Source organism: Massilia sp. DJPM01, from assembly GCF_030348125.1.
In the GTDB taxonomy this organism is placed as follows: domain Bacteria; phylum Pseudomonadota; class Gammaproteobacteria; order Burkholderiales; family Burkholderiaceae_D; genus Telluria_A; species Telluria_A frigida.
On the sequence record NZ_JAQOZV010000055.1, the window covers coordinates 1 to 52,229 of the forward strand.

Annotated in this window: 43 protein-coding genes and 3 pseudogenes; 22 read left to right on the forward strand and 24 right to left on the reverse strand. The window is 63.0% G+C overall.

Going from position 1 to position 52,229, the window contains the following annotated elements; genetic code table 11:
• The 3 genes from PO883_RS26990 to PO883_RS27000 form a co-directional block, all read left to right on the forward strand.
• On the forward strand, window positions 1-1,137 hold a 1,137-nt coding region (locus PO883_RS26990), incomplete at its 5' end, for a hypothetical protein (protein ID WP_373890109.1).
• The gene (locus tag PO883_RS26995; RefSeq protein ID WP_289312507.1) at window positions 1,134-3,803 is read left to right on the forward strand and encodes an autotransporter domain-containing protein; all 2,670 of its coding nucleotides are present in this window, start codon (window positions 1,134-1,136) and stop codon (window positions 3,801-3,803) included. The genes PO883_RS26990 and PO883_RS26995, both read left to right, overlap by 4 nt.
• 31 nt (window positions 3,804-3,834) lie before the next feature.
• On the forward strand, window positions 3,835-5,235 hold the full coding sequence (locus tag PO883_RS27000) for a hypothetical protein (protein WP_289312508.1): 1,401 nt from the start codon (window positions 3,835-3,837) through the stop codon (window positions 5,233-5,235).
• A gap of 6 nt (window positions 5,236-5,241) precedes the next feature.
• Here PO883_RS27000 and PO883_RS27005 read toward each other — a convergent pair whose 3' ends face one another.
• The 7 genes from PO883_RS27005 to PO883_RS27035 form a co-directional block, all read right to left on the reverse strand.
• Window positions 5,242-6,111 (reverse strand): class I SAM-dependent methyltransferase, encoded by an 870-nt coding sequence (locus PO883_RS27005; protein ID WP_289312509.1) that lies wholly within the window; start codon window positions 6,109-6,111, stop codon window positions 5,242-5,244.
• Entirely contained in the window at window positions 6,108-7,328 is a 1,221-nt protein-coding gene (locus tag PO883_RS27010) for a mandelate racemase/muconate lactonizing enzyme family protein (RefSeq protein ID WP_289312510.1), read from the reverse strand. Before PO883_RS27010 ends, PO883_RS27005 begins: the two co-directional genes overlap by 4 nt.
• Window positions 7,329-7,448: 120 nt before the next feature.
• Entirely contained in the window at window positions 7,449-8,285 is an 837-nt protein-coding gene (locus PO883_RS27015) for a metallophosphoesterase (RefSeq protein WP_289312511.1), read from the reverse strand.
• 9 nt (window positions 8,286-8,294) lie between these two features.
• Complete coding sequence (locus tag PO883_RS27020) at window positions 8,295-9,185, reverse strand: diacylglycerol kinase family protein (protein ID WP_289312547.1); 891 nt, start codon at window positions 9,183-9,185, stop codon at window positions 8,295-8,297.
• A gap of 41 nt (window positions 9,186-9,226) precedes the next feature.
• On the reverse strand, window positions 9,227-9,940 hold the full coding sequence (locus tag PO883_RS27025; protein WP_289312512.1) for a phosphatase PAP2 family protein: 714 nt from the start codon (window positions 9,938-9,940) through the stop codon (window positions 9,227-9,229).
• A 111-nt stretch (window positions 9,941-10,051) separates the two neighbouring features.
• Window positions 10,052-10,417 (reverse strand): response regulator, encoded by a 366-nt coding sequence (locus PO883_RS27030; RefSeq protein ID WP_054263451.1) that lies wholly within the window; start codon window positions 10,415-10,417, stop codon window positions 10,052-10,054.
• 12 nt (window positions 10,418-10,429) lie between these two features.
• Window positions 10,430-10,750 (reverse strand): hypothetical protein, encoded by a 321-nt coding sequence (locus PO883_RS27035; protein ID WP_167093174.1) that lies wholly within the window; start codon window positions 10,748-10,750, stop codon window positions 10,430-10,432.
• A gap of 410 nt (window positions 10,751-11,160) precedes the next feature.
• On the opposite strand from PO883_RS27035, the gene PO883_RS27040 reads away from it, so the two are divergent.
• The 3 genes from PO883_RS27040 to PO883_RS27050 all read left to right on the forward strand — a co-directional run bounded on the left by PO883_RS27040 (window position 11,161) and on the right by PO883_RS27050 (window position 12,833).
• A complete protein-coding gene (locus PO883_RS27040) occupies window positions 11,161-11,394 on the forward strand; it encodes a hypothetical protein (protein ID WP_289312513.1) in 234 nt (77 codons plus the stop codon).
• A gap of 126 nt (window positions 11,395-11,520) precedes the next feature.
• Window positions 11,521-11,733 carry a hypothetical protein gene (locus PO883_RS27045; RefSeq protein ID WP_167093192.1) on the forward strand — a complete coding sequence of 71 codons (213 nt, stop codon included), beginning with the start codon at window positions 11,521-11,523 and terminating at the stop codon, window positions 11,731-11,733.
• Window positions 11,734-11,825: 92 nt separating this feature from the next.
• The gene (locus PO883_RS27050) at window positions 11,826-12,833 is read left to right on the forward strand and encodes a sulfate ABC transporter substrate-binding protein (RefSeq protein WP_289312514.1); all 1,008 of its coding nucleotides are present in this window, start codon (window positions 11,826-11,828) and stop codon (window positions 12,831-12,833) included.
• 214 nt (window positions 12,834-13,047) lie between these two features.
• Here PO883_RS27050 and PO883_RS27055 read toward each other — a convergent pair whose 3' ends face one another.
• On the reverse strand, window positions 13,048-13,386 hold the full coding sequence (locus PO883_RS27055) for a hypothetical protein (RefSeq protein WP_289312515.1): 339 nt from the start codon (window positions 13,384-13,386) through the stop codon (window positions 13,048-13,050).
• A gap of 414 nt (window positions 13,387-13,800) precedes the next feature.
• On the opposite strand from PO883_RS27055, the gene PO883_RS27060 reads away from it, so the two are divergent.
• The 6 genes and pseudogenes from PO883_RS27060 to PO883_RS35225 form a co-directional block, all read left to right on the forward strand.
• On the forward strand, window positions 13,801-14,994 hold the full coding sequence (locus PO883_RS27060) for a hypothetical protein (RefSeq protein WP_289312516.1): 1,194 nt from the start codon (window positions 13,801-13,803) through the stop codon (window positions 14,992-14,994).
• Window positions 14,995-15,088: 94 nt separating this feature from the next.
• Entirely contained in the window at window positions 15,089-17,599 is a 2,511-nt protein-coding gene (locus PO883_RS27065; RefSeq protein WP_289312517.1) for a hypothetical protein, read from the forward strand.
• 347 nt (window positions 17,600-17,946) lie between these two features.
• On the forward strand, window positions 17,947-21,204 hold the full coding sequence (locus PO883_RS27070; protein ID WP_289312518.1) for a winged helix-turn-helix domain-containing protein: 3,258 nt from the start codon (window positions 17,947-17,949) through the stop codon (window positions 21,202-21,204).
• Between the two features lie 29 nt (window positions 21,205-21,233).
• Window positions 21,234-21,728, forward strand: coding sequence for a hypothetical protein (locus PO883_RS27075; protein ID WP_289312519.1), 495 nt, complete (start codon window positions 21,234-21,236; stop codon window positions 21,726-21,728).
• Window positions 21,729-21,846: 118 nt separating this feature from the next.
• Window positions 21,847-22,731: a dienelactone hydrolase family protein gene (locus PO883_RS27080; RefSeq protein WP_289312520.1), complete on the forward strand. Its 885-nt coding sequence runs from the start codon at window positions 21,847-21,849 to the stop codon at window positions 22,729-22,731.
• 130 nt (window positions 22,732-22,861) lie between these two features.
• Window positions 22,862-23,651: pseudogene (locus tag PO883_RS35225) on the forward strand (SDR family NAD(P)-dependent oxidoreductase); the annotation flags it as partial.
• A gap of 583 nt (window positions 23,652-24,234) precedes the next feature.
• Here PO883_RS35225 and PO883_RS27100 read toward each other — a convergent pair.
• The 3 genes from PO883_RS27100 to PO883_RS27110 are packed head-to-tail and all read right to left on the reverse strand — an operon-like array spanning window position 24,235 to window position 28,115.
• Window positions 24,235-25,068, reverse strand: a complete 834-nt coding sequence (locus tag PO883_RS27100; protein ID WP_289312524.1) for a response regulator — start codon at window positions 25,066-25,068, stop codon at window positions 24,235-24,237.
• A gap of 9 nt (window positions 25,069-25,077) precedes the next feature.
• Entirely contained in the window at window positions 25,078-27,384 is a 2,307-nt protein-coding gene (locus PO883_RS27105) for a PAS domain-containing hybrid sensor histidine kinase/response regulator (RefSeq protein WP_289312525.1), read from the reverse strand.
• Window positions 27,381-28,115, reverse strand: a complete 735-nt coding sequence (locus PO883_RS27110; RefSeq protein WP_289312526.1) for a Crp/Fnr family transcriptional regulator — start codon at window positions 28,113-28,115, stop codon at window positions 27,381-27,383. The genes PO883_RS27105 and PO883_RS27110 overlap by 4 nt, the downstream gene beginning before the upstream one ends.
• 196 nt (window positions 28,116-28,311) lie before the next feature.
• Between PO883_RS27110 and PO883_RS27115 the strand changes: the two genes are divergently transcribed.
• The gene (locus tag PO883_RS27115) at window positions 28,312-31,158 is read left to right on the forward strand and encodes an EAL domain-containing protein (RefSeq protein WP_289312527.1); all 2,847 of its coding nucleotides are present in this window, start codon (window positions 28,312-28,314) and stop codon (window positions 31,156-31,158) included.
• A 54-nt stretch (window positions 31,159-31,212) separates the two neighbouring features.
• Here PO883_RS27115 and PO883_RS27120 read toward each other — a convergent pair whose 3' ends face one another.
• Window positions 31,213-32,022, reverse strand: coding sequence for a porin (locus PO883_RS27120; RefSeq protein WP_289312528.1), 810 nt, complete (start codon window positions 32,020-32,022; stop codon window positions 31,213-31,215).
• Between the two features lie 135 nt (window positions 32,023-32,157).
• On the opposite strand from PO883_RS27120, the gene PO883_RS27125 reads away from it, so the two are divergent.
• Both PO883_RS27125 and PO883_RS27130 read left to right on the forward strand, forming a co-directional pair.
• On the forward strand, window positions 32,158-32,565 hold the full coding sequence (locus tag PO883_RS27125; protein ID WP_289312529.1) for a hypothetical protein: 408 nt from the start codon (window positions 32,158-32,160) through the stop codon (window positions 32,563-32,565).
• Window positions 32,562-33,122, forward strand: a complete 561-nt coding sequence (locus PO883_RS27130) for a hypothetical protein (RefSeq protein WP_289312530.1) — start codon at window positions 32,562-32,564, stop codon at window positions 33,120-33,122. The genes PO883_RS27125 and PO883_RS27130 overlap by 4 nt, the downstream gene beginning before the upstream one ends.
• Before the next feature lie 265 nt (window positions 33,123-33,387).
• Here PO883_RS27130 and PO883_RS27135 read toward each other — a convergent pair whose 3' ends face one another.
• Window positions 33,388-34,905: an FAD-dependent monooxygenase gene (locus tag PO883_RS27135; RefSeq protein WP_289312531.1), complete on the reverse strand. Its 1,518-nt coding sequence runs from the start codon at window positions 34,903-34,905 to the stop codon at window positions 33,388-33,390.
• Window positions 34,906-34,978: 73 nt separating this feature from the next.
• Between PO883_RS27135 and PO883_RS27140 the strand changes: the two genes are divergently transcribed.
• Window positions 34,979-35,617, forward strand: a complete 639-nt coding sequence (locus PO883_RS27140) for a TetR/AcrR family transcriptional regulator C-terminal domain-containing protein (protein WP_289312532.1) — start codon at window positions 34,979-34,981, stop codon at window positions 35,615-35,617.
• On the opposite strand, the gene PO883_RS27145 is transcribed toward PO883_RS27140, so the two are convergent.
• The 3 genes from PO883_RS27145 to PO883_RS27155 form a co-directional block, all read right to left on the reverse strand.
• Complete coding sequence (locus PO883_RS27145) at window positions 35,614-37,317, reverse strand: methyl-accepting chemotaxis protein (protein WP_289312548.1); 1,704 nt, start codon at window positions 37,315-37,317, stop codon at window positions 35,614-35,616. The genes PO883_RS27140 and PO883_RS27145 overlap by 4 nt on opposite strands.
• Window positions 37,318-37,428: 111 nt before the next feature.
• Entirely contained in the window at window positions 37,429-39,207 is a 1,779-nt protein-coding gene (locus tag PO883_RS27150) for a DUF885 domain-containing protein (RefSeq protein WP_289312533.1), read from the reverse strand.
• Window positions 39,208-39,355: 148 nt separating this feature from the next.
• Complete coding sequence (locus tag PO883_RS27155; protein ID WP_289312534.1) at window positions 39,356-40,198, reverse strand: TIGR02452 family protein; 843 nt, start codon at window positions 40,196-40,198, stop codon at window positions 39,356-39,358.
• 179 nt (window positions 40,199-40,377) lie between these two features.
• Between PO883_RS27155 and PO883_RS27160 the strand changes: the two genes are divergently transcribed.
• Both PO883_RS27160 and PO883_RS27165 read left to right on the forward strand, forming a co-directional pair.
• Entirely contained in the window at window positions 40,378-41,115 is a 738-nt protein-coding gene (locus PO883_RS27160; protein WP_289312535.1) for an NUDIX domain-containing protein, read from the forward strand.
• Between the two features lie 202 nt (window positions 41,116-41,317).
• Complete coding sequence (locus PO883_RS27165) at window positions 41,318-41,584, forward strand: hypothetical protein (protein WP_289312536.1); 267 nt, start codon at window positions 41,318-41,320, stop codon at window positions 41,582-41,584.
• Window positions 41,585-41,627: 43 nt separating this feature from the next.
• Here the strand turns inward: PO883_RS27165 and PO883_RS27170 are convergent, their stop codons facing one another.
• The 4 genes from PO883_RS27170 to PO883_RS27190 all read right to left on the reverse strand — a co-directional run bounded on the left by PO883_RS27170 (window position 41,628) and on the right by PO883_RS27190 (window position 44,937).
• Window positions 41,628-42,539 carry an ADP-ribosylglycohydrolase family protein gene (locus PO883_RS27170; RefSeq protein WP_289312537.1) on the reverse strand — a complete coding sequence of 304 codons (912 nt, stop codon included), beginning with the start codon at window positions 42,537-42,539 and terminating at the stop codon, window positions 41,628-41,630.
• A gap of 341 nt (window positions 42,540-42,880) precedes the next feature.
• Window positions 42,881-43,264, reverse strand: coding sequence for a hypothetical protein (locus PO883_RS27180; RefSeq protein ID WP_289312538.1), 384 nt, complete (start codon window positions 43,262-43,264; stop codon window positions 42,881-42,883).
• 8 nt (window positions 43,265-43,272) lie between these two features.
• Entirely contained in the window at window positions 43,273-44,004 is a 732-nt protein-coding gene (locus tag PO883_RS27185) for a hypothetical protein (RefSeq protein ID WP_289312539.1), read from the reverse strand.
• Window positions 44,005-44,199: 195 nt separating this feature from the next.
• Window positions 44,200-44,937 carry a hypothetical protein gene (locus PO883_RS27190; protein WP_289312540.1) on the reverse strand — a complete coding sequence of 246 codons (738 nt, stop codon included), beginning with the start codon at window positions 44,935-44,937 and terminating at the stop codon, window positions 44,200-44,202.
• 149 nt (window positions 44,938-45,086) lie between these two features.
• Here PO883_RS27190 and PO883_RS27195 point away from each other — a divergent pair, with 149 nt between their 5' ends.
• Window positions 45,087-46,145, forward strand: a complete 1,059-nt coding sequence (locus tag PO883_RS27195; protein WP_289312541.1) for an AI-2E family transporter — start codon at window positions 45,087-45,089, stop codon at window positions 46,143-46,145.
• 18 nt (window positions 46,146-46,163) lie between these two features.
• On the opposite strand, the pseudogene PO883_RS27200 reads toward PO883_RS27195, so the two are convergent.
• The 4 genes and pseudogenes from PO883_RS27200 to PO883_RS27210 form a co-directional block, all read right to left on the reverse strand.
• Window positions 46,164-46,532, reverse strand: a pseudogene (locus tag PO883_RS27200) (response regulator); the annotation flags it as partial.
• Window positions 46,533-46,740: 208 nt separating this feature from the next.
• A pseudogene (locus tag PO883_RS35230) lies at window positions 46,741-46,944 on the reverse strand (histidine kinase dimerization/phospho-acceptor domain-containing protein); the annotation flags it as partial.
• Window positions 46,844-47,662 carry a CHASE3 domain-containing protein gene (locus PO883_RS27205; protein WP_289312542.1) on the reverse strand — a complete coding sequence of 273 codons (819 nt, stop codon included), beginning with the start codon at window positions 47,660-47,662 and terminating at the stop codon, window positions 46,844-46,846. The pseudogene PO883_RS35230 and the gene PO883_RS27205, both read right to left, overlap by 101 nt.
• The gene (locus tag PO883_RS27210; protein WP_289312543.1) at window positions 47,659-48,414 is read right to left on the reverse strand and encodes a response regulator transcription factor; all 756 of its coding nucleotides are present in this window, start codon (window positions 48,412-48,414) and stop codon (window positions 47,659-47,661) included. The genes PO883_RS27205 and PO883_RS27210 overlap by 4 nt, the downstream gene beginning before the upstream one ends.
• A 132-nt stretch (window positions 48,415-48,546) precedes the next feature.
• On the opposite strand from PO883_RS27210, the gene PO883_RS27215 reads away from it, so the two are divergent.
• The 3 genes from PO883_RS27215 to PO883_RS27225 all read left to right on the forward strand — a co-directional run bounded on the left by PO883_RS27215 (window position 48,547) and on the right by PO883_RS27225 (window position 52,196).
• Window positions 48,547-49,041: an SgcJ/EcaC family oxidoreductase gene (locus PO883_RS27215; protein WP_289312544.1), complete on the forward strand. Its 495-nt coding sequence runs from the start codon at window positions 48,547-48,549 to the stop codon at window positions 49,039-49,041.
• 141 nt (window positions 49,042-49,182) lie between these two features.
• Window positions 49,183-49,425: a hypothetical protein gene (locus tag PO883_RS27220; RefSeq protein ID WP_289312545.1), complete on the forward strand. Its 243-nt coding sequence runs from the start codon at window positions 49,183-49,185 to the stop codon at window positions 49,423-49,425.
• Between the two features lie 260 nt (window positions 49,426-49,685).
• Window positions 49,686-52,196, forward strand: a complete 2,511-nt coding sequence (locus PO883_RS27225) for a hypothetical protein (RefSeq protein ID WP_289312546.1) — start codon at window positions 49,686-49,688, stop codon at window positions 52,194-52,196.
• The last annotated feature ends 33 nt before the right edge of the window (window positions 52,197-52,229 follow it).

A 52,229-nucleotide genomic window follows, 5' to 3' on the forward strand; every position in this document is an offset into this window, starting at 1 on the left:
ATCATTACGGTGGATAACACCACCATCGACAATACCTGCACCATCGGCAGCGGCGAGAGCCTCAACGTCACTGCCACCGGCGTGATCACCGTGCCGCTGGCTAACACGCCAAATAATGGCGTGCAACTCGCCACCGGCGTCAGCGCCGTTTCCATCACCAATGCCGGCACCATCAACCCGGTCGCGGTCGCGCTCAACATCGAAGGCACGCTGACCGGCGGCATCACCAATACCGGCACCATCGCCTCCACCGGACCATGGGGCGGCATCACCGAGGAAGGCATCCGCCTGAGCGGCGCCACCGTCAACGGCGCCATCAGCAACGGCCCGGCGGGCATGATCAGCGCCGTCAACGGCACCGCGATCCATATCGTCAACAGTAGCGTCGTGGGCGGCATTACCAACGCCGCCGGCGGCAATATCAACACCGCCGGCGGCTTTGCCGCGCTCGATATCAGCAATGCGCAGATCGGCACCATCGACAATGCCGGCCATATCGGCAAGACACCCGGCCAAAACGGGCGCGGCATGGCGCTGTCGAGCGTCACGCTCACCGGCGATATCCTCAACAGCGGCAGCATCGATACCCAGGGCGGCAACGCGGCACTGTCAGTGAGCACCAGCACAGTCAGCGGCAAGATCAGCAATAGCGGCACGATCGGCGGCCCCAGCTCGAATGGCCTGTCGGTGGTAAACAGCTCCACCGTCGGCATGATCGAAAATACCGCGACCGGCATCATCAGCGGCGGCACCCAGATGATCGGCGTCGGCAATTCCACGGTGACCAGCGGCATCGTCAATGCCGGCAAACTGTACGGCATCCACCCCATCGTCCTGACCACCTCCACCATCAGCGGCGGCGGCATCCTGAACGATACCGGCGCCGAGACCCACGGCCAGCGCAGCATCAGCCTGAGCGTGGCGCAGATCAGCGGCGACATCGTCAACCGCGGCCTGATGGACGGCGCCGAAGGCGGCATCACCGCCTTCAATGGCAGCACGATCACAGGCAACGTGATAACTCCGGCACCATCACCACCACCCTGTCGAGCGGCCCCAGTGGACTGGATGGCGCCGGCATATTCATCGGCAGCAACTCCCATGTCACTGGCGAGATCGCTAACAGTTCGGTCATGACCAGCAGTAACGGCAACGGCATCAGCCTGGTGAGCGGCGCCACGGCGGGGTCCATCACCAATACCGCGACCGGCGTCATCACGAGCGGGAACCACGCCATCAATGTCGACGGCACCGGCGCCAGCGTGGCCAACGGCATCGTCAATGCCGGTGCGCTGAACGCCCCGCGCGGCATCCGGATCGGCAGCGCGGCCGATATCGTGGCCGGCGGCATTGCCAACCAGGCAGGCGCCAGCATCACCGCCACCGACATCGGCATCACCGTGCCGAATGGATTGATCCACGGCGGCATCACCAACAATGGCACGATCAGCGGGACCAGCAGCGGCATCGCGATCACCGGCACGAGCGTTCTCGACGGCGGCATCCTGAACAGCGCCACCGGCACCATCAGCGGCACCAATTCGCTCAACTTCACCAACAGCGCCAGCCCGTTCATCGTCACCAACCGCGGCAGCCTGACTGGCGCGCTCGCGCTCGGCATCAATACCCTGAACATCCTGGGCACCAGCGCCAGCGTGACCGGCACCGTCACCGGCGGCGCCGGCAGCGTGGTCAATATCGGCGCCAGCATGCCCAATTTCGGCATCAGTCTGCCCACGACCGCCACGTTCACGCCTGGCGGCGATTTTACCGGCCTGAGCCAGATGAATATTGGCGCGGGCAGTATCCTGCATTCGACCAGTGCGCTGAACATCGGCGCGACGAGCATGACCAACAGCGGCATCCTGTCGGTCGCCGCCGGCCATACCGTGTCGCTGACGGGCGACTATGCCCAGGCTGCCGGCGGCGTGTTCCGCACCGGCCTGACCAACGCCACCACCTACGGCAAACTGAACGCGACCGGCAATGTCGACATGTCCGCCAGCAGCAACATCGATGTCGACGTCACCGGCGCGCCGGTCCTTGCCAACGGCACCATCCTGCCCGATGTGATCAAGGCCGGCGACACGCTGACCACGGCGCTCACCATTCCGGTGACCGACAACAGCTTCCTGTTCAACCTGACTGGCGTGAAAAACGGCAAGTCCATCGATCTGGTGATTGCCTCGGCGCCGACACCGACACCAACGCCAACACCAACACCAACACCAACACCAACACCAACACCAACACCAACACCAACACCAACACCAACACCAACACCAACACCAACACCAACACCAACACCAACGCCAACGCCAACGCCAACGCCGACACCTACGCCGACGCCTGTCCCAACGCCGACGCCAGTGCCGACCCCAACCCCGGTGCCGACACCTGTGCCAACGCCGGTTCCAACACCCGTGCCGACACCGGTACCTGTACCGACACCAGTACCGACACCAGTGCCAACGCCAGTTCCTACGCCGGTGCCGACACCCGTCCCGGTTCCAACACCCGTCCCGGTTCCAACACCCGTCCCGGTTCCAACACCAGTCCCGGTGCCGACACCCGTGCCGGTGCCAACACCGGTCCCAGTACCCACTCCCGTCCCCGTGCCGACACCGGTGCCGACGCCCGTCCCGACCCCACCGCTGCCGCCAATCGTGCAGCCACCGGCCAACACCGCCATCTCGGCCATCGTGGCCAGCGGCAATTCGTCCGGCGGCGGCGCGGCGCGCGTCTTCGACACCCTGATCGCCAACAGCACCGGCGGCGACATGGGCCAGGTCATCACCGCGCTGGGCAAGCTGTCGACCGCGAAAGAAGTGTCCGATGCCGTCGGCCAGACCATCCCGCTGGCAGCCGGCGGCACTGCCGCCGCCATCGCCAGTACCATGAACCTGACCGACCGCGTGGTGCAAGCGCGCATCGAATCGAATCGCGGCCTGTCGGCCGGCGACACCTACGGCAACGAGCGCGCGCTGTGGGCCAAGCCGTTCGGTGCCTGGGCGCGCCAGAGCGACCGCGATGGCACGGCCGGCTACAAGGCCAATAGCGGCGGCCTGATCGTCGGGGCAGACGGCGTCGTCAGCAGCGCCGACCGGGTCGGCTTCGCAGTGACCTATGCCAGGACCAATCTGGACGGCAACGGCGCGATCACGCAGTCGGCCGATATCGACCTGCTGCAACTGATGACCTACGGCAGCCACAACCTGGACGCCGACACCGACATCAGCTGGCAGCTCGACATGGGCACCAACAAGACCCAGGGCCGGCGACTCATCAGCTTCGGCGGCCTGTCGCGCATGGCAAACAGCGACTATCGCGGCACCAGCCTGCATGCCGCCGCCGGCATCGCCCGCGTGCTGCGGCTCAGCGAGCAAACCAACCTGACGCCCTCGATGCGCCTGGACTACACCACCGTCAAGAACAAGGCCTACGCTGAAACCGGCGCCGGCGCCCTCAACTTGCTGGTCAACAGCCAGCGCGCCAAGCAGTTCATCCTGTACGCCGACGCCAAGCTGAATCATTCGCCATCGAAGCAATTGACGTTCTCGGGCAACCTCGGGTTCGGCTATGATTTCCTGGCCGAGCAGACTGCGGTGGTGTCGGCCTTTGCCGGTGGCGGACCAACGTTCACCACCAACGGCATCGATCCCAAGCCGCTGTTTGCGCGCGCCGGCGCCGGCCTGACGCTGCTGCAGTCCGGCAGCACCGAACTGACGGCGCGCTACGATGCGGAAGCGCATCGCGGTTTCCGGGCTCAAAGCATTTCGCTCAAACTGCGCAAGCAGTTCTGAGCGGCGCCGCGACCATGACCGAAGGAGACCGATGTCGAACGACCTGCCCGCATGGCGTTTGAAGAGCAGTTTGAGCGGCATCGAATGGCCGGCTGTCCCGGATGTGCGGGGCAGCCTGGTCTACTCCCTGTTCCGCCAGATGGAAAGCGAGCAATGGCTGGCCCCGCAGGAAATCGCGGCGCGCCAGTCGGCGCAGCTGGGGCAGATCGTGCGGCATGCCGCGCTGACCGTCCCCTGGTACCGCGAGCACTGGCCGCCCGGCCTGCTCGCGCGGCTAAGCGAAGGCGGGGCGCTGTCGGCCGATGCCTTCGCCAGCCTGCCGTGCTTGCGCAGGCGCGACCTGCAGGCGCAGTTCGCGCAGCTGCAAAGCGGCGCGCTGCCGACCGAACACGGCCCGCTCGCCGACAGCAGCAGTTCCGGCTCCACCGGCACCCCGGTACGCTTCCGCAAAACCTACCTGAACCAGCTGGTATGGGAAGCGCAGACCTTGCGCGACCACGCATGGCACCGGCGCGACTTGCAGCAAACGCTATGCATCATCCGGCGCGGCGAGGCGGACCAGGCCGACAACTGGGGCTTGCCCACCCGCATGTTCCACACCGGCCCGGCCTATCTGTGCCCGGTCAGCGTGGATGTCCAGGCCCAGCTGGCGTGGCTGGTGGAGCGCGCGTCCGGCTATCTGCTGACCTATCCCTCGCTCGCCCTGCAACTGGCCAGCCTGGCGCTCGAGCAAGGCGTACGCTTGCCGGGCCTGCGCGAAGTGCGCACCTTCGGCGAACCGCTCGATGCGCAGGTGCGCCAGGCATGCCACGAGGCGTGGGGCGTGCCGGTCAACGATACCTATTCATCCGAGGAATTCGGCTACCTTGCCATCCGCTGTCCGCATAGCGGCCACTATCATGTTCAATCCGAAAACGTCCTGCTGGAAGTGCTGGACGACGATGACCAGGCCTGCGCGCCGGGCGTGTGCGGACGCGTGGTGGTGACCGGCTTGCTCAATTTCGCGATGCCGCTGATCCGTTACGAGCTGGGCGACATGGCCGAAGCCGGCCCGCCCTGTCCCTGCGGGCGCGGCCTGCCCGTGCTGACGCGCATCCTTGGACGCACCCGCAACATGCTGGTGACGGCCGACGCCAAACGCTACTGGCCCACCTTCGGCTTTCGTGACAGTGCCGCAGGCGTTGGCAGCGGCGGTCCGCGCATCATCCAGCGCCAGGTGGTCCAGACCGCGCTCGACCATGTGCAAATCCGCTATGTCAGCGCCAGCGCGCTCGCGCCGGAGGAAGAAGGCAGGCTGGCGGCGCAGGTGGCGCAGCGCTTGCCGCCTGGCGTGAGCGTGAGCGCGCAGCGGGTGGACGCGATTGCGCGCAGCGCGAACGGCAAATTCGAGGAGTTTGTGTCGGCCATCGCAGCGCCGCCGGACGCGCCGTAACGGCGTTCAAGCGGCCCGCTGTCCCTGCAACATCCATTTGACGTAGCGGCTTTCCGGGGTGGCGGGCCGGTGCCCGGCCAATTCCCGCTCCGACAGCGGCTCGCAGCGCACGCCGGCCAGGCCGGCGGCGCGGGCACTGTGGACCAGCTCATCCTCCGAGGCCAGCGCATGGGTAATTTTGGCCGCGCAGAACGCGCGCACGATTCCTTCGAGTTCATGCTCCGTCAGCATGGGCAGGCAGCGCGCCGCGCTGCGCTGGGCGGCCAGGCTGGCGCCGACCATGCTGTCAACCTGCTCCGGCGAATACGCCAGCAGCGGCGAGCCATGCCGCGCGCGCACGCTCTGGTACAGCAGCAAGCTGCCCGCCACCTCCAGCCGTGCCGCCAGATGGCCGACCAGGGCGGCGCGCGCGTGCGGCGCGATAAAACTGAGCAGGGAATGGGTCAGCACCAGGTCGTAGCGGCGTTCGGCCGGGCCGGGCGGTGCGCCCAGGTCGCGCACTTCCAGCGCCACCGGAAAGCCCATCGCGGCCGCGTACTGGCGGCACAGCGCCAGCGGCACCGGGGAGCGGTCGGCGACGCGCACGTCCAGCCCCGCGATGTCCGCGCCGAAGGCTTCGTGCAGCACCGACAGCAGCCCGCAATCGGCGCTGCCGGCGACGTACACCGAAGCGATGGGCCGCGCGCGCGCCAGCGCCCGCACATGGCGCACGATGTGCGCGCGCTCGCTGTCCAGGCCACTGATGATGCCCAACAATTGCAGCACCACCCAGCCGGCATGGTAAGCCGATTGCATCGGCAGCAAGGCCGGCAAGGCATGCAGCAGTTGACTGCGCCGCGCCGCATGGTCGTAGCCCGTGCAGGGCGGCGCCGTCACCGCGCGCGTGCCCGCTCGGCCGACAGGTCGGCCGCCGCGAGCGCGTAACGCGCCACGGCCTGCTGGTCGAGCGTGACGCCGAAGCCGGGGCCGGGCGGCAGGCGGGCCTGGCCATCCCGGATGTCGATGGTTTCGTTGATGATGTCGCCGACGAAGCGTTCGAGCGCGGAACCATAGCCGACGAACTCGCCGACAGCGGGATGGGCGGCGGCAAAGTGCAGCAGGGCCGCCGTGCCCACGCCCAGGGTATGTTTCGAGCCCAGGTTGCACTGCAAGCCACCAGCGTCGGCGATCGCCACGATGGCCGAGGAAGCGCGCAAGCCGCCGGACTTGGCCAGCTTGACCGTGATGATGTCGGCCGCGCGCGCACGCACCACGCGCATGGCGTCGGCCGGGCTCAATACGCTTTCGTCGGCCGCGATGGGCGCATGCGCGCGCTCGGTGATCAGCTGCATGCCCTCGATATCCCACCAGGCGCACGGCTGCTCGATGCATTCCAGTTCGCACTCCTGCAAGGCGGCATCGACGGCCAGCGCCGCCTTGCAGTGCCAGGCCTGGTTGGGATCGATCTCGATGCGCGCGCTGGCGCCCACGGCGCGCTGCACCGCGCGTGCCATGCGGATATCGTGGCGCCAGTCGGCGCTGCCCTTCAGGGTGAGCAGGCGGTAGCCCATCTCGGCCAGGGCGCAGGCCGATCGCACCGCCGCGCCTTCGTCCGGCATCGCCATGCTGCGCGAGAGGGCAAAGCGTTCGCGCGTCGCGCCGCCAAGCAGGTCGGCCACCGACACGCCGAGGTGGCGCGCCTTCAGGTCGTGCAGCGCCAGGTCAATCGCGCACAGGGACGTGGGAAAGGCGTGCCGTTCCGACGACAAGCCCGCCAGTGTCTGCAAGATGGTGACGATGCGCGCGCCATCCTCGCCCAGCAGCAGCGGGCCGGTGACCTCGGCGAGGCGGCGGAACACGGAGTCGGCGCTTTCGCCGTCGCGCGCGGGGAAAATGATCGACGCCTCGCCCAGGCCCACGGTGCCGTCAAGCGCGGTCAGGCGCAGCAGCACCTTCTCGCCCACCTCCAGCCGGCCGCGCGAGGATTGCATGGGCGCGATATACGGCATGCGCACCTTCCACACCTGCACCCGCACGATCGTCAGCGGCGCGTCACGCGCACTTCCAGGAGAAAAATCAGCCATGAGCACATCGCGCCAGTGAGGTCGGGCCATCGGACATCCGCTGCCCCGGCGCGTTGTGCGGGCCGGCACAGGACTTTTGCAGCGCCGGTCGCGCGACCGGCTCCAGGGCTATTGTACTGTCAACCCGCGCGCCCGGGAGCGGGAAACGGCTCAGATTCCGCTGGCCATCAAGCCTTCGGTGTGGCCCGACCAGATGTTCCCGCTGCGCAGGAAGGGCTCGGTTTTCATCAGCGAAAACCGCAAGCCGACTTCGTCCCAGCCGTAGCGGTCCACTTCCACCCGCTCGCGCTCGACCCGCACCACGTTGAAGGAATTGACCTCGCCCCGGCCGCGCGTCGAGGTCGCGGTGCCCGCCTGTACCACCAGCGCCGCGTACTCGCTCATCTGGTAACGCGCCGAGGTGTTGCCGGCATGGCTGGCATGCATATGCCCCGACAACAGCAAGTCCACGCCGCAATCGGCAAACGCCTTCATCGCCATCGGCGCGCGGTCGACCAGGTCGTCGTCATCCTCGGTCATGGGCAGGTCGAACGGATGATGGGTCACGATAATGCGCGTGATGGCCGGCTTGAGCCCGTCGAGCTGCTTGCGGATCATGGCCACCTGCTCGTCGTTGACCCGTCCATCCTTGAAGGTCAGCGAGCGCGCGGTGTTCACCCCCAGCACGGCGATTTCTTCATCCAGGTAGATCGGATCGAGGTCGTCGGTGATGTAGCGCTTGTAGCGCGTCAAGGGCTGCAAAAAGCGCCGGAACACGTTGTACAGCGAAATGTCGTGATTGCCCGGCACGATGATCTGCGGACCCGGCAGGGTGTCGAGCCAGGCCTTGGCCGCCTCGAATTCCTCGCTCTTGGCGCGCTGGGTCAGGTCGCCCGACACCACCACCACGTCCGGCGCGATGCGTTCGACCAGTTCGCGCAGCGGCGCCAGCAGTTTTTCGTCGACCCGGCCAAAATGCAGGTCTGAAAGATGAACCAAAGTACGCATGCTAACTCCTCAAATTGGGACGACGACCGTCAGCGCGGCCGGGCGGATCCGGTAGCGCAGCGGCGTCGCCATGACGCTCACTTCGCCATCGGTGGCCACGCGCAGGCGCTTGTGGCGGGTGGCGATTTCCATGTCTTCCACGGCCAGCACGTCAAAATCGCGTTCCTGCGCCAGGCTGCCCCACAGGGCGCTCCAGCCCAGCCGCAGCAATCCCAGGCGGCCGGGACGCTGCGCCACGTACAGGCTCAGCTTGCCGCCATCGAGGCGCTGGCGTTCACCCACGCTCAAGCCCTGCATCGTGTATTCGTTATTGCCGATGAAGACGAACGGCGTGCGCCGCGCATGTTCCTGCTCGCCCACCGTCAGGCGCAGGCTGAGAAAGGGATAGCGGCGCAGCGCCGTCAAGGTGGCCCAGCCGGCCGCCAGCCACTTGCCGCGCCCGAGCCGGCGCTGCTGCTTTTCGCGGTCGCGCACGATGTCCGGATACAGGCCGAGGCTGGAATTGTTCAGGAAAATCGTGCCGTTCACCTCGCCCACATCGACCCGGGTGCGGCGGCCCTGGGCCACGGTGCGGATCGCCTCGTCCAGCGCCAGCGGAATGCCGAGGTCCTTGGCGAAGTGGTTCAGGGTGCCCATTGGCAGCACGCCGAAGGCCACTTCGCTGCCGACCAGCTGCGAAGCGACCGCATTGATGGTGCCGTCGCCGCCGCCGGCCACCACGATCTGCTTGCCGCTGGCGCGCGCCGCGCGGGCGGCCTCGATCAACTCGCTGCCGCCGCGCGCCAGGGTCACGTGCGCGTCCAGGCCGTGGGCGGCGAATTTGGCGCGCAGCTCGGCAGCGCGCCGGTCGTCGTGGCCGCTGCCGGCACTGCCGTTGATGATGACTGCGATCGGGGTCAGGATGAAGCTCCTCGGGATTGGTTCAGGGTTGGGGAAATGCGCTATTCGGTGATGCGCGCCGCGCGCTGGCGGCGCAGGGTCGAGCACGAGGTGATGCACACCGCCAGCCAGCCGCAGCCTTCGACCATGGCCGCCAGCACGTCGCTCAGGTAATGGGCGCCGAGATAGACCCGGCTCAGGGCCACCAGCGCGACCATGGCACAGGCGCCCAGCAGCACCAGCAGGCGCACGCGCCAGCGCGGCAGCACGCACACCAGATAGGCCGCCAGCAAGCCGTAGAACACGGTCGCGCCCAGGGTATGGCCGCTGGGGAAGCTGTAGGTGGACAAGGTCAGCAGCGGCTCGTCGAAGCTCGGCCGCGCGCGCTGGAAGATATATTTGAGCATGACGTTGAGCAGCTGGCCGCCCGGCACCGCCAGCACCAGGCAAATCAGCCAGTAGCGCGCTTTGTTGAAATAAAAATAGAGGCCCAGCGCGCTCGCCATCAGCGACACGCCCAGCACGTCGTGGGTGTTGGTGATGAACAGCATGGGGCCGGTCCAGGCGCTGTTCTTGTGTCCGTGGAACCAGTTGGCCAGGAAGGCGTCGAGCACGGTAATGTCGTCGTGCGAGACGACGTCGGCCGCCAGGTTGCCGAACAGTGCGGCGGCCAGCATCATCAGCACGGCGCCGATAGTGACATGCAGGCCGAGCTCGCCTTCGGGACTGAGGCGGGCGGCGACGAAGCTGCGCACGCGGGGATGGAAAGGGATCACGGCTGAACGATGGGCAACGGCCGGCACCAGCGGCACGGCAACGTTTGCAATCGTACACGAGGCGCCACCCTTTGCAGCGCACAGACCGCCAGGAGGCTGCCGCGCCCGGCGCTATTCGAGGGTATTGACCAGCTCCAGCAGCGCGGCGTGATCGAGCGGCTTGTTCATGAACGCGGTCGCGCCCTGGCGCAGCGCCCAGATGCGGTCCGAATCCATATCCTTGCTGGTGAGCAGGATGACCGGGATATGCCAGGTGGTTTCATCGCTGGTGATGGCGCGCGTGGCCTGGAAGCCGTTCAGGTTGGGCATGACCACATCCATGATGATCAGGTCCGGCAGCTCGCTGCGCGCCATCGCCACCGCTTCCACGCCGTCGGTGGCGAGGATCACGCGGTGCCCGTGGGCCAGCAGCAGTTCGGAGACGATCAGGCGCTGCACCAGCGAATCGTCGACGACGAGGATTTTTTGACTAGCCATGACAAATCGATTTCAATGGGCGGAGGGGGAAGGCGCCACCTCCTCCGCTACTTTACGTTCGGGACAATAGCGCCAGTAAAAGGCATCGGGACGCAGGCCGAATTCTTTCTGCAACTCCTGGCAGACGATGGTTTCGGCCAGGTACAGTGCCTTCAGGTTGGTGGTCCGGCTGACCGTGACGTACACGCGCAAGGTCTTGGTCGAACTGGAGTTATGCAGTTCGAGGGCGGTGACATCGAGTTCCATGCTCCGCAACTTGTTTCTGACGTAGCGCGCCACGTCTTTCCGCACCGTGTTGTACAGCGCAGAATTGACCGCCTTTGGGTCAGGCATGAATAGAACCCCAATCAATGAACGAGCGCCACAGGCTCCCGCGGGCACTGCTGACGGCACACAAAACCGGTTTTACCTGGTCCACCGGGCATGGACGTAACAATCAACATGATACGTCAGATCATATTGCGCAACAGCCAGCTTGGGCGCAGTATCGCCGCGACTTGCACAGTAGTCAATCAAATTGTTGCTGTGCGCCAAATATTACACCTCGCGCAGCCCAGCAAGCGGCTTGTTGAGCGAACGCAGATGCCCCGCTCAAGCCGCGTCAAACGCCGGCATGCGGCGGCTAGCGCAAGGCGGGCGGATGGAGATGAATCAAACCCGGCGCCGGAAGCTTTTTACAAAATCGGCAAAACAGCAGCGCCCCCATCCCTTCCCGCCGGAGAAACCTGTGCGATTGAACCGATTTGCCACCCTCCTCGCCGCGACCACCGTGTTCTGGTCCGCGCCCGCGCCAGCATCCGCTGGCGGACCTGGCGGCCTGCCCCGAACGGGTCGCGCACCCCGGCTACGTCTGTCGTCCGAACGGCTGCGGCGCCGCACCGATGGCCATCGGCAAGGACCAGATCATGGCGCTGGCCCAGGCTCCGTCCGCGCATGGCGCCGGCGGCCTGCGGCGGCCACACATCGCCTATTCCTGACGGGCAACGGGGCCGATGCCGCAAAACGACAAACAACTGTTTATTTATACAGTACCTGTGGATTCATACAGTAGTTGTGCTATTCTTGAATCACTCGATCAACGCAAACCCACAAAGGAATTCGTCATGACTCCACTAAACGGTAACTTCGGCCTCGAATACGCTCCCACCCCATTCCTGATGCGCCTCGGCCGCCGCGAAGTGCTGGTGACGCGCGATTTCCGCAAGCGCTTCTACACGGTCAACCCCATCATCGAATGCGACACCGGCGTCGAGCCAGGCCATGTGGAAGTGCTGCTGATGCGCCGCTGGCTGCTGATCCTCTCCAAGGCACATTAAACGCATATGCAAAGCTGATTTAATTCGTGTTCTGTCCGGTGGGGGGGATTTATGCTGTTTATTCCCCGAACTTGCCACCGAGAGAGCCCACCATGCTGTTAAAAAAAATATGCCAGTCGCTGATCGCACTGACCCTGCTGTCACAAGCTGCCATCGCCGCTGATGTTACCTTGCTCAATGTGTCGTACGACCCGACCCGCGAGCTGTACCAGGACGTCAATACCGCGTTTGCCAAGCAATGGAAAGCCAAGACGGGCGACAAGGTCTCGGTCAAGCAATCCCACGGCGGTTCGGGCAAGCAAGCCCGCGCGGTGATCGACGGGCTGGAAGCGGACGTGGTCACGCTCGCGCTGGCCTACGACATCGACGCCATCGCCGAGCGCGGCAGCGTGTCGCCCCAGTGGCAAAAGCGCTTGCAGCACAACAGCGCCGCCTACACTTCCACGATCGTGTTTTTGGTACGCAAAGGCAATCCGAAAGGCATCAAGGATTGGAGCGACCTGGTCAAACCGGGTGTCGCCGTGATCACGCCGAACCCCAAGACTTCGGGCGGGGCGCGCTGGAACCACCTTGCTGCCTGGGGCTACGCCCTGCGCCAGCCGGGCGCCACCGAAGCGACGGCCAAGGAATTCATCAGCAAGCTGTATAAAAACGTGCCGGTGCTCGATTCCGGCGCGCGCGGCGCGACCACGACGTTTGTGGAACGCGGCATCGGTGACGTGCTGATCGCCTGGGAAAACGAAGCGCTGCTGGCGATCAAGGAACTCGGCCCGGACAAGGTTGACATTATCGCCCCATCGCTCAGCATCCTGGCCGAACCGCCGGTTGCCGTGGTCGACAAGGTGGTCGACAAGCGTGGCACGCGCAAGGTGGCGCAAGCCTACCTGCAATTCCTGTACACCGATGAAGGCCAGGAAATCGCGGCCAAGAATTACTACCGTCCGGTGGTGCCGAAGATTGCCGCCAAATACGCCGCGCAGTTCCCCAAGGTCAAGCTGTTCACCATCGATGACGTGGCCGGCGGCTGGAGCAAGGCCCAGAAGGCCCACTTCGCCGATGGCGGCGTGTTCGACCAGGTTTACCTGACCGGCAAGAAGTAATTGCGTCGTCCCCGCGCGATGCCTGCAAAACCGGCTGCAGACCCGGATGAGATTGATTCGACCATCATGTGCGCGACAGGCCAGTCGCCGGCCGGACATCCAGGTTTGGGAAATCCAGGTTGAGCGGGTTCCTGAAGCGGTCGCCCTCTATCGTATGCAATCGGATTGGTGGCTGCGGGAATGACGCTCTCTCAATTGCAAGATCTCGGCGCCGTCAAATCAGCGGCTTCGGGAACAGCTCCCGATTGTGTCGATTCAAGTCCATCGACGCGACCAACAAGCCATGCACCATCACCCCCGCGCCAAGTCCGGCCCGAGCGCGCCGATCAGTAATTCGGCGCCATTGCGGCAAAATCGCAATGGCGTCGATATGCCGCCACCTGCAATAAGCAGAATCCGGAGCAGCGTGAAAAAATAAGCCGTCGGCGATCGGCTGCGAGCCGGCCCTATTCAACGATGCCTGGCGCGCCGCCAGCGCCGTTCTGGATACCCCGGCATCGGAACGCCCTATCCCCGCGCCGCCTTCGGATAGAAAAAAACGCCAGCATGGCAAGCGGTTTTTCAGTCCGCCGGCGCAACGCCATTCGCTCCCCGCTCGCATATAAAGCCAGCGATCAAGAGCCGCCCGTTCAGCAAAACCCGTTTCTCATGCGCGATGAACGCTTGCGGCGGACGCCGGCACGCCTCGTCCTGTTATGCCCATCACCGCATGACGCTCCGTGCGACGACAAGCCATATTCCGTTCCTGCGATTGCCTCAACACCCCCTCCAGGCACGGCACCAGCCTAAGTCCATGATTCCACGCGATTTTTTTCTGGCTTACCGGCTCGTAAGATTGTCGGAAGGTATATTTTTCGCCCATCGATCAAGATGTTTGGACAGGCAAGCCACTCCCCGGCGAGTGGGCGACCTGTACTTTCTGGCCAGCGCACAGCGGCCTTCTTTCATGATTTTTCAGGAGTCAAAAATGGGCAATATTTTGAACGGCGATACCTTGTCGACGATCGATGGCATTACGGAATTCAATACACTGTTTTCCCCCGCAGCGGACAAACCGAAAGGACAGATGTGGCAACTCTGGCATGACCTGCAGCTGTTTGCAGCTTGGGGAAACAAGCTGCCGAACAGCGAAGAACAGCTGAAACTGGAATTGAAGATCACTGAACCGGCCGGTTTCAGTTTTTTCCCGCTCATGCTGGAAGGCTATAAAGAAATTAACGGCTCATGCGGGAACTTCATTAGCGAAACTTTTCCTGCGGTGGTCGCGCTGGGTAATTCCGTCAATGCGTTCGCAAAAGATTCCAGCGATGAAAGTGAGCTCGGTATTTTTTCAAACATTATTTCAATGATGCAAGAAAAAAAATTCGGCGACGCCTTTGTCTTATTGAAAGATCTGCAGGCGCAAGCCCAAAAAAATTCGGCCAATGCCGGCGAGATTATCAAAAAATTATCTCAATTCAAAGCCAAGCTGCAGACTGCGGAGGGCAAGTTAGGTATTGTCAAGGAACAAATCCTGACCGATGAGGCTACCAGCGATGCAACCTTGCATTACTTGGCCGGGGAAGATGGCAAAAAGGGGGAACTGGAAAAGCTAAGCGAAGAGCTCGCCGCAGATAAGAAGGAATACCATCACGATGTCGTCGTTGCCACAACGACGCCGACCTATGGCTGGATCCCGGGGTTTGGTTTTTTTGCGGCAGTCATCGTCGCGGCGATTTTTGGCGACAAGGCCAGCCACATGCTGGCGGAAATCGAGCGCTTGACGACCGATCTTCAGAACAAGACGAAAGAGCTGAACACCGCGCTGGCTGTGCGCGCCGTACAAGGGACTGCGGATAAAGGCGTCACGCAGGCGCTGAAAGAAACAGACCGGGCCATCTCTGCGCTCACTTCCCTGCAAAACGGCTGGACCAAGATTTCCGGCGGTCTGGACACTGTCTATCAGTCGGCGCTCAAGATGAGCGGCGAAGATCAGCTCCGCAGTGTGGGCATCGTGAAGGTCTACGCCGGCATCGCGCAACAAGCCTGGAGCCAATTATGCGGCCCCTTGAACGCGTTGCTGGTCGATCCGTATATCAAAATTGCGCCTGAAAACAACTCGATTGGCGACCTGAAGCGCGAGGTCGATGCTGTTCTTGACGCTCAAAAAAAGGCGGCGTGATTGAAGGCGGGCGGACCCAGGTCAGCCCGCCTTCCACCCCCATGCAATGAACATATAGCGCACCCACGACAATCCTGATATAGGTCCCACCATCATGAAATCAGAACAATTTACCGACTCTTTACGCACCAGCCTCTATACCGAAGCCAGTTTCAAGGCCATCCAATTCCCTGCGCAAGCGATGCGCAGCGAATCCGGTGCCGAACTGAGCGATGTGCATATCAACCTGGACCAATGCGTAGGTCAAACAGCGCCCGCCCGCTTCGGCGCCCTCTATTGCGACGTGCTCATTATCGATCATGTGGTCATGCTCGACCGCCCGGTCCTGATCGTTGCACGCAGAATCGAAGTGGCCACCGGCGCGGCGATCGTCGTCAGCAATGCCGGCGAACATCAGGGCGAACTCTACCTGTTCGCGCAGGAAATCGCGCATGCGACCGAGGCCGCCGAGCCGGGCTTGACGCTGGCCCTGGTGGGCCACGACCTGGCCGAACAGACGATCCAGTGGACGGGAAACGGGCATATGGCGAAGGGACTGCATGCGCACCGGCATGGCGTGAGAGAACTGAACGCATGTGACATCGATCCGGCACTGGTCTATGTCGGATCCCCGCTACATTACCATTTGCAGGCGCTCAGTACGCTCGCCGTCCTGTTGTCCGCGGATTTCCCGGGCCTGGCCATCGCCCAGTTGAGCTGGGTGGTCGATATCGCTTGCCACCATTCCTTGACCGAAGCGCTCGCCGGCCAGGCGCTGGCCATGATCGTCGATCTTCAGTCGGCGTCGGCCGCCGGCGCCAGGATGATCGCGGTTCCCCCTTTGGACCATCAGATCTATGCCGCCTCGGCCAGCTCGCTGAAAGAGCTGCTGCTGCTGCGGCAGGATGCCTGGAATCGTCTGCAGGACCAGGCCAGCAACGAACAGAACAAATTGGATGACCTGCAGTGGGCATGGCAAGACCGTCAAGAGCAAGTCGATCTGGCCACGAAGCTGGAATTGCAAGCCAATCAGACCAGGATAGAGATTGTGCTGGCGAGCGGCCAGGCGGGCAGCCAGCTCAGCCAAGCCCGCTTGCAATTGGGCGCCGCCGCCAATAACTTCGCTCTGGGAATCAGGCGCTGGGAGGAAAAAAAGATCCTCAGTTCGGTTTTCGATCTGGTCGTGGAAAGCGGCAAGTTGCTGCTGTCCGTTGCGTGTGTGGTGGGAGGCATGCCCGCCCCGAAAACCGGAGTAGGAACACAGGGTGGTGGCGCTGTGCCGGTGGTGTCCGACCCGACGCACGGGTACTTCATCGACGACGACGCTGACGGACCGTGGACAGGGATCGACCTCGACTCGGACTGGGAGCACATTTCCATCGGCGCGGATCGGGGCGACGCTGGCCTCCCGGATGGCGCACCGAAAAAAACCGGCGCCACCGCGGATGCGATCGCGCAGCTGAGCGAAAAGGCCGCCGATGGTATCGCCGCCGTGGCCGGCGTCGCCAAGGCGGCGCTTGCGATCTACAAGATCACTCAGATGGCCAAGCTCATGCAGGATGTCAGCCAGAAAATATGCAGCGGTTCTGAAACCAGGATCCGCACCGAACTGAGCAAAACGGCCTTGAGCGGGATAGCGATGGTCACGGGCGGGGAACACGAATGGCTGGCCCTTGAAAACAGCATGGACTTTTTGTTTGACAGCATGGGCAATAACGTGCTGTCCGAGATTGAAGGCGGGTGCGAATACCGCCTTGAGTTCAAGCAGATGCTGGTTTCGGCCAAGGCGCTTTGCCAGGCCCGGATCGCGGTGGCGCGCGCCAACGCCCAGTATGTCGAACTCGTCTTGCGTCGTCGCAGCGCTGAAACCATGGCGGCCTGCCTGCGCCGGCAGATACAGTCCGGCAGCGATGCGCTGCAAATAAGGAAGGCGCTGATTCCGGGCGTTTTTGCCAGATTGATCGATGCCAAGCGTTCCGTGTACATCGCACTGGAATCGTATCGCCGTGCCCTGGCCTATTTCACCCTGATGCCGCCCGCCGAACTGCCTGCCCTTCCACGCATCACCGATGATATCGACAGCCTCTGTCGCCACATCGCCGCCATCTGCGGCAAGGAACTCAGTCTGAAGGCCTTGCGCACGCCCCCGCAAACCATGACGGATATCGAGATCGTCATCGATGACCCGCACACGCTGGCGATGTTGCGCGAACAGCGGCGCATCCAGCTCACGCTCGATCCGGCTCACCCGGCCTTTGCCGGATTTTCACGGATCAGGATGGGGCGCCTGTGCGTTTTCCTCGATGGATTGGCCGCGCCGGGAGACCTCAGGGTGCGCATGCGCAGTTCAGGCATCTACCATGACCGGACGGCCGATGGCGGGGTGGCCGGCTTCATCGCGGCTCCGCTCCAGAAGAACTTCCAGTATGCCGTCAACAGCGGGGCGGTGCGTTATGACGGCGATATCGCCCCCCGCTATCGGGATGATTTTTTCATGCCGACGCCTTTTACCGGCTGGGAATTCCAGTTCAGCCTTCAAGGAGGCCAGAGCTTGAATCTGGAGCGCGTGAGCGCCCTGCGGCTGGTTTTTTCAGGTGAAGCGAGCAGCCTGTCGACGGCATCCTGAAGCGCTGCGGGAAACCTGTTTCTGATGGGTGAACGAGGTTCGGTGCGATGGCGCCGAACCTCGTTCATGTGCCAGGCAAGGCCGCTCCCGGCCGGCAGCGCGAGTGCCGCTGCGCAGCACCGCGAGCGCACTGTGCCAATACCCGCCGCCCTCCCGGCGCCACCCGCGCCACTGCGGCAACGGCATGCCTGCCTTGCGCCGCCCAGGCCCAAGGAGGCGTTTTGCCAATTGCAAAGTATCAATGTTTAATGCCTGAAAGTTTCATGTTACTATTATGATCATATTGACTGATAGTAGCGCCACCTGTACTCGCTGCCATCCGCCCCTACCGAGCAAGGAATGCGCGTGTGAGTAAGCAAAAATTACAGCCGGAACACTATTTACTCGAAAATTGGCGCATCAATATTTCTGCTCGTCAAATTGAACGTAGCGGCGAAACCATCACGCTCGAACCGCTCGTCATGGCGGTGCTGCACTATTTTTGCCAGCATCCGCAGGAAGTCGTGTCCACCGACACCCTGCTCGGCGCATGCTGGCCCGACCAGATCACGGGCGACAATCCGGTCCACAAAACCATCGCCATGCTGCGCAAGGCGCTGGGCGATTCCACGAAAGTGCCGCGCTTTATTGAAACCGTGCGTTTGCGCGGTTACCGCCTGATCGGGCGCTTGCACCTGCTCTCCGAACAAGGTCCGCGCGCCCACCGCGACACCTGGAGGGACGCATCACCATTTCTGGGACTTTCTCCTTTCGGCCCCGCTCACGCCAGTATCTTTTTCGGACGCGACGCCGCCATCGCGGAACTGCATGCGCGTCTGTTGCGGCAATGGACACGCGGCTACCCCTTGGTGGTGGTATTGGGTGCCAGTGGTTCCGGCAAAACATCCCTGGTGCAGGCCGGGCTGATTCCCCGGCTGCTTCAATCCGCGACCTCAGGCTGCGCACTATCGATCGCCGCGTTTGCCGTGATCGACCTGGGAGAAACCGAACAAGGAGATGTGTTCGAGATCCTGGCCGGCGGCATGCTGGACTGGGAACATGAAGGAACTCCCCTCCTGCAAGGATATAGCATCGCCACCCTTGCCTGCGCCTTGCGCTCGGATACCGCTACCGTGCTGCGGGAAATCCGTCTCGCGCTCGTGCCTGTCAAGCGGCACAACGACGACGTCCCTGTGCTGCTCGTTCTCGACCGGATGGAGGCGCTGTGCAATGGCATGCCGCCAGCCAGGCTGGGTGAGTGGATGGAGGTGCTCGGCACCATCATCCGCAGCCGGCTGGTGCTTGTCATTGCCTTGTGCAGGAACGACTTTTATTCCGGCCTCACCGAGCTCCCTGTCTTCATGGTCGACAAGGCGGCAAGTGCGCATATGGATCTGCTCTCGCCCGATGCGGAAGCGCTGTCCCAGATCGTCCGCCTGCCGGCCCAGGCGGCAGGCTTGGTGTATGGCCGTGATCCGGGCGGACTGCAACGCCTGGACGACCGGATTTACAGCGATGCACTGCAGGCCCGCGATGCCCTGCCACTACTCCAGTACACGCTGCAAGCGCTGTACGAAGCCCGCGAGCCGGGCGGTCTGTTGAGCTGGGGTGCCTACGATGCCTTGGGCGGATTGGAAGGCGCAATCAGTTTTCGTGCCGAATCGGTCCTGGCCCAATTGCCGGGCGAACAGCAGGCAGCCTTGCCCAGATTGCTTCCCAAGCTGATCAGCCTGGGACAGGACGACGTGGCCCCGACCGGACGCTGGTGCAAATATACCGATCTGGGCGACGATGCCGAGGCGCGGCTGGTTGACGCCCTGGTCCATGCCCGCCTGCTCGTTTCCGCCCAGTATCATGGCATCCGCTCCGTGCGGGTGGCGCATGAGGCCATGTTACGGCAGTGGCAACGGATCACCAGTTGGCTGCATCACCATCGCGCCAGCCTGGCCGTGCGCGATGAACTGAGCGCATGGATCGAGCGCTGGGACGAGGCGGGACATGCCGCTGCGTTTCTCCTGCCCAGTGGCGAGAAACTCTGGCAAGCCGCAGCGGCATTGCATCAGTATCCAACACTCTTTTCCGCCGAAGCCGGCGACTACGTCCATCGCTCCCTTGCACGAATGAAACGGCAAGCATGGACCCGGCGCGTCATCGTCGCCGGCCTCGCCGGATTGGCGCTGCTGGCGACCATCGCGGCAATGCGCTACGCGCAAATGGCGCGCATGGCCGAACACCGCGAAGCACAGAGCCAGAAATTGTCATCCTTTATGCTCGGCGACCTGGCGGACCGGCTGCGTCCGATCGGCCGGCTCGACTTGCTGGGAAGGGTCGGCGACGAAGGCGTCGCCCTGCTGCGTGGCCCGGCATTCGAAGGCGAGACAGCCGAAGACACCTTGCAGCGTGCGAAAGCGCTGGTGGTGGTGGCGGAAGTAAACAGTACCCGCGGGAAAGACCATACGCCGACGGCGCTGCGCGCGCTCGACGAGGCCAGCCGGCTGCTGCCCCCCCTGGAAGGACGCCTTCCATCGCACCCGGGCGATTATTACAAGACCGTCGGTGCGACCGCCTTCTGGCAGGGGCAAATCGCTTTCGACCAGGGCGATCTGCCTGCCGCCCGCCGTGCCATGTCGGCCTACCGCGATGCCTGCCTGCGCTGGCAACGGGTGGCCCCTGCCGACCAGGAAGCGACCAAGGAACTGGGGTTTGCGCTCAACAGCCTCGGTTCGATCGCCGTGCGCTCAATGCACTGGCCAGAGGCGCAGTCCTATTTCGCATTGGCCATGGCGGCCAAACGCAGCGTGCTCGCAAGCCGTCCGGATGACCCGGAGCTTGCCCACGCACTGGTCAATGCACAATCCTGGCTCGGCCAAAGCGAGCATGCACTTGGCAACGATGGCGAGGCACTGGCCCTGTACGAGGCCGCGCTGGTCACGGAGAACCAGCTCTTTTCAGCGCATCCGGGCGACAAAGTGCGCCTGCATGAACTGGCCGTGCTTAACGTTCGCCGCGCGGAAGCCTTGTCGGGTCTCGCAAGGCGGCACGAGGCGGTGGACGCCTTGGTGAGCGCACAGGCCCGGCTCAAGAGCGCCGTGGAAAACGACCCGGACAACCTTCGCTGGCGCGCCGAAAGCGTGCACCTGGACGCAGGCTTGCTGCTGGCCAGGCTGGAGGCCGATCCCGAGATGCATGCGCAGCAGGCGCTCGCCGCGCTGACCGCCAGCATCGAGCGGGAAGCCGCCGCGCTCAAGAAGCAGAAGCGGCTCGGGCTGGAGACCCGGATCCGGGTTGCGGCGATCGGCGCCAACATGGCACTGCAACAAGGCAGCTTCGATGCCGCTGCCCGCGACATCAGCCTTGCCAGGAAAGGGCTCGATGCGCTCGCGGCCAGTTCCGCGCCAAGCTGGCAGGATATGGACATGCATGCGCGCCTGGTGCTTCTGCAGTTGCGCCACCTCGATGCCCTGCCCCTTGCCGCGCGATCGCAGGGCTGCGGCGAGGTGAATGACGCGCTGCGTTCGCTGACGCGGATGAATGATGCCAACATCGTGACACTGGCGCGGCGCCAGGCAATGAAATGCAACAAGACGAGCATCGCACCACTCATCTCCGGCCGCTCCAGTCCCTGAGATCCGTTACACCTCCCAACCCACCTCCTATGGAAACCATGATGCCTGATCCACAGCACGACTATAAAACCTCGATGTATCAAGTGCGCCCGGTGATCACGATGGATGAAACGCATGCCATCAAGATTGACTATACCTATTATGATGAAGCCGGAACAAAGATTGCCGCGCCGACCGCGCAGCACATGCGGGCTGAGTTTCAAAACGGCAACGGCGACTTCGTGGGCTTCAAGATGTGGAAGAAACGGCCCGGCAGTGAGGAACAAGACATCCCCGCGCCAGCCGATGCCGGCAAGCCGGTCCATGTCGCCACCTTGTATGCCGCCGTCGCAAAGACACTGAGCGACGCCCGGCAGGTGCCGAACTTCATGCTGGCCAATGAGAAGGGCGAGTTGATCATTCCGATTTACAAAGGTACCCGGCGCGGTGTCATCCTGATTTTCCAGATTTTCGAGAATGGCAAGTTCATCAAGCTGGCAGCCTCCCCCGATCCGGAAATCGGCAACAGCACGGACGGCCATTGACGCCATCCTGTTGCAGAGCAAATCGTCGCGCACCAAACGCGCGGCGCCCCTGGCCGGGGTATGATCGGAGCGCCAAGGAACTCTTCCCGGCCACTGCAACTACGAGGAGACGTCAACGATGACACGCATGACCGCTAAAGATTTCGATCCCGAAGTGCTGAAGTTATTCGACCAGTATGTACACGGCCAGCTCGACCGCCGCGGTTTCCTGTCGCAGGCGGGCCGCTATGCGGTCGGCGGCGCCACGGCGGCCGCCATGCTGGCGGCGCTCTCCCCCAGTTTCGCGGCCCAGGTGGTGGCGCCCACCGACCCGCGCATCAAGGCCAGCTACGTCGAATATCCCTCGCCCCAGGGCTACGGCACACTGCGCGGCTACCTGGTGCAGCCCGCCAATGCCAAAGGCAAGCTGCCGGCCGTGCTGGTGGTGCACGAAAACCGCGGCCTCAATCCGCACATCGAAGACATCGCCCGCCGCGTCGCGCTCGACAACTACATCGCCTTCGCTCCCGATGCCCTGTTCCCGCTCGGCGGCTATCCCGGCGACGAAGACAAGGCGCGCGAACTGTTCGGCAAACTCGACCAGGCCAAGACGCGCGCCGATTTCGTCGAAGCGGCCGCCATCCTCAAGGCCCTGCCCATCAGCAGCGGCAAGGTCGGCGTGGTCGGCTTCTGCTACGGCGGCGGCATCGCCAACTACCTGCCGACCGTGGTCAAGCACCTGGCCGCCTCGGTAGCGTTCTACGGTACCCAGACGCCCGCCGCCGAAGTGCCCAAGATCAAAACGCCACTGCTGATCCACGACGCCGAAAAGGATCAACGCATCCTGGCCGGCTGGCCCGCGTACGAAGCGGCGCTCAAGGCCAACAAGGTCGACTACCAGCACTACGTGTATCCAGGCGTCGAGCACGGCTTCAACAACGACACCACCCCGCGCTACGATGAAGCGGCCGCCAGGCTGGCCTGGCAGCGCACCATGGATTTCTTCAAGAAACACCTGGGCTGACCGGCCCGCCATCCCCGCCAGCGCCTGGCGGGGATGGTCTTCCCGCACCCGGACATCCGCCGGCAGCGGCGAACCAAACACCGCCCTACGCTGTCTGTCCTTTGTGAGCCTACCCACGAAAGGATGCCTGATGAAACCCCGACTCAAACCCCTCAAGGAGCAGGTGATCGTGATCACCGGCGCCACCAGCGGCATCGGCCTGACCACCGCGCGCATGGCCGCCGACGAAGGCGCCAGCCTGGTGCTGGCCGCGCGCGGGCGCGATGCCCTCGAGCAGCTACCCTGATCAACCTGGGCAGCGACGTATCGGACCTGGCGCTGCCGCTGCAGGGGATGTACTCGGCATCGAAGCACGCGCTCAAAGGCTTCACGGATGCGCTGCGGATCGCGCTGGCGCAGATGGGGCGCCGGTATCGGTCACCCTGATCAAGCCGGCGGCGGTCGATACCCTGTTCTCCGTGCACGCAAAAAACTATATGGACAGGGAAGCAGCCCTGCCCCCACCCATCCACGCGCCCGAACTGGTGGCGCAAGCCATCCTGTACGCGGCGCGCCATCCGCGCCGCGCCGTAGTCGTGGGCGCGGCGTCGAGGCTGATGTCGCCCGGCGGCTTTCACCTGCCGTCGCTGATGGACCGCTACCTGCGGCAGGCGCTGTTTCGCAAGCGGATGCGCGCGCCTCCCGTCAGGCGCGCCACGCGGCGCCGCCACGATGCCCTGCACGCACCCGACCCGGCCAATGCCATGCGCGAACGCCAGGGCATGGGCATGGTGGCGCGGCTGGCCGAATCGAGCACTTACACGGCGCTGTCGATGCGTACCAGGCCCTTGCTGTGCGCGCTGTTAGGGGGGGCGCCCTTTTTGCCGCCTGGCGCCTGTCCCGGCGGCGCACTGGCCATGAATGCCAGATCGTCCTCGTCGAGCGGAACCGGGGGAATCGATTCGATGTGGTCGACGTCGATGTCGGCACCGTCGCGCACGGTGGTGTCGCGCCCGGCGGCGGCGCGCTCGCCGGTGCCGCTGGCATCGGTGTCGAGGTCGGAGTCGCCGATGCCGGGACCGGCGCCGCCGGCAGTGCCCGCTTCAAGGTCGGAGGTGGTGCCGCTGCCGAGCTCGAGCACGTCGTCGCGCGCCAGGCCCGATGCGCCGACCAGGTCGCTGCCGCTGTCGGAGGAATCGCTGGGGCCGAGGGCGCCGGTACCGTGGCCGGTGCCGAGCTTGCGGTCCGGGGTTTCAGGGAAATTATCGGGGTCGAGCGTGCTGATGCCTGTCATGGTGCCTCCGGAAATGGTGGGTGCTGTGTGGTGACAGCGTACCCAACATCGGCGGATGGTGTCGCACGGACAAGGTTGATAGATGACGTACGAGGCTGCGGAGCGAACCTGGGCCCCCGCCGAGCGCCGCCTTGGCGCGGGGGCGACGGCTCTACAGGTGGTGGTCGAACGGAACAGCTTACAGCTCCGCTATGCGGCACCGACGGATCAACAGGTAGTGGCCTCGCAGCTCAAGCGGGCGTTGCCGCTGCGGCCGGCCGCCAGTTCATGCGCTCGGTGATATCCATGCCGATCCCGCGATACCCCGTAAACCGGCTCGACGAATCGAACATCGGTTCGCCGCTCACTTGCAGGTACTGCACCGTGCCATCGGCGCGCGTGCGCGTGAAAATGAAATCGAGAAATGGCGTACGGCTGGCGATATTCTCCTTCAGCTGGGCACGTTCGTCCGGGTTCCAGCCGCCGTCGCCGTCGCTGTCGGCGCCGATGCCCAGCATCTCGCTGACAGGACCGGAAAACCGGGTCAGCTGGCCCTGCGCATCCTGCTCCCAGTACCAGTCCGACGACAGCTCGGTAAAGCGCTGGAAGCGCGCTTCGCTGGCGCGCAGTTCGGCGGTGCGCTCCAGCACCGTCTGTTCGAGCTGGCGGTTGTAGTCGGCCAGGCGGCGGTACAGCAGGCGTACTTCCAGCATGTTGTGGATGCGCGTCTGCACCTCGATCAGATCGAATGGCTTGCTGACGAAATCCTTGGCGCCAGCCTTGAGCGCGCGCAGCTTGTGCCCTGGCTGGGCGGTAATCACCAGTACCGGCAGGTAGCCGCCGCGCTCGATCAGCTTGAGTCCTTCGATCACTTCGAACCCGTCCATCTCCGGCATCTGCAGGTCGAGCAGGATCAGGTCGTAGCCGTGTTCGGCGTGGGCGGCGCACACGGTGCGCGGATCCTGAGTCGTGGAAATGTTGACGTAACCTGCGTTACGCAACATTTGTTCAAGCAGCATCACGTTCGCTTCCTGATCATCGACGATCAGGATGTTGCCACTCAGGATTTCAGAAGGGTCAAGCATGTCGTTCTTTCATAATGGTGCATTGGTGCCGGTGTCGACAGGTTCGGCGAGGCCGTGTTCAGCCGCGTGCTGGATGGCGAGATCGAGCGCATCCATGAATTCGCGCACGCGGATCGGCTTGGTGAGGTAGCGGAAAAATCCCGCTTCCAAGCCTTTTTCGATGTCGCGCGGCATGGCGTTGGCGGACAGCGCCACCACCGGAATGTGCGCGGTACCGCTGTCTTCGCGCAGGATCTTGAGCGCGCCGTAGCCGCTCATGCCGGGCAGGTTGATATCCATCAGGATCACGTCGGGCTTGCAGGCGCGCGCCATTTCGACCCCGTGGTAGCCGTCCACGGCGGTCAGCAGTTGCAGGTCGCCGCGGCGCTCCATCAATTGCTCGACCAGCGCCAGGTTGGCCGGATTGTCTTCCACGTACAGCAGGCTCGGCTGGCGGCCGATCCTGCGCGCGGCAGCCTGGCGCCGGCTGCGCTCCAGGTCATCATCGTGCTCCGGCGCCAGCGCGGGTTCGGCGGCGCTGGCGAATTCGACCCAGAACACGGTGCCGGAACCGACCGTGCTGTCGACGCCGATACGGCCATCCATCAGCTCGACCAGGCGCTTGGTGACCACCAGCCCGATGCCGGTGCCTTCCTCGGTACTGTTTTCCTGGCCCAGGCGGTTAAACGGCTGGAACAGTTGCGCCAGCTGCATGGGCGCCAGGCCGGCGCCGGTATCTTCCACGCTCACGCGCACCCGGCCGTCGGCCACCAGGTCGCAGGTCACGCTCACCGAGCCGCCTTCGCGGTTGTACTTGATCGCGTTCGACAGCAGGTTGATCATCACCTGTTTCACGCGGGTGCGGTCGGCGTGAATAAAGAGCTGCTTGTCGACGATCGGAAAATGCAGGCCAAGGTTGCGGGTGGCGGCCTGCGGGCCGATCATGCCCTGGCAGTCGAGCAGCACCTCGCCCAGCGACATCGATTCCTGCGACATCGTTACCTTGCCCGATTCGATCATCGCCAGGTCGAGGATTTCGTTGATCAGGCGCAGCAGATACCAGCCGCCCTTGAGGATCTGGTCGATCGAACGCTGCTGGTGCGGGGCCGGCGGCGGCACGTCGGACGCCATCAGCTGGGCAAAGCCGAGCACGGCGTTGAGCGGGGTGCGCAGTTCGTGGCTCATCGAGGACAGGAATTCGGATTTGGCGCGGTTGGCCTTGTCGGCCGTGGCGCGCGCGCTTTCGAGCTCGGCATTGGTTTCCTGCAGCGCATACTCGAACTGCTTGCGCTCGGTCACGTCGCGCGCGGCGGCGAACACGCCCTGCAGCTTGCGCTCGCGGTCGTAGAAGGTGCTGGCGTTATACGACACCACCGTCTGCGTGCCATCGCGCGCCATCGCCGTCAGCTCGTAATTGGTCACCTTGCCTTCGCGCAGCACGCGCGTGACGGCTTCCTGCGCCCGTTCCGGCTCGGAAAAATAGCTCTTGAACGGCGCGCCGATCAATTCGTCGCGGGTGCAGCCGGTGAGCGCTTCCATCTGCTGGTTGACGTCGCTGATGATGCCGCGCGGATCGGTGGCGATCAGGGCATCGGTATTCGATTCGATCAGCGAGCGCGTATAGAACTGCTGGTCGCGCAGGCGCTGGTCGAGCAGCGCCTGTTCGGCCTCGACCTGCTTGCGGGCGGTATTGTCGCTGCCGATCAGCAGGTAGCCGATCACGCGGCCGGGCGCGTCGCGCAGCGCCGTGACCGACACCAGCGCCGGAAAGCGCGTGCCATCCTTGCGAATATAGGTCAGTTCGTAAATGTCTTCGATCCCGCGCAGGGCCTTGTACACCATCGATTCAAAGCCGGTGGCGATCGGCTCGCCCATTTCGTGGCTCAGTTCGGCGGCGCGCGCTTCCAGTTCCGGGCGGTCGGAAATGTCGGCCGGGGTCAGCTTGTCGACCACTTCGGCGGCGGCGTAGCCCAGCATGCGCTCGGCGCCGACGTTGAAGATCTGGATCACGCCCTGGGCATCGGTGGCGATGCTGGAAAAATTGGCGCTGTTGAAAATCGCATCTTGCAGCGCGCCGGCTTTGAGCAGCGGCACCGCGTGCAGCGCCCGCTCGGCCTCGGTACGCTTGCTGATCGCGCGCTGCACCCGCACGAACAGCAGCGCCAGGAAAATCAGCAGCAGGATGATGCTGGCCTTGATCAGGTTGACCGCCCCTGCCGAATCCACCGCATAGTTCAGGGCGATGCCGCCGACCAGCAGCAGCACCGCCAGGGTGGCGCCGAAGCCGATCACCATCAGGCGCTCGACCGAGGTGTTGTGCAGGAAACCGGTACTCATCCGATGTTTCCCTGGCGGTGACGCACGTCCGACAGCAGGCGCGTGAATTCCTTCCTGACGACGGCGTAGCATTCGCACACATCGTCTTCCAGCCCGGCCCGGTCGAGCACCGTGATGTGCCCGCGCCGGTAACTGATGTAGCCGTAGCCTTGCAGGCGTCCGGCCGCTTCGGTCACGCCCTCGCGCCGCACGCCGAGCATGTTGGCGATCAATTCCTGGGTCATGGTCAATTCATTGGACGGCAGGCGGTCCAGGGTCAGCAGCAGCCAGCGGCACAGTTGCTGCTCCACCGAATGGTGCCGGTTGCACACCGCCGTTTGCGACATTTGCGTCAGCAAGGCCTGGGTGTAGCGCAGCAGCAGGCGCATCACGTGGCCGCCGCGGTTGAATTCTTCCATCAGGATCGCGGCCGGCAAGCGGTAGGCATGGCCGCGCGTCTGCACCACGGCGCGGCTGGGCGTGCTGTCGCCGCCCATGAATACCGATACGCCGAGCACGCCTTCATTGCCGACCCCGGCAATTTCGGACGAGCCGCCATTTTCCAGCAGATAATGGAGCGAGACGATCGCGGTGGTGGGGAAGTACAAATGGTGCAACTTGTCGCCGGATTCGGACAACACGTCGCCAAGCAGCAGGGGAACCAGTTCGAGGTGCGGCGCCAGACGGTCGAATTCGGCGTCAAGCAGCGCTGCCAGCAGGTGATTCTGATTAGGGTCGTGCTTACTGGACATGGGAGACAGCCTATTCTTCCAGTGAGAGATGGGTGGTTAATCCGACAGAATATCACGCGCAGTCATTCCACGACGCAATGCTGGACGTAAACGCCGCGCGCGTCCGTACGCAAGCGTACATACAAAGGGCGCGTTTTCAGGTATCGTGTTCTTACGGCGAGCGGTGACCGGGCGCATGCGGGCGGGAGATTGGCTGATGAGAAATTTTTTGCGCCAGGTGCGCATTTCGGTTTCGGTATCGGCGCTCCTGGCGCTACTGATCGGCCTGGCACTGACGGCGCTGCTGTTCGCCTCGGTGCGGCGGGTCGAGTCGCATGCGCGCACCTTGCAGTTCAAGCAAGAGGCGAACCTGCGCATCAATGCGGTGTCCGGCGGGCTGGCGGATGCAATCGAGCAGCTCATGGTCATCAACCAGCTGTTCAATACCTTCGGTGTGGTCGAGCGCGAACAATTCCGCAGCTTTACCGCGCCCTTGCTGGCCCGCTATCCCGAACTGCAGGCGCTCAGCTTCCAGCGCCTGGTGAGCGACGCCGAGCGTCCGGCCTATGAAGCGCTGCAACGCCGCCGCGTGCCGGACTTTACCATTACCGAATTCATCAACGAACGCCACGTTCCGGCGCGCCGGCGCCCCTTCTACAACGTGGTCGAGTACATCGAACCGACCGCCGGCAATGGCATCGCGCTCGGGCTCGATACCGCCGCCATGACCACCTACGGCGATGCGCGCTCGCGTTCGCGCCGCAACGGCCGCGTTGCCGCCACCGGCCTGCTGTCGCTGGTGCAATACCGGGGTTTTCATACCGGCTTCCTGGTGCTCGCGCCGGTCTACCAGCGCCTGGCCCCGCAAGACACCGTCCGAGAGCGCCAGCGCGCCGTGATCGGCGAAACCGCCGCCGTGTTCCGCGTCGACCACCTGATCCATACCCTGCTGCGCAACGCCAGCCTGCTCGACCAGCCCGGCATGTCGATCAACATCTATGCATCGGGTTCGGCGCAAGCGACCCAGCTCGCGTTTTCCAACGGCAAGGCGGAATCGCCATCCAGCGCTACCGGGACGCTGCCGGTCTGGCTGCTGTACAACCATGCGGCTCCGGTAAATGCGGTGTTCCAGGTGGCGGGCGAGCCCTGGTTCATCGAGGTGGCCCAGCAACCGCGCTCATTCATCGACACCCGCGCCGGCTCCTGGTACGCGCTGCTCGGCGGCTTGTTGTCGAGCATTTTGATGACCGTGTATATCTACGACCTGGTGTCGCGCAGCTCGACGATCGAGCGCGTCGCCGGCGAACGCACCGCGGCGCTGCAGTTCGCCAACCTGCGCCTGACCGAAGACCTGGCCCTGCGCAAACGCACGGAAAAGGCACTGCGCCTGCGCGAAAAAGTCATTGAAGTATCGGCCAACGCCGTCATCATCTGCAACGCCCAAGGGCCCGACTATGCCGTCGAATACGTCAATCCGGCGTTCGAGTCGATCACCGGCTACACCTCCGCCGAGGTGGTCGGCAAAAGCCTCAAATCCCTGCATGGCGCCGGGCACGACCAGCAGAATACCGAGGAAATCAGCGCCGCCCTGCGCGAACAGCGCGAAGGCCACGTGGTGCTGCGCAACTACCGCAAGGATGGCAGCGGCTACTGGAACGACCTGTTCATCGCTCCGGTGCGCGACGAGGGCGGCGCGATCAGCCACTTCGTGGTGGCCCAGTACGATATCAGCGCCGTGATGCGCTTCGAGGCCGAGCTGGAGTACCAGGCCAACCATGACGCCCTGACCGGGCTGGCCAACCGCCACTTGCTGGCCGAGCGGCTCTCCAGCGCCATCGCGCAGGCGCACCGCGCGGGCACCGAACTGTGGGTCGTGTTCGTCGACCTCGACCGCTTCAAGTTCGTCAACGACACGCTCGGCCATGAAGCCGGCGACGCCATGCTGCGCGTGCTGGGCGAGCGCATCAAGGGCGCCGTGGGCGAGGGCGACACGGTATCGCGCATGGGCGGCGACGAGTTCGTGCTGGTCTTGCCCGGCCATCCCGGCGACGGCGACGGCTTGCGCCTGCTCCAGCGCATCATGGACGCGGTGGCCGAGCCGCTGCGGATCCAGGCGCACGAATTTTTCGTCACGTGCAGTCTGGGCGTGGCGGTCTACCCGGCCGACGGCGCCAACGCCGACACCCTCACCAAGCATGCCGACATCGCCATGTACCGGGCCAAGGAACTGGGACGCAACACCTACCAGTTCTATCGCCCCGACATGAATGCGAGCACCCTGGAGCGCCTGCGGATCGAGGCCGACCTGCGCCACGCGCTCGAACGCAACGAACTGGTGCTGCACTACCAGCCGCAGATCGACGTCAAGAGCGGCGCCATCGTCGGCATGGAAGCGCTGCTGCGCTGGGAGCATCCGGTGCTGGGGGTGGTTTCGCCGCTGCGCTTCATTGGCCTGGCCGAAGAAATGGGCCTGATCATCCCGATCGGGGCGTGGGTGATCCGCACCGCCTGCCTGCAAAACATGGCCTGGCAAACGGCCGGGATGGGCCGGCTGCGCATGGCCGTCAATTTGTCGGCGCGCCAGTTCACCGGCAAGGATTTGCTGCAATCGGTAACGGACGCCCTGCAGGAAAGCGGACTGGCGCCGGGCTGCCTGGAGCTGGAGCTGACCGAGAGCATGGTCATGAGCGATGTCGAGAACACCATCACCACCTTGCGCATGCTCAAGCAACTGGGCGTGCATCTGGCCATCGACGATTTCGGCACCGGCTATTCCAGCCTGTCGTACCTGAGCCGCTTTCCGCTCGACGTGCTCAAGATCGACCAATCCTTCGTGCGCGACATCGCGCTGGGAACGGACGGGGCCGCGATCGTGGTGTCGATCATTTCGCTGGCGCACAGCCTGCGCCTGAAAGTCATTGCCGAAGGGGTGGAGACCGCCGAACAGCTCGCTTTCCTGCGCGAGCATGGCTGCGATGAAGTGCAAGGCTATTTCTTCAGCCGCCCGGTGGGCGCGCTGGAATTTGCCAGCCTGATGGCGCACGCGCCGTGCACGATGGCCTGAAGCGCCTTGCGGGCGGGCGCAGCGGGCCGGCGCCGCCACCAGGCCCGGATTGGCTCAGAACGAGTGGCGCATGCCGATATTGAGGGCCGACCAGCCTTTGCCGCCGTCAGGCGCCGTGGTGGCCATGTAGCCCGGGCCGGTACGGTGCTTGACCAGCGAAAAGGCGGTATAGAAATCGGTACTGCGCGAGATCTTATAGGTGGCGCCGAAAGCGAGCATGTCCACATCGCGGTTGGCGCGGTCGCGGTCGTTCTTGCGCACGAAGGACACCAGATAGGTCATGGCGCGCATCGGCACCGCAACGCCCACCAGGATGTCGCGGCTATCGGTCGAGGGCGTGCTGGCCATGGCGGCGCCGTACGGGTTATCCGGATTCCACAAGGGCGAAGCCCCCCAGCCACGGTTGGCGCTGTAGGCGGCATAGGCCTTCATATTGCCCAGGTCGACATTGGCGGCGACGATGGAATTCTTGGCATCCATGCGGTTGCCGAGCGCGGTTGCCGGTGCCACCTTGGCAACGCTCTTGTTCTGGTGCGCCAGGCGCAGGGTGACCGGGCCACCGGAGATACCGACCGACAAGCCCCAGGCGCGGCTGTTCTGGCGGTCGCGTTCAAAGTTACTGAGGGCAAAGCGGCGTGGTTCGGTGACGTCCTGCAAGCCCATGCGCTTGCCGGGATAGCCGAACACCTTGGTGGCGGTCTCGGGCGTGCCCGAGTCGAACAGATCGCTGACATCGACCAGCGCCAGACCATGCTTCGCTTCCGACGGCGTCAGGGCGGCCCGGTACACGGAAGTTTGTGTTTGGGCATTCGCACCCGCCGCGCAGGCGCACAAGGCAACAACGGCAAAAGAAGATGGTTTCATGATGGAACTCCGTACAATGAATTCTACGCTAGTTACGTTATCCTCCAACCGGTATTTTTGTTCTGTCCGTTACCCCACATAGCAAGCTATCATCGTCGGCATTTGATTGATTCCCGGCCTGACAGGATGACCACAGTGAGTAACAGCAGCAGCAAAACCTTCCGTTATCCCAAGATGCCCGGCACCTTGCGCGCCGATGTGCTGGCGGTCTTGCTGGCATCGGACGACATGACCGGTATTGAGAGTATTTTCGACCAAAGAAAGCAAAGCTTGAGCACGGTAATCCGGGCGCTGATCCGCAAGTACGGCTGGCCGATCGAGCGCCGCGACTTTCCGACCAACACGGCCGATGGCCGGGCTGGCTGGGCCTCGGTGTATTGCCTGCCGCAAGAGGTGATCGACGCCGCCCTGGCCGGCGCCGGGCGCGACTGGCTGGACGGGGTACGGGCGGCCCGCGCGGCGCGCCGGCGCCGCCCGCTGCGCTCGCCGGGGGGCGCCAAAGGCAAAATAGTTGCCGAGGCAGAGGAGCACGAGGGCGAATGAAGCACCGCCAGCAACGCTGGCGGCGGCTTACGTCAACGCGACCAACAATCAAGGATGATATGGGTCCGGAGATTTACAAGGTGGCCGACATTGGGCGCGGGTACCTGGCCGTGATGGCAAAGCCGGTGGCTGGCGAATGGATAGACGACGAGTTTGCCGGGATCGCCAGGTATGGCATTAGCGGCATGGTTTCCCTGCTGGAGCGGCACGAGATACACGAACTCGGCCTGGTCAATGCGCCGGCGCTGTGCGCGTCGAACGGCATCGCCTTCACGCATTTCCCGATTGCCGACCGGGGCTTGCCGGGCGTGCCGGGCGTGTTTGCACTGGTGCAGGCGCTCGGTCGCCGCATCGAGGATGGTGAACATATCGTCATTCATTGTCGGGCAGGCATCGGGCGCACCGGATTGATGGCTGCCGCCGTGCTGGTAAGGCACGGCTGGACGCCCGAGGCCGCGTTCAGGCAGGTGTCGGCGGCGAGGGGCGTGCAGGTGCCGGATACCCCGGAACAGCTTGCCTGGGTAGGAACGCACCAGAAGCGCTTGCTCACAGCCTGAGTGATTCGCCGTCCTTGCAAGCCGACCGCGACTTTCCCCGGGAGCGCCGAGTCCCACGCGGGAACCAAGCGGCGTGCCGGTGCCAGGCGACACGCTACGTCGCCGCGCGCGCGGCATGGATCGACGCCAGGCGACAGGCTACGTCACCGCTTGCGCGCGGCATGGAACGCCGCCCGCGACGAACAAACGCAATGGAACGGCATGGTCCGCATAGCCGTCCGGCCGCACCACAAGCGCGCGGCCTGGATTGAGGCCAAGCGACAGGCTACGTCAATACCTGCGCGCGGCATGGAACGCCGCCCGTGACGGGCGAACGCAATGGAACGGCATGGTCCGCATAGCCATCCGGCCGCACCACAAGCGCCGCCACGCCTTCCAGTTCCGCCTCCCTGCCCGGCACCGATGCCGTCACTACATTCACCCAGGCGCCGTCCAGGGCAGGCTGACAATTTCCCCGCACCCCGCCATCGAGCTGCAACACCAGCCAGCGCCCGCCCGCCAGATACTCGTACAGCGACGACGCCGCCCCATCGGCATGCCTCAGTGGCCAATCGGGCAACCTGCGGCCGGTCCAGCGCGCGCACCCGTCCCCGCCCGGCTCCCCGGACAGCAGCGCCGCCGGATAGCGGATGCCGAAACCCGACAAATCGTGCGCCAGCGTCGCATTGAGTTCCGCCCCCTTCATCAGCTCGCTGAGCGTGGCGCGCAGGGCTTGCCCTGCCGGGCCGAAAGAATCCATCATCAGCGCACTCTGGGCCAGCGTGTTGCGGTACAGCGCCGCTCCCACCGGATGGCGTTCGCCTTCATAACTATCGAGCAGCGCCGCATCCGCCCTGCCGCGCAACACGCCAGCGAGCTTCCAGCCCAGGTTCATGGCATCCTGCATGCCCACATTCATCCCCTGCCCGCCGGCCGGCAAATGGATATGGGCCGCGTCGCCCGCCAAAAAGATCCGCCCTTGACGATAAGACTGCGCCAGGCAGGTTTGGTTCGAAAAACGTGACAGCCATGCCGGCGCATGCATGCCGAAATCCTCCCCCGCCACACGCCGCGTCGCTGCCGACAGTTCCTCCAGGGTGAGCGGAACCTCCAGCGCCACCTCGATCTCCTGCGCATCGACCACGATCACCCGGTACAGCTCGCCGCCGAGCGGCACCACCATCAGGCCGCCCGCCGGGTTACCCAGGCTGATCGCCCGGCCCGGTGGGGGCGTCAGCAGGCGGACATCCCCCAGCATCGCCGTTTTGGTGGGCGCCACGCCATCGACCGCGATGCCGGCCTGCCGCCGCACCAGGCTGCGCGCGCCATCCGCACCGGCCAGATAAGGCGCAGCCAGCCTGAACGGCTCCCCGGCCCGGGTGCCACTGACCCATACGCCATCCTCATCCTGCCCGCTTGCCTCGACCGTCGCCCCGCGCCGCAAGTCCACGCCCAGTTCACCGGCCCAGGCTTCGAGCAACTGCTCCGTCACGCTCTGGGGAATGAACAGGGTGAAGGGATACGTGCTGTCGCAGGCGCTGAAATCAAGCCGGGTCGGCAGTCCGGCAAAATGGCCGCTGGGAATGGGCATGCCGCGCGCCAGGAAGCGCCCGGCCACGCCGCGCAGCGCCAGCATTTCCAGCGTGCGTCCGTGCATGGTCAGCGCGCGCGATTGCGGCACCGTCTCCGCCCGCCGTTCGAGCACCGTCACGCGCACGCCGGCCAGCGCCAGTTCACACGCCAGCAACAGCCCGACCGGGCCGGCGCCAACCACGATTACCTCTGTATTGCTTGTCATCGTCATATAAGCTAACATCGTTAGGGGGTCGCAAAGGTAAACCTGACACCGTTAGATTGTCAACAAAAAGAGGAAAACAATGGGAATTTCGCGCGCGGCGGTGATCGCCACGGCACTCGGCTTGCTCGATGAAGTCGGCCTGGAAGGATTGACAATGCGCCGGCTGGCGGACGCCCTCGACATCAAGGCCGCATCGCTCTACTGGCACTTTGCCAACAAGCAGGTGTTGATGGACGGCATGGCCGACGCCCTGATGGCGGAGGTGGCGCAGGGAGTGGCGCCGGCCTCATGGCGCGAGGCGGCCGGCGCCACGGCGCGGGCGGTGCGCGCCGCCCTGCTCGCCCGGCGCGACGGCGCGCGCGTGTTCGCCGGCACCTATGTGGTCACCGACAACGTGCTGCGCGTGGCCGAGTCGATGATCGGCCCGCTGCGCACGGCTGGCGCCAGCACCCGCATGGCGGGCTGGGGCGCGTTTTCCATCCTGTACTACGTGCTCGGGTTTGTGATGGAGGAACAGGGCCTGGACCCGGCCGCCGCCGCCCCCATCGATGCGGCCAGCCGGCGCGCTCCGTTCGAGGAATTGGCCGCGCAACGCTATCCGCACGTGCTGGCCGCCATGGACGATCTGTTCGACATGGATTTCGAGGCCCGCTTCGAGGCCGGACTGGACCTGATCCTCACCGGCCTCGACGTCAAGATCAAGGCCGGCGCGGGCTAGAACTGTTCCCACTCATCGGCCTGGACCGACGGCTTGACGCTCCGGGTCGCGGCTTTGGCCGGGGCCTTGGCTGGCGCCCTGGCGACCACCCTGGCACGCGCTGGCGCGGCAACCGCACTGCGCGCCGGCGTGCGCGGCGGCGCGCCGTGCGCATCGTCGCCATGCAGCTTGAACACGCTGACCGCCTCGGCCAGTTGCACCGCCTGCCCCTGCATGCTCGCGGCGGCGGCGGCAGCCTCTTCGACCAGGGCCGCATTTTGTTGGGTGGCATTGTCCATCGCCACGATGGCCACATTCACCTGCCCGATCCCGGCGCTCTGCTCGGCGCTGGCGGCGGCGATTTCGCCCATGATGTCGGCCACCTGGCGCACCGACGCCATGATCTGCCCCATCGTTTCGCCGGCCTGGTTGACCAGCGCGCTGCCAGTGTCGACCTTGCCCACCGAATCGTCGATCAGCGCCTTGATTTCCTTGGCGGCGCTGGCCGAGCGCTGGGCCAGGTTACGCACTTCCGACGCCACCACCGCGAAGCCGCGCCCCTGCTCGCCCGCGCGCGCCGCTTCGACCGCGGCATTGAGCGCCAGGATGTTGGTCTGGAAAGCGATAGCGTCGGTCACGCTGATGATATCGACGATCTTGCCGGAACTTTCCTTGATCGCGCCCATCGTTTCGACCACTTCGCTGACCACGCGGCCACCCTTGTTGGCGTGCTCGGCGGCGGAAACCACGAGCGTGTTGGCCTGGCGCGCATTGTCGGCGTTCTGGCTGACGATGGACGTCAGTTCTTCCATCGACGACGCGGTTTCTTCCAGGCTGGCGGCCTGGTTTTCGGTGCGCGACGCCAGGTCCATATTGCCGGCGGCGATTTCGGACGAGGCGGTCGTGATCGTGTCGGTGCTGCTGCGCACGGCGCCGACGGTGCGGGTCAGGCCCTCCACCATGTCCTTCAAGGCCGTCAGCAGGCGCCCGGTTTCATCCTGGCGGGTGACCTCGATGCGGCTGGTCAGGTCGCCGCGCGCGACCGTTTCGGCCAGGGTCACCGCTTCGCCGATGGGCACGGTCACGGAACGGGTGATCAGGAAGCCGGCCACGGCCGACATCGCGCTGGCCAGCGCCAGCAGCATCAACATCATCAACGCCGCCGAGCTGGACGCGTCCGCCGCATCCTTGCCGTCGCGCGCCATCAGTCCGGTCTGGTATTTGAGCACGGCATCGAGCCGGCCGAAGTACGCGTTCTGTACCGGAATGACTTCCTTGAACAGGAACTGGATGGCCGCGTCGCGCTCGCCCGCTTCGAAGCGCTTGACCGCTTGCGAGCGCAGCTGGAAATAGGCATCGAAGGCCTTGGCCTGATCCTGGAATAGTTGTTTCGCTGCGTCGGCGCCCATCATCGCGCCCAGCTTGGCGGATGCCTCGGCGCCGGTGCGGTCGGCATCGAGCATGCCGCTCATCAAGGTCTTGGACTGGGCCGGATCGGGCGCCAGCATGGCATTGCGCAGCGACTGGGCGCCGCGGTTGGCGTAGCTGCGCATGACATTGGTCAGTTCGACCTGGACGTAGCGGTCGTTGACGATATGGTCGGTCAGGGAACTGGTGTAGCGGATGCGGCTGATGCCGAACAGGGACATCACCAGCAAGATGCAAATCGTCAAGCCAAACCCGATTGCCAGACGCGCACCAATTTTCAGATGAGAAAACATCACGACAATCCCCCTTGACAGCGTTCACATGGGCTAAGCAATGAGAATCATTGTAAGCCTGCTGCATGCAACGCAGTCAAAGGGTGTTGTTAAGCGGCACAGCCGCCCGGTTTAGCGCTGGGCCGGCACGAACTCTTGCAGCACGGCCTGGCGCAGCAGCGTCGGCGGCACCAGCCCCTGCGCCAGCACGAAGTCGTTGAAAGCCTGGCGGTTGAACTTCTTGCGCAGGGCGACCTCGGCTGCCTGGCGCGTTTCCATCAAGCGCTGGTAGCCGTAAAAATACGAGGTTGCCTGGCCCGGCGCGCGGAAGGTGTAGCGCTGCACTTCCTGGGTCGCCATGCCTTCCGACAGCCCCACCTCATCCATCAGGAAGGCCTTGACGCCTTCCGGCGTGATCTCGCCCAGGTTGACCATTGGATCGAGGAAGGCGCGGGCGGCGCGGTGCATGCGGGCTTGCAGCGCGAACAGCTGGCCGTCGAGCGGCTCGTAGGGCTGCATTTCCGCTTCCGCGTACAAGGCCCATCCCTCGACGTTGACGCTGTTAAATGCAAACACCGCGCGCGCGGTCGAGACGCCGGTTTCGATCATCTTGGCAAATTGCAGCTCGTGCCCGGGGCGCGCTTCGTGCGCCGTCAGCGTCCAGGTTGCCGCTTCGTGGGTGAAGTCATCGAAGGCCAGCGTTTTTCCCTTGGCATCGGGCGGCATGCCGGCGGTCAGCACGAATTCGCCATATTCGCCGGTGTTGCCAATCAGGCGCGGCGGGTTCATGTGCGGGGCCGGCTGCGCCGCGCTCTCGGCGGTGCTGGCCATGCGGATCACCGCCTTGCGCTCCGGCAGCGACACGATATTCTGCGCGCGCACGGCCGCTTCGATCTGGTTCAGGCGGTCGGCGTACAAGGGCATGACCTGCTCGGGCGCCACCTGCTGCTTTTTCAGCTCGGCCATCACGGCGCGGTAATCGGGATTGGCCAGCTTGCGCTCGCGCGCGATCAGGCCGGCGGTGATATTCATCTGGTTGCGGATTTCGGCGAACGATGTCAGCGCCTTGGCGATCAATTCCTGCGGACTGATATCGACCCCGAACTGGCGCAGGTTATTCGCATAGACCTCGGCCGGCAAACGATGGTCGCTGCGCGCGCGCGGCAGGATCTGCTTTTTCACGTGCTCGTTGTAGGCCGTCAGCTGCGTTTCCAGCGCGGCGAAACTCGGTTCCCAGCCTTTCAGGTCGCTCTTGCTCAGCAAATCCTTGATGCCCTTGATCAGGGTCGGGCTATCGTTGATCGCCTGCTCCACTTCATCCTTGAAAGGGCCGACCAGGTTCTTGTTCGCTTTCAGGCGCTCCTGCAAGCGTTCGACCGCCAGTTCGGTGGCCGGGCGATATCCCTTGGCCAGGCCGGCGTATTTCTGCAGCCGGACCAGCAGCGTCTTCTGGCGCTCCTTGGGAATGCGCGGATCGAGCGTCTGGCGCACCACGCCGAACAATTGGTCGGCCAGATTATCGAACGGGACAAAATACTTGCGGTCCAGGGCGGTCCCGCGCATCTGGTCCTCGGCGCTGCCGATCAGGATATCGATATCCTGGCGGATTTTGACGTCGGTTTCGGCTTTGCGGCGCTTTTGCAGTTCCGCGATGACGGCGCGGGTATCTTTATTGGTCAATTCGAAGCGGTCGCGCGACAGGTCGGTGATCTCCTCGTCGTAGCCATCGACACCCAGGCCGCTGGCGCCTTCAGGTGAATATTTGGCCATCACGTTGAGCACAAGCTTGGCGTTGGTATTACTTTTGGTAACCCACGCCGGTTCGGCCGCAGAAACAGTGGCGCACAGCGACAGCATGGCCAGGGCGACGGCGGCGCGGATAGTACGGATGGTGGTGTGAGGCTTCGACATGACGCTCCTTGATTTATACATATGCGGCCTGACCGGGAACCGGCCGGATGCGCGGACCACTGTTTTACCAGATACCGGCCGATTGATCAAAGCTTGCATGTCAGCCTGCGGCCATCGAACCGGCAGGCTGTGGCAGCATCAGAGAAATTTACAGCCGCCCGAACACCTGCTCGAACGCGGCGAAGGTCCCGCGGTCTTGACGATCGAGCACCGCGAACGTCACGTGGCGGAACGCATTCTTGTAGCGCGGGTTATGCAGCAACTGGGCGGCGAACCAGCCCGCCATTTCCTCAGGCAGATTACCGAACACGCCGCAGCCCCAGGCCCCGAGAATCACATCCTGATGACCGTGATGCAGGGCCAGCGCCAGCAGCATGTCGATTCGCCGCAGCATGCGCGGCGCCACATCCTGCATCCGCTCCGGCTCATTGCGGGAAAGCGCACCCCGGTTCACGGCCGGCGCGGTCACGATGGAAACGACATAAGGCGCATCGAGCAAGGCATACGCATCGTCGCGAAAAACCGGCACCTTGGGCGAATAGATCATGTCGTCGTTGTAGATGCAGGACTTGAGCGCGCGATTGGCCTCGTACATGGCGGTCATCTGCACGATGCAGGGATACAGGCCGGACGATTTGGCCAGGTTTTCTTCCTGCGCCTCGGCGCCGCCCAGAAAGCCGCCGCCGGGGTTTTTCGCGGAGGCGAAATTGAGACACAGCGGATTCTCGCGCCCAACAGCAACGCCGCGCCGGGCTGCGGCCAGGGTCGATTCATTGCGCACTTCAAAGCGCGTGAGCGCCGCTTCGCCCGACACCGGCGCCGCGCTCAGTTGCGCCAGCTGCTCGGATGAATAATGATGGGATTGCGCTTTGGCGAACGCCAGGGCCTCGGCAATGGACACGGTTTCTCCGTGCGCATTTTCATAGTTCCCCCGCTCCAGCACGGCCAGGGTTTCTTGCGCAACGGCTGCGCGATAATGTCGATTATTCATTGGTGTTCCTTTTTCTTTTTATGATGGTCATTACGTAAAACACGCACGGCGGCAGCGTTGCACCGGCCGCGCATCTGCATCATAAATCACTTAGTTGGAATATACAACTAACTTAGTTTGTATTTTCAACTAAGGAGTGGAAAGTGGTAAAATCCGCGCTCGCCACAACGAGGAAAACAATGAGTACCGCCGATCTCACTGAACAGGAATATCTCGCCAGTTACAACGTCCACGCGTTCGATGTGCCCTTGACCAGCGTCGACCTGGTGATCTTCACGGTCAGGGAGCAGGCGCTGCACGTGCTGCTGGTACAGCGCGGCGCGCATCCGGCCAAGGGGCAATGGGCTTTGCCGGGCGGGTTTATCGATGTCCGGCGCGACCTCGATCTGGACGCGACGGCCTTGCGCAAGCTGCGCGAAAAGACCGGAGTGTCGGCCCCTTATCTGGAGCAATTGCAGGGATTCGGCAGCAGCACGCGCGACCCGCGCGGCTGGTCCGCCACGTTCGCCTATTTCGCGCTGATCGGATCGGATCATATTGAACTCCAGCACGGAGCAGGGGCGGACGCCGCTTGCTGGCACTCGATCGGCGAGGTCGGCGCGGATATCGACCTGGCATTCGACCACGCCATGATCGTGACCACCGCGGTGCAGCGGCTGCGCAACAAGGTTGAATACACGTCGCTGCCGGCGCATTTGCTGGCGGAGGAATTCACCTTGTCCGACTTGCAGCGCGTATATGAAATCGTGCTGGGGCGGCCGATCGACAAGAGCGCCTTTCGCAAACGCGTCAAGGAAGGCGATTTTCTGGAAGAGATCACCGGCAAGCAGCGCCACGGCAGCAATCGCCCGGCGCAGCTGTACCGCATCCGCAGCGGGCAGCCGACCGTCTTTTTCAGCAGGACGATGGGAGCATGAACACGGCACGACTCCTGCACGACGTTTTTTCATCCATTTTTTGACTGGCCTGGGCGATGAGTAAATTAGCTTGTACCTGCGGAAAAACGATCAGCGACGTCAGCGATTCGCTGCCCTACAAGGCATCGTTCCTCCCCGATGTTAACCGCAACCCTTCTTTGACTGGGTTGTCGACGAGACGCAGAGTTTCGTCACGGCGGCCGTGAATGGCAGCGTTGACGAATGGCTTCTGCAAAAGGGCTACGGCCAGGGGTATGTCGATTTGAAGCTAAGCCACGGCGATATCGTGCACGACCACATTCACACGCAATACCTCAGTCTCTCGCGGGATATATTTGAATGCAAGGAATGCGGACGTGTCCTCGTCGAACTGAGCACCAAAAACCAGTTCACTGCGTACACACCCGATAGCGGTAGCTACAACCGCGTACTTGCTGGCGAACCGCCAGTCGACGCGGAGGATCTGTAACGATCAATCCCGGGATGGACTGCGCCGGCGTTTTCCCATTCACTCATTGCTCGCCCGGCCCATTTGCCACATGCCACGCCGGCAACGGCTCGCGCTTGCCTTTCCACTCGTTTGGAATACCTGACAGGCCAGTATATGAGGCGACGATGCCGCCCACGATAGCGCAAACGGTATCGCGATCCCCGCCTGCGCTGACGGCGAGCCACAGCGCCTCCGGGTAATTATCAAGATGGTGGCTGCAGCACCACAGTGCAAACGGCACCGTATCCTGCGCGGACATGCCGGTGCCGTTGCCAAGAATGGATACCGCGAATTGGACCGATGTGACGCTGCCGATCGACTGCGCCCGCACGATACGCGAGCGCACCTCGCTTTGGGGCAGCAGCGCCAGCACGCTTTCCAGAAAGTCGCGCGGCGTTGGCAGGGAAACGCAGCCGCGCAGACGGACCGCCTGCGCGGCGGCAAGGGCCACGGCGACGGCGCCAGCTTCCCCTTCGGCGTGCGCATGCGTGACTTGCGCGGACAGCAGCGCCTGCCCGGCCGCCATCTCCAGATCGTCCGCGAAGAAAGCACCCAACGGGGCCGCGCGCATGGCCGCGCCATTCCCCCACGAGCCCTGCCCCTCAAAGGTACTGCCGGCGACCACACGCCAATGTTCGCCCTCGCGAATGCGGGCCAGTACCCGTTGCATCGACGGACCATAGGCCCGGTCGTAATCGTAATGGCTGGCCAGGCTGGCGGCCAGCCGTTCCTGGTCGATGCGGCCACATTGAGCGAGCATGGACAGCACCGACAGCGACATCTCCGTGTCGTCGGTGTAATGCCATGGCGCCGCCGGCAACTGGCGTTCGGCAACGTGGCGGTCCGGATCGGCAAGCTGAAAAAAACACTGACCGAACGCATCCCCAACCGACAGGCCCTCAAGTGATTCAAGTGCACGTGCTAATGGACTCATCAAGAATCGACCTTCATATGACGTGAATGGACGCTGCACACTACCTTGCATTCGATAACAGGCGCGCTTTCAGTGCGTCGGGCAGCTAACGCAACTCTCCAGGGAGATCCTTTGAAAACGTCCAGCCACCAAACAGGCGCGCCACGCCTTCCATCGGGGTCGAGCTGGCGCACGAATCGGCGCCGGATACGACGACCTTGCCGAGGTTCCGGCGCCTGCTGGAGAAGCACAATTCCACACGACAAATTTTCTACGAGATCAATGACTACTTGGCCAGCAAAGGCACGCTTCCTTACCTGTTGCGCCGTCAAGCAGGTGACATACTTCGAATTGATCATGGATCATCCGTCATTCTTCCTGAAAAAGAGGGACCGGAAAAGCTTGTACAAGCGCCCTGATTTGGGGTAATCACAACGCGATGGGTCCAGCTTTGCCAGGATTCCGGGATCGCATCCACCGTAGCGAAGTGCGCCGGTACAGCAGACGTTGATGGCTGCGCATGCCTGATCAATGTCGTCGCCGGTCACCGGCTGCCGAACAAAATAGGTATCGCTGTTATTGTTGGTTAAGGGCGCGAGCAGCGACGGCGCCTCATTTTCCGGCAGCTCGCAGGACATGCAGTCGCTACACCATATGCCATTTCGCAGTTGACTTCCTGTCGTGTAGAAGGGACCTTCCGCGTTTTTGGGGAATCGTTGGGGATGAAGGTAATGGTCGTGTTCCATGGCGGGCGTCACAGATCCGACAGGCGCTCGCGCGGCACCCAGCCCTGGACTTTCCGCCCGCTCTTGGGATTGGTGTAGTTGACATACACGTAGCCGTCCGCAGCCAGGCTGGCGGTCACGCTGTCGCCCGGCACCACGAACACGCCGTGCATAGCGCAGTTCGTATCGGGCGCGCTAAGGAATTGCAGGCGCCCACTGCCCGAGACACGGCTGACCAGCTGCGCGCGCAAGGGTTGGGCATTTTTCCGGGCCAGGAATCCCTGCGCACTGCATATGCTCGGCGACTCAACGGCGAGAGTCACATCGGCGCCGTGCCACTGATAGGTTTCTACGCCGGCTTGCTGGCCCTCTTGATTGCTCAGGTGCAAAACTGGTTCGCTTCCGGCCATGCCGGAGCCGGCGATGTGGCGACAGCGCCCGAATTCTTTCGACACTTTCGCCCCCTCGTCCGACACTTCCAGCATCAGATAGACATACGTGCACGTCGGATCGGCGCGAATCGTTTGCACAACAACATATTCGGGTCCGCCCTTTGAATAGTAGGGTATCAGGGATGCGGAGTCTGCACCGATGGAGGCAATTTTCTTGCCGGCGAAGAGGAGCTGTACCGGCTCCGTGTTCCGAATGACCTCGACCTTGCCATAGCTTGTGTGAAGCTCTGTGACGGGCTCCGCCGCGCAGGCAAGCAGCGGAGCGAACAAGATCGCGGCGGTCAGTTGTTTGATGTGGGTAAAGTTCATGTGCGCGCCCAAAAAGTCGTCGTATTCTAGCAGTGATGCAAAGACTGGCCCGCAGTCGGTTCACTTGCGTATCCCAACGCACGCACTGTGGTCATGGGATAGATTATGATAAGCCTACAATAATTATCGAATTCATATCGCAAAGTTCCTATGCACCACTACACGCTCCAGCAAAAATCGTTTTTGCTACGGGCGTTACAGATCCGACAGGCGTTCGCGCGCCAACCATCCCTGAACTTTGCGTCCGCTTTTTGGATTGGTGTAGCTCGCATACACGAACGCACCGGAGGCCAGGCTGGCCGTCACCTTATCACCTGGCACCACAAACACGCCAGGCATCGCGCAGCCGGCATCGGGAGCGCTCAGGAATTGCAAGCGTCCGGAACCCTTGACGCGGCTGGCAAGCGGCGCGCGCACCGGCGCGGCATTTTTCTGGGCCAGGAACCCGGCTGCGCCGCACAGGGTGGGCGATTCAAACACCAGGTTGACGTCATCGCCCTGCCACTGATAGGTTTCGACCCCGGCTTCCGGGTCCACCCGACTGTTCAGATGCACCACCGGCTCGGCCCCGGACATGCCGGCGCCGCCAAGGTCGAGGCATTGTCCGAATTCCTTCGACACCTTCGGCCCACTATCGGACAATGCAAGCAAGCGATATGAGTAATGGCAATGCAAACCAGGGCGGCTGCCTTGCACGATGATGTATTCCCGCTCCGCCGCGGAAGTAATGCGAAACAGGGATGCGCTGCCGACGCCGAGGGTCGCGATTTTCTTGCCCGCGACAAGCAGGTGCGTGACATCCGCGTCCGCAATCACGTCTACCCTGCCATGGCGCGTCTCGATACTGGCCGTGATGTCGGGTGGCGCCGCAAAGGCCAGCAGCGGGACGAACAAGATCGCGGCCGTCAGTGTTTTGATGTGTGTAATGCTCATGTATGTGCCAAAAAGTACGCCGTATTCTATCAGTCGCGCGAACGCCGGCCGCAGCCAGTCCGCTTGCGTATCCCAACGCACGCACCCAGCTCATGGGATAGATTATGATAGGCCCACAATAATTATCGAAATCATATCGCAAAGCCACTATGCACCACTACACCCTCCAGCAAAAATCGTTTCTGCTTCTTCTCGCCCTGGTCACCATCGGCTTCGGCTGGATCCTGGCTCCCTTTGCCGGCGCCGTGTTCTGGGGCGTGGTGCTGGCGATCCTGTTCGCGCCGCTGAACCGCTGGCTGCTCAGGAAGACCAATAACAAACCCAACCTGGCAGCCTTCCTGACGCTGCTGTCGATCGTGGTCATGGTGATCTTGCCGCTGTCGCTGGTCGCGGTGTCCCTGGTCGACCAGGCCGCCTCCATCTACGAAATGGTCCGCTCCGGCGATCTGAGCGTGGGCACCTACTTCAAGAAAATCATGGCTGCGCTGCCGCAGTGGGCCGTCAATCTGCTGGAACGTTTCGACCTGTCCACCCTGTCGAAGCTCCAGCAGAAGATGACCGAAGGCGCGTCCCAGGTCAGCCAGACCGTCGCGCGCCAGGCCATCCATGTGGGCAGCTACACCGTCGATCTGATGGTCAGCATGTGCATCATGCTGTACCTGCTGTATTTCCTGCTGCGCGATGGCCAGGCGCTCGCTGCGCGCATCAAGGGCGCCGTTCCGCTGAGCCGCAAATATAAACAGCGCCTGTTCAACAATTTCACCGCCGTGACCCGCGCTACCGTCAAGGGCAATATCCTGGTCGCGATTGCGCAAGGCGCGCTCGGTGGACTGATCTTCTGGTTCCTGGACGTGCAGGCGCCGGTGCTGTGGGCCGTGGTGATGGCATTCCTGTCGCTGCTGCCGGCGGTCGGGGCGGCCCTGGTGTGGGCGCCGGTCGCCATCTATTTCCTGGCCACCGGATCGATCTGGGAAGGCGTCGTACTGAGCGCCTTTGGCGTGGTCGTGATCGGACTGGTCGACAATATCCTGCGCCCTATCCTGGTGGGCAAGGACACCAAGATGCCAGACTATGTGGTGCTGCTTTCCACCGTGGGCGGCATGGCGCTGTTCGGCCTGAACGGCTTTGTGATTGGCCCGGTGGTGGCGGCGCTGTTCATTGCCGCCTGGGACCTGTTTGCCTCGGCCAGCGAGTTCCATACCGACTGAGCGCCTGGCCGCATCCGCTCAGTCGTCCGGCTTCGGGTGCCAGCGCTGCAGCGGCGGCTCCGGGGAGGTGAGCGCTTGCAGGCGCTTGTACAGCAGGCTGGTTTCGAGCAGATTGCAGATGCGTAGCATCGTCTCGATCAGGTCGAACGGCTTGGTCAGGAAATCCTTGGCCCCCAGCGACAGCGCGCGCCGCCTGGCTTCCTGGGCGACGTCGGCGCTGATGACCATGACCGGACGAAACTCGTTGGGCGGGGTGCGGCGCGCCAGTTGCTCCAGGACCGCGTAACCGTCCAGGTCCGGCATCATCAGGTCGAGCAGCACCAGGTCGGGATCGAACGCCGACACCAGATCGAGCGTACGGCGCGGATCGGTGGTGCTGACGACATTGCGAAACCCTTGCCAGCACGTGCACGGCGGACGACGGTGCCGGCGCGGCCAGGGTCACGCCGCGCTCGCCGGCCATCGGGGCGATCAGGGCCAGCGCTTCGCGCAGCAGGCTGTCCACCTCGACCGGCTCCGGATCGAGGTCCAGATGGCCGGTTTCGATGCGGGCGATATCGAGCACTTCATTGATCAGCGCCAGCAGGTGACGGCCGCCTTTCAGGATATGGCCGACATGCTCGCGCTCGGCCGGCGTGGTGAGATCACGTTCGAGCAGCTGGGCAAAGCCCGGGATCGCGTTGAGCGGCGTGCGCAGTTCATGGCTGGTGCGCGACAGAAATTCGGTCTTGGCCTGGCTGGCGCGTTCGGCTTCGCGATAGGCTTGCTCGGCGTCGGCGCCGCGGGCCGCCAGCAGCATGCTGGCATGCTCCATGCACGCCGCGCGCCAGCCGCTGCGCGTTATCGGCCAGGTCGCGCACGCGGCGCCCGATGCCGGTTGAAAACAGCAGCACCACGACGAACGCACCCGGCACCCCGGCCGCGCTGGCCACGCCGGTGGCGACCATGGTGCGCGTGTAGACCTGGTCGGCGAAACGCTCGCTCTCGCGCCGCAGCACGTCTTCGCGCGCCAGCATGGCGTCGATGTGGGCGCGCAGCTCGTCCAGCACCACCTTGTTCGATACCAGGATCGGCACCAGCGTGGCCGCCGGCGTGGTGTTGCCCAGGGCGACCAGTTCGCTCAAGCCCTCGCTTTTTCTCGCGGCCAGGGCGGCCACCTGGTCGAGCAAGGCACGCTGCTGCGGATCGCGGATCTGCCCGCGCAGCCGGCGCAAGGTGCGCGGCAGCTCGGTTTCGGCAATCCGGTAGCGTTCCAGGAAATTCGCGCGCCCCGTCAACAGGTAGCCGCGTACGCCGGTGGCTGCCTCGGCCAGCAAGGAATGCACTTCCTGGATGTCGTGCTGGATCTGCAAGGTGCGCTGCGCGCCCTGCTGGGCGCGGCGGCTTTCGGCCCCCATCAGGTAGCTGGAGGCGAGCGCGCCCAGCAGGATCACCAGCGGCACCGCGATCAGCACCAGCCCCTTGACGCGCAAGGAGCGGTTCGACCACCACTGGGACCATCTCGACAGCGCGCTCATGGGTTCGTCGCGCCGGAATGGCCGAAGCCCAGTTCGACCGCGCGGGCGGCGACCTGGGTGCGGTCGGCCAGGCCGAACTTGTGGATGATGCGTTCCACATGCACCTTCACCGTGCCGGGTGCGATGCCCAGGCGCAGGGCGATGTCGGCATTGGTCAGTCCGTGCGGCAGCAAGCCCAACACCTCGCGCTCGCGCGGCGTCAGCGGGGTGAGCAGCTTGGCCGATTGCGCGGGCGGGACCGTCGCCCGCGCGGCACCCTGCGGCAAGGCCGAAGCCAGCATGCTGGCCAGGGTGGACAAGGCGGCCAGGTCGGCCTCGCCGGGAACCGGCAGCGGGCGGCGGCTGGCCAGTTGCAGCACGCCCAGCGCACGCCCGGCCGAACGCAGGGAAAACAGCAGCTCGACGCCGGCCATCGCCCCGGCCGGCAGCAGCATGCGGCTGATGCTGTTACGCCGGACCAGCACGCCCGCCTCGTCCTTCAGGCTGGCGGCCAGGGCGCCTTGCGCGGGAAAGCGCATGCCGGCCGGCAGGACTTCGCCGCGCGCGGCCTGTACGCGCAGCGCGCCGCTGTCGTCGGCCAGCACGCTGCCGCAGTCGAAGGCGGAAAAGGCCAGGGCAAAGCCGAGCATCGCGTCCAGCGCGGCGAGCGCCTGGCCGGCGTCGTGCAGCAGACGCAGGCGGGCGGTATTGGCTTGCTGCACGCGATAGTGCTCGCGCAGGGTGTGGACGCAGGGAGAAGTGGTACGGGGCATATGCGCAGTAAATGCCGAACGGCAGAGTTCCAGCTAGGCCTGGCGGCGGACGGCAAGGCGCTGGCGGCGGGCGAAAGTTTGCCTGTCGCAGCAAGCAATGCACCATCCACTTTGATTTAACAGGAGAACTTCATGAAAAAACTGATTCTTGCCGCTTCCCTCTTCGCTTGCAGCCTTGCCTATGCCAAGGAGCCGCCACGGGTGTACGGCAACGAAGCCGTCGCGCCCGTCACAAAGCAGGAGCGCGAGATTGCCGGCCTGTTCGGCCGCTGGCGCGCCGCGCTGGGCACCGGCAAGCCGGCAGAAGTGGTCAAGCTGTATCACCCGAAGGCGGTGTTGCAGCCGACCGTGTCGAACCTGGTGAGGACAACGCCGGCGGAAATCGAGGATTATTTCGTGCATTTTTTGGAACTGAAGCCGCACGGCGTGATCAATTCGCGTCATATCCAGATGCCGAGCAAGGATAGCGCGGTCGACAGCGGCGTGTACACCTTTGACATCGTCAAGGAGGGCAAGCCGGCCAAGGTGCAGGCGCGGTACACCTTCGTGTACAAGAAACTCGGGAAGGAATGGCTGATCCTGAAGCACCATTCATCGGCGATGCCGGAACAGGTGGCGTTGAACTAAGACGGCCAACGCCGGGAACATGAGGGAGGCAGGCCCGTTGTGGGGCCTGGACGCTGACCTTGGTCATAACCGTCCATAAAGCAGGCCGACGCTGGAGGAGCCATAAAGTGATGGCAGCGCGACCACGGCACCTAACTAGTCATGGGCGCGCTTGCCATATCGGTTTGCAACGGCGCGCAAGTCATTGCGGCGCTTGATAGCGGGTCCGACGATATTGCGCCGTTAAGGCTTGTGCATCACTTCAGGCTGCTGCCCAGCGCATGCGGCAAGCCAGCCGCAAAACGCCGCATGGTAAGCAGCGAAATAAAAGACATCTCCGATAATTCATCTCGAGATAATCCTGTCAAGTTTTTTATTGTATTTAAACGTAACCCTTATAGTTAAATTCAAATCTGGATAAATTTGTATATAGCTCCTGACCCAACGATTTGCCCATTATCTACTCTGCTTTCCTATGGCAAACAGGCGATTACGGATGAAATTTATGTCAATGTTATCTCATATGATATATTATGACCAAGGCTGGTAATAGTTGTTATCGCCACTAGTTACTCGCTAATTTTTTCAACAGATATTTATAATTTGGGAACCTGAGACTACGTATGAAAATATTTATTCGCTCATCCAAGCAGACAAGCAAGTGCATGGCGCTCTTACTGCTTTCTATAGGGTCGATAGCAACAATGTCGACCACTCAAGCGGCGACAAATCTCGTTCTGAGAAATCCAAAGTTTACAAGCAACCCAACAATCACCACGAATCCGCCAGGCTGGACGATTTCCAATCCTAACTTGGTCACATGGTCCACCACCGGGGGATATGACAATTCGGGTGCCATCAAACTCTCCGACCCGGGTCCGAATGTGTCGGCGGTGGCCGAAAGCGAGCAAGTGGCGGTGAAGGCCGGCGCGCAAATCGATGTATCCGCCCAGGTAAAGTTGCAGAACAATACCGACCCGGCAACCGTGATGGTGGCAATTAAGTTCTATGCTGGCACTACGGCTTTACCGATTGCAACGTCGATGGGTGCTGTCGGCAATAACGATCAATGGTTGCTGACAAAGCTTTCCGTTATTGCACCGGCAGGCGCAACAAAAGCCTCGGTGGTGCTATTTACCGCAAATGCGGCGCCTGCAACCGCCTACTTCGATAACATCACCTTCACTACCCCCGAGATTCAAGATAAAGGTGACCAGATAACACGCTCCCTCGTCTCTGCTGCTGCATTCGACGGCGATGTCCTGTATGTTGGCGCCACTGGCTTTCCAGCAAAATTCGCTGCGTACGACGTTAGTAATGGTGAGCGACGTTTTGAAGTTGAATTGCCGAAGACCGAAGAAATACTGAGCGTCGCTGTTGCGACCGACCGGACCGTTTATATCGGAACCGCCTCCGGCCGGCTTTACCAGCATGCTTATGGATCGACGACTGTCAAGCTCGTGGGAACATCAATTTCCGAGGCAATTTGGACACTCAAGCCAGGTTCCAATGGGAGCATGTATGGCGGTGGATCGAAGGATGCTGCTGCGTTCCATTTCACGCCAAGCGATTCTAAAATGTATCCGATCCCGGGTCCGCTAAGCACCGCGAAGAATGTGCGTTCGCTTGCTGTTGATAAAATTGGCGAAAAGATTTATTGGGGGCTTGGAACATCTGCAGCCTCGTATCAGACTGATTTGTCCGGAAACAACCCTAAGAACTTACTTGGCGGCGTTGCGAAAGGCACTAACTGGGATTATACTTATTATACTGATTATGTTGGTGGAAAAGTATTCGCACGAATAACAGGAAGCTTGTTGAATCAAACGCTGGTACTGGATCCAAGTACACCAACGGCCAAGCCGCCTATCATCGATCAGATTAATTCATTCGGGATCAGCGGGCTTGCGCCTGCGGTTGCCCCGGCCACTCAGGGCGACCTGGTCTTTTACACCAAGCCGGACCCAACCCACATAAATAAAGCTTCACATTTATACTCATACAGTATAAAAGGCGGCACGGAAGATAAAATCACTCCGATGAGCCAAAGTGCAGCATTCATGTTTACCGATAATAATGAGGTGATCGCATGTGTACGTGAGGGTGAAGCCGGGTTTGGGTGGATCGTGAAGCACAACTATAGATCGAACTCTACATCTCCGGTTGTTCGGTTTAAAAGTCCGGTTGTTGCGACAGGCCTTAGGACGTTGACTGTGGGGCCGGGCGCCAACCCGAAAGTTTTCACCGCCGGTTTTCTTGACGGTGGTCTCGCAACATTCGACCCCGCGGCCACGACCCCGGCAACACTCAAGAATGAAGCTGATCAGGCGGAAGGCCTTGCCGTATTAGACGACAAGTTATACGCCGGACTGTATCAGTATGCGAAAATCGCATCATTTGATGTAACAACAACGGGACTTGAGAACAAGAAAGAATTATTCAATTTGAGCGGCACTCACAAGCAGGACCGGCCATTTGCCATGCTGGCCATTCCAGCACCTGTGAACAAGCTCGTTGTCGGCACCGTACCACAATATGCCGTCAATGCTAGCGGATCTCTGGCGATTCTATCACTTGACGAATCGTCAGTCCCGGCCGTGCCAGTCATCACCGATAACTTTATAGCCGGCCAAAGCATTCTAGCGCTGACTAATATCGGCAATGTCATTTATGGCGGCACGTCGACCTGGGGCGCTTATAATGACAAGCCCGTGAAAGATGCCAATGGCGCTTATGAAACCGCAACACTATTCTCGCTTGACATTTCCAATCCCAAAGCAGTGCCCACGTTGATTAATCCGGTAAAGGACAGACTGGTCATTTCAACATTAATTAATGTTCAAGGCAAGATCTGGGGATTAGCGGAAGACACCTTGTTTATTTACGATCCCGCCAACCCACTGGGTGTTATTCAGCAAAAGAATTTATTTGGTTACAGGTACTCAGAGTGGAACATCGCGTGGAAGGCAGCCAAGATGGCGGAGGCTAAAAACGGCTACGTGTATATTTCATTCGACGACAAATTGTACCGCGTTTCCATAAAAACGCCTGGACAGCGCCCCGAGCTGGTTATTTCGAGCGGTGTCAATTCGGTGGATATTGATGAGACTGGGAACTTGTACTATATATCAGGCGCCAGGCTGAAAAAATTCGATATGGTAGCTAATCCGCAATAACGTAATCGCTCCACACACCATGGCCTTTCGCCC

Bases quoted from the DNA above. Each gene is read 5' to 3' on its own strand.
- PO883_RS26995 (WP_289312507.1), top strand. From the start codon at position 1,134: ATGACCAGCAGTAACGGCAACGGCATCAGCCTGGTGAGCGGCGCCACG.
- PO883_RS27000 (WP_289312508.1), top strand. From the start codon at position 3,835: ATGTCGAACGACCTGCCCGCATGGCGTTTGAAGAGCAGTTTGAGCGGC.
- PO883_RS27010 (WP_289312510.1), bottom strand. From the start codon at position 7,328: ATGGCCCGACCTCACTGGCGCGATGTGCTCATGGCTGATTTTTCTCCT.
- PO883_RS27015 (WP_289312511.1), bottom strand. From the start codon at position 8,285: ATGCGTACTTTGGTTCATCTTTCAGACCTGCATTTTGGCCGGGTCGAC.
- PO883_RS27030 (WP_054263451.1), bottom strand. From the start codon at position 10,417: ATGGCTAGTCAAAAAATCCTCGTCGTCGACGATTCGCTGGTGCAGCGC.
- PO883_RS27035 (WP_167093174.1), bottom strand. From the start codon at position 10,750: ATGCCTGACCCAAAGGCGGTCAATTCTGCGCTGTACAACACGGTGCGG.
- PO883_RS27045 (WP_167093192.1), top strand. From the start codon at position 11,521: ATGACTCCACTAAACGGTAACTTCGGCCTCGAATACGCTCCCACCCCA.
- PO883_RS27050 (WP_289312514.1), top strand. From the start codon at position 11,826: ATGCTGTTAAAAAAAATATGCCAGTCGCTGATCGCACTGACCCTGCTG.
- PO883_RS27060 (WP_289312516.1), top strand. From the start codon at position 13,801: ATGGGCAATATTTTGAACGGCGATACCTTGTCGACGATCGATGGCATT.
- PO883_RS27065 (WP_289312517.1), top strand. From the start codon at position 15,089: ATGAAATCAGAACAATTTACCGACTCTTTACGCACCAGCCTCTATACC.
- PO883_RS27075 (WP_289312519.1), top strand. From the start codon at position 21,234: ATGGAAACCATGATGCCTGATCCACAGCACGACTATAAAACCTCGATG.
- PO883_RS27080 (WP_289312520.1), top strand. From the start codon at position 21,847: ATGACACGCATGACCGCTAAAGATTTCGATCCCGAAGTGCTGAAGTTA.
- PO883_RS27100 (WP_289312524.1), bottom strand. From the start codon at position 25,068: ATGCTTGACCCTTCTGAAATCCTGAGTGGCAACATCCTGATCGTCGAT.
- PO883_RS27105 (WP_289312525.1), bottom strand. From the start codon at position 27,384: ATGAGTACCGGTTTCCTGCACAACACCTCGGTCGAGCGCCTGATGGTG.
- PO883_RS27110 (WP_289312526.1), bottom strand. From the start codon at position 28,115: ATGTCCAGTAAGCACGACCCTAATCAGAATCACCTGCTGGCAGCGCTG.
- PO883_RS27115 (WP_289312527.1), top strand. From the start codon at position 28,312: ATGAGAAATTTTTTGCGCCAGGTGCGCATTTCGGTTTCGGTATCGGCG.
- PO883_RS27120 (WP_289312528.1), bottom strand. From the start codon at position 32,022: ATGAAACCATCTTCTTTTGCCGTTGTTGCCTTGTGCGCCTGCGCGGCG.
- PO883_RS27130 (WP_289312530.1), top strand. From the start codon at position 32,562: ATGAAGCACCGCCAGCAACGCTGGCGGCGGCTTACGTCAACGCGACCA.
- PO883_RS27135 (WP_289312531.1), bottom strand. From the start codon at position 34,905: ATGACGATGACAAGCAATACAGAGGTAATCGTGGTTGGCGCCGGCCCG.
- PO883_RS27140 (WP_289312532.1), top strand. From the start codon at position 34,979: ATGGGAATTTCGCGCGCGGCGGTGATCGCCACGGCACTCGGCTTGCTC.
- PO883_RS27145 (WP_289312548.1), bottom strand. From the start codon at position 37,317: ATGTTTTCTCATCTGAAAATTGGTGCGCGTCTGGCAATCGGGTTTGGC.
- PO883_RS27150 (WP_289312533.1), bottom strand. From the start codon at position 39,207: ATGTCGAAGCCTCACACCACCATCCGTACTATCCGCGCCGCCGTCGCC.
- PO883_RS27155 (WP_289312534.1), bottom strand. From the start codon at position 40,198: ATGAATAATCGACATTATCGCGCAGCCGTTGCGCAAGAAACCCTGGCC.
- PO883_RS27160 (WP_289312535.1), top strand. From the start codon at position 40,378: ATGAGTACCGCCGATCTCACTGAACAGGAATATCTCGCCAGTTACAAC.
- PO883_RS27170 (WP_289312537.1), bottom strand. From the start codon at position 42,539: ATGAGTCCATTAGCACGTGCACTTGAATCACTTGAGGGCCTGTCGGTT.
- PO883_RS27180 (WP_289312538.1), bottom strand. From the start codon at position 43,264: ATGGAACACGACCATTACCTTCATCCCCAACGATTCCCCAAAAACGCG.
- PO883_RS27185 (WP_289312539.1), bottom strand. From the start codon at position 44,004: ATGAACTTTACCCACATCAAACAACTGACCGCCGCGATCTTGTTCGCT.
- PO883_RS27190 (WP_289312540.1), bottom strand. From the start codon at position 44,937: ATGAGCATTACACACATCAAAACACTGACGGCCGCGATCTTGTTCGTC.
- PO883_RS27195 (WP_289312541.1), top strand. From the start codon at position 45,087: ATGCACCACTACACCCTCCAGCAAAAATCGTTTCTGCTTCTTCTCGCC.
- PO883_RS27205 (WP_289312542.1), bottom strand. From the start codon at position 47,662: ATGAGCGCGCTGTCGAGATGGTCCCAGTGGTGGTCGAACCGCTCCTTG.
- PO883_RS27210 (WP_289312543.1), bottom strand. From the start codon at position 48,414: ATGCCCCGTACCACTTCTCCCTGCGTCCACACCCTGCGCGAGCACTAT.
- PO883_RS27215 (WP_289312544.1), top strand. From the start codon at position 48,547: ATGAAAAAACTGATTCTTGCCGCTTCCCTCTTCGCTTGCAGCCTTGCC.
- PO883_RS27220 (WP_289312545.1), top strand. From the start codon at position 49,183: ATGGGCGCGCTTGCCATATCGGTTTGCAACGGCGCGCAAGTCATTGCG.
- PO883_RS27225 (WP_289312546.1), top strand. From the start codon at position 49,686: ATGGCGCTCTTACTGCTTTCTATAGGGTCGATAGCAACAATGTCGACC.